Annotated in this window: 64 protein-coding genes, 1 tRNA gene and 1 other RNA gene (1 of these 66 only partly in view); 57 read left to right on the top strand and 9 right to left on the bottom strand. The window is 45.1% G+C overall.

Going from position 1 to position 56868, the window contains the following annotated elements; all coding sequences use genetic code 11:
* Positions 1-506 precede the first annotated feature (506 nt).
* The 4 genes from JHL22_RS16225 (at position 507) to JHL22_RS12730 (ending at position 1545) form a co-directional block, all read left to right on the top strand.
* Positions 507-605, top strand: a complete 99-nt coding sequence (locus JHL22_RS16225; protein WP_200238139.1) for a type II toxin-antitoxin system RelE/ParE family toxin — start codon at positions 507-509, stop codon at positions 603-605.
* 49 nt (positions 606-654) lie between these two features.
* Complete coding sequence (locus JHL22_RS12720; RefSeq protein ID WP_200238141.1) at positions 655-807, top strand: hypothetical protein; 153 nt, start codon at positions 655-657, stop codon at positions 805-807.
* 65 nt (positions 808-872) lie between these two features.
* On the top strand, positions 873-1058 hold the full coding sequence (locus tag JHL22_RS12725; protein ID WP_200238144.1) for a type II toxin-antitoxin system HicA family toxin: 186 nt from the start codon (positions 873-875) through the stop codon (positions 1056-1058).
* A 67-nt stretch (positions 1059-1125) separates the two neighbouring features.
* The gene (locus JHL22_RS12730; RefSeq protein ID WP_200238146.1) at positions 1126-1545 is read left to right on the top strand and encodes a type II toxin-antitoxin system HicB family antitoxin; all 420 of its coding nucleotides are present in this window, start codon (positions 1126-1128) and stop codon (positions 1543-1545) included.
* Between the two features lie 418 nt (positions 1546-1963).
* Here JHL22_RS12730 and JHL22_RS12735 read toward each other — a convergent pair whose 3' ends face one another.
* Positions 1964-2884 (bottom strand): replication protein RepA, encoded by a 921-nt coding sequence (locus tag JHL22_RS12735; RefSeq protein WP_234041285.1) that lies wholly within the window; start codon positions 2882-2884, stop codon positions 1964-1966.
* A complete protein-coding gene (locus JHL22_RS12740; RefSeq protein ID WP_200238151.1) occupies positions 2874-3071 on the bottom strand; it encodes a helix-turn-helix domain-containing protein in 198 nt (65 codons plus the stop codon). Before JHL22_RS12740 ends, JHL22_RS12735 begins: the two co-directional genes overlap by 11 nt.
* Positions 3072-3177: 106 nt before the next feature.
* Between JHL22_RS12740 and JHL22_RS12745 the strand changes: the two genes are divergently transcribed.
* From JHL22_RS12745 to JHL22_RS12875, 27 genes are all read left to right on the top strand, one after another.
* Positions 3178-3531: a helix-turn-helix domain-containing protein gene (locus JHL22_RS12745; RefSeq protein WP_200238153.1), complete on the top strand. Its 354-nt coding sequence runs from the start codon at positions 3178-3180 to the stop codon at positions 3529-3531.
* A 589-nt stretch (positions 3532-4120) separates the two neighbouring features.
* A complete protein-coding gene (locus JHL22_RS12750; protein ID WP_200238156.1) occupies positions 4121-4339 on the top strand; it encodes a hypothetical protein in 219 nt (72 codons plus the stop codon).
* 64 nt (positions 4340-4403) lie between these two features.
* Positions 4404-5144: a nucleotide-binding protein gene (locus JHL22_RS12755; RefSeq protein ID WP_200238158.1), complete on the top strand. Its 741-nt coding sequence runs from the start codon at positions 4404-4406 to the stop codon at positions 5142-5144.
* 1 nt (position 5145) lies between these two features.
* Entirely contained in the window at positions 5146-5793 is a 648-nt protein-coding gene (locus JHL22_RS12760) for a TrbM/KikA/MpfK family conjugal transfer protein (protein WP_200238160.1), read from the top strand.
* The gene (locus JHL22_RS12765; RefSeq protein ID WP_200238162.1) at positions 5780-6208 is read left to right on the top strand and encodes a hypothetical protein; all 429 of its coding nucleotides are present in this window, start codon (positions 5780-5782) and stop codon (positions 6206-6208) included. The genes JHL22_RS12760 and JHL22_RS12765 overlap by 14 nt, the downstream gene beginning before the upstream one ends.
* Positions 6205-6951 (top strand): lytic transglycosylase domain-containing protein, encoded by a 747-nt coding sequence (locus tag JHL22_RS12770; RefSeq protein WP_200238165.1) that lies wholly within the window; start codon positions 6205-6207, stop codon positions 6949-6951. Before JHL22_RS12765 ends, JHL22_RS12770 begins: the two co-directional genes overlap by 4 nt.
* A gap of 17 nt (positions 6952-6968) precedes the next feature.
* Positions 6969-7283, top strand: a complete 315-nt coding sequence (locus JHL22_RS12775) for a hypothetical protein (protein WP_200238167.1) — start codon at positions 6969-6971, stop codon at positions 7281-7283.
* Between the two features lie 40 nt (positions 7284-7323).
* Positions 7324-7674 (top strand): hypothetical protein, encoded by a 351-nt coding sequence (locus tag JHL22_RS12780; protein ID WP_200238169.1) that lies wholly within the window; start codon positions 7324-7326, stop codon positions 7672-7674.
* Positions 7675-7679: 5 nt separating this feature from the next.
* A complete protein-coding gene (locus JHL22_RS12785) occupies positions 7680-8096 on the top strand; it encodes a VirB3 family type IV secretion system protein (RefSeq protein WP_234041281.1) in 417 nt (138 codons plus the stop codon).
* The gene (locus tag JHL22_RS12790) at positions 8008-10422 is read left to right on the top strand and encodes a VirB4 family type IV secretion/conjugal transfer ATPase (protein WP_200238174.1); all 2415 of its coding nucleotides are present in this window, start codon (positions 8008-8010) and stop codon (positions 10420-10422) included. The genes JHL22_RS12785 and JHL22_RS12790 overlap by 89 nt, the downstream gene beginning before the upstream one ends.
* Before the next feature lie 48 nt (positions 10423-10470).
* On the top strand, positions 10471-11103 hold the full coding sequence (locus JHL22_RS12795; protein ID WP_200238176.1) for a type IV secretion system protein: 633 nt from the start codon (positions 10471-10473) through the stop codon (positions 11101-11103).
* Between the two features lie 63 nt (positions 11104-11166).
* Positions 11167-11451, top strand: coding sequence for a hypothetical protein (locus JHL22_RS12800; RefSeq protein WP_200238178.1), 285 nt, complete (start codon positions 11167-11169; stop codon positions 11449-11451).
* Positions 11452-11462: 11 nt separating this feature from the next.
* Entirely contained in the window at positions 11463-12395 is a 933-nt protein-coding gene (locus tag JHL22_RS12805; RefSeq protein ID WP_200238180.1) for a TrbL/VirB6 family protein, read from the top strand.
* Positions 12396-12398: 3 nt separating this feature from the next.
* A complete protein-coding gene (locus tag JHL22_RS12810) occupies positions 12399-12809 on the top strand; it encodes a hypothetical protein (protein WP_200238182.1) in 411 nt (136 codons plus the stop codon).
* A gap of 69 nt (positions 12810-12878) precedes the next feature.
* Complete coding sequence (locus JHL22_RS12815; protein ID WP_200238184.1) at positions 12879-13034, top strand: hypothetical protein; 156 nt, start codon at positions 12879-12881, stop codon at positions 13032-13034.
* Positions 13015-13713 (top strand): VirB8 family type IV secretion system protein, encoded by a 699-nt coding sequence (locus JHL22_RS12820; RefSeq protein ID WP_200238186.1) that lies wholly within the window; start codon positions 13015-13017, stop codon positions 13711-13713. Before JHL22_RS12815 ends, JHL22_RS12820 begins: the two co-directional genes overlap by 20 nt.
* Positions 13714-13722: 9 nt before the next feature.
* Positions 13723-14568: a P-type conjugative transfer protein VirB9 gene (gene virB9, locus JHL22_RS12825; RefSeq protein ID WP_200238188.1), complete on the top strand. Its 846-nt coding sequence runs from the start codon at positions 13723-13725 to the stop codon at positions 14566-14568.
* On the top strand, positions 14565-15755 hold the full coding sequence (gene virB10, locus JHL22_RS12830) for a type IV secretion system protein VirB10 (RefSeq protein WP_200238191.1): 1191 nt from the start codon (positions 14565-14567) through the stop codon (positions 15753-15755). Before virB9 ends, virB10 begins: the two co-directional genes overlap by 4 nt.
* 10 nt (positions 15756-15765) lie before the next feature.
* Complete coding sequence (locus tag JHL22_RS12835) at positions 15766-15999, top strand: hypothetical protein (RefSeq protein WP_200238194.1); 234 nt, start codon at positions 15766-15768, stop codon at positions 15997-15999.
* Between the two features lie 137 nt (positions 16000-16136).
* The gene (gene virB11 / locus JHL22_RS12840) at positions 16137-17123 is read left to right on the top strand and encodes a P-type DNA transfer ATPase VirB11 (RefSeq protein ID WP_234041282.1); all 987 of its coding nucleotides are present in this window, start codon (positions 16137-16139) and stop codon (positions 17121-17123) included.
* 2 nt (positions 17124-17125) lie between these two features.
* Positions 17126-17284, top strand: coding sequence for a hypothetical protein (locus tag JHL22_RS12845; RefSeq protein ID WP_200238200.1), 159 nt, complete (start codon positions 17126-17128; stop codon positions 17282-17284).
* Positions 17281-17709 (top strand): single-stranded DNA-binding protein, encoded by a 429-nt coding sequence (locus tag JHL22_RS12850; protein WP_200238203.1) that lies wholly within the window; start codon positions 17281-17283, stop codon positions 17707-17709. The genes JHL22_RS12845 and JHL22_RS12850 overlap by 4 nt, the downstream gene beginning before the upstream one ends.
* Entirely contained in the window at positions 17709-19610 is a 1902-nt protein-coding gene (locus JHL22_RS12855) for a type IV secretory system conjugative DNA transfer family protein (protein ID WP_234041287.1), read from the top strand. Before JHL22_RS12850 ends, JHL22_RS12855 begins: the two co-directional genes overlap by 1 nt.
* Positions 19611-19637: 27 nt before the next feature.
* A complete protein-coding gene (locus JHL22_RS12860; RefSeq protein WP_200238206.1) occupies positions 19638-22313 on the top strand; it encodes an LPD7 domain-containing protein in 2676 nt (891 codons plus the stop codon).
* Positions 22310-22498: a hypothetical protein gene (locus JHL22_RS12865; RefSeq protein WP_200238209.1), complete on the top strand. Its 189-nt coding sequence runs from the start codon at positions 22310-22312 to the stop codon at positions 22496-22498. The genes JHL22_RS12860 and JHL22_RS12865 overlap by 4 nt, the downstream gene beginning before the upstream one ends.
* Before the next feature lie 113 nt (positions 22499-22611).
* Positions 22612-23730 carry an ArdC family protein gene (locus tag JHL22_RS12870; protein WP_200238212.1) on the top strand — a complete coding sequence of 373 codons (1119 nt, stop codon included), beginning with the start codon at positions 22612-22614 and terminating at the stop codon, positions 23728-23730.
* Between the two features lie 213 nt (positions 23731-23943).
* Complete coding sequence (locus JHL22_RS12875) at positions 23944-24990, top strand: tyrosine-type recombinase/integrase (RefSeq protein ID WP_200238215.1); 1047 nt, start codon at positions 23944-23946, stop codon at positions 24988-24990.
* 55 nt (positions 24991-25045) lie between these two features.
* On the opposite strand, the gene JHL22_RS12880 is transcribed toward JHL22_RS12875, so the two are convergent.
* Positions 25046-25122, bottom strand: a tRNA-Met gene (locus JHL22_RS12880).
* Positions 25123-25294: 172 nt separating this feature from the next.
* Here JHL22_RS12880 and argE point away from each other — a divergent pair.
* Positions 25295-26473: an acetylornithine deacetylase gene (argE, locus tag JHL22_RS12885; RefSeq protein WP_200238218.1), complete on the top strand. Its 1179-nt coding sequence runs from the start codon at positions 25295-25297 to the stop codon at positions 26471-26473.
* 156 nt (positions 26474-26629) lie between these two features.
* Here the strand turns inward: argE and JHL22_RS12890 are convergent, their stop codons facing one another.
* On the bottom strand, positions 26630-27868 hold the full coding sequence (locus tag JHL22_RS12890) for a lytic murein transglycosylase (protein ID WP_200238221.1): 1239 nt from the start codon (positions 27866-27868) through the stop codon (positions 26630-26632).
* A 392-nt stretch (positions 27869-28260) separates the two neighbouring features.
* Here JHL22_RS12890 and JHL22_RS12895 point away from each other — a divergent pair, with 392 nt between their 5' ends.
* Both JHL22_RS12895 and rfbD read left to right on the top strand, forming a co-directional pair.
* Positions 28261-30477: a carboxy terminal-processing peptidase gene (locus JHL22_RS12895; protein ID WP_200238223.1), complete on the top strand. Its 2217-nt coding sequence runs from the start codon at positions 28261-28263 to the stop codon at positions 30475-30477.
* A 68-nt stretch (positions 30478-30545) separates the two neighbouring features.
* A complete protein-coding gene (gene rfbD / locus JHL22_RS12900) occupies positions 30546-31457 on the top strand; it encodes a dTDP-4-dehydrorhamnose reductase (protein WP_200238226.1) in 912 nt (303 codons plus the stop codon).
* Here rfbD and JHL22_RS12905 read toward each other — a convergent pair.
* Positions 31454-32188 carry a hypothetical protein gene (locus tag JHL22_RS12905; protein ID WP_200238228.1) on the bottom strand — a complete coding sequence of 245 codons (735 nt, stop codon included), beginning with the start codon at positions 32186-32188 and terminating at the stop codon, positions 31454-31456. The two genes, rfbD and JHL22_RS12905, sit on opposite strands and share 4 nt — an antisense overlap.
* A gap of 151 nt (positions 32189-32339) precedes the next feature.
* Between JHL22_RS12905 and JHL22_RS12910 the strand changes: the two genes are divergently transcribed.
* Together JHL22_RS12910 and ssrA are read left to right on the top strand one after the other, a co-directional pair.
* Positions 32340-32909 carry a DUF1415 domain-containing protein gene (locus tag JHL22_RS12910; RefSeq protein ID WP_200238231.1) on the top strand — a complete coding sequence of 190 codons (570 nt, stop codon included), beginning with the start codon at positions 32340-32342 and terminating at the stop codon, positions 32907-32909.
* Between the two features lie 16 nt (positions 32910-32925).
* Positions 32926-33259, top strand: a transfer-messenger RNA (tmRNA) gene (ssrA, locus tag JHL22_RS12915).
* A gap of 62 nt (positions 33260-33321) precedes the next feature.
* Here the strand turns inward: ssrA and JHL22_RS12920 are convergent.
* The 4 genes from JHL22_RS12920 to ompA form a co-directional block, all read right to left on the bottom strand.
* On the bottom strand, positions 33322-33912 hold the full coding sequence (locus tag JHL22_RS12920) for an OmpA family protein (protein ID WP_200238234.1): 591 nt from the start codon (positions 33910-33912) through the stop codon (positions 33322-33324).
* Positions 33905-34588 (bottom strand): HAD-IA family hydrolase, encoded by a 684-nt coding sequence (locus JHL22_RS12925; protein WP_200238237.1) that lies wholly within the window; start codon positions 34586-34588, stop codon positions 33905-33907. The genes JHL22_RS12920 and JHL22_RS12925 overlap by 8 nt, the downstream gene beginning before the upstream one ends.
* Positions 34576-35307 (bottom strand): bifunctional 2-polyprenyl-6-hydroxyphenol methylase/3-demethylubiquinol 3-O-methyltransferase UbiG, encoded by a 732-nt coding sequence (ubiG, locus tag JHL22_RS12930; RefSeq protein WP_200238240.1) that lies wholly within the window; start codon positions 35305-35307, stop codon positions 34576-34578. The genes JHL22_RS12925 and ubiG overlap by 13 nt, the downstream gene beginning before the upstream one ends.
* Positions 35308-35458: 151 nt before the next feature.
* Entirely contained in the window at positions 35459-36025 is a 567-nt protein-coding gene (gene ompA / locus JHL22_RS12935; protein ID WP_200238244.1) for an outer membrane protein OmpA, read from the bottom strand.
* Between the two features lie 503 nt (positions 36026-36528).
* Between ompA and gyrA the strand changes: the two genes are divergently transcribed.
* The 21 genes from gyrA to ccoG form a co-directional block, all read left to right on the top strand.
* The gene (gene gyrA, locus JHL22_RS12940) at positions 36529-39204 is read left to right on the top strand and encodes a DNA gyrase subunit A (RefSeq protein WP_200238409.1); all 2676 of its coding nucleotides are present in this window, start codon (positions 36529-36531) and stop codon (positions 39202-39204) included.
* A 12-nt stretch (positions 39205-39216) separates the two neighbouring features.
* Positions 39217-40350, top strand: a complete 1134-nt coding sequence (gene serC / locus JHL22_RS12945) for a 3-phosphoserine/phosphohydroxythreonine transaminase (protein ID WP_200238246.1) — start codon at positions 39217-39219, stop codon at positions 40348-40350.
* Complete coding sequence (pheA, locus tag JHL22_RS12950; RefSeq protein ID WP_200238249.1) at positions 40343-41431, top strand: prephenate dehydratase; 1089 nt, start codon at positions 40343-40345, stop codon at positions 41429-41431. Before serC ends, pheA begins: the two co-directional genes overlap by 8 nt.
* A 9-nt stretch (positions 41432-41440) precedes the next feature.
* The gene (locus tag JHL22_RS12955; protein WP_200238252.1) at positions 41441-42343 is read left to right on the top strand and encodes a prephenate dehydrogenase; all 903 of its coding nucleotides are present in this window, start codon (positions 41441-41443) and stop codon (positions 42341-42343) included.
* Entirely contained in the window at positions 42343-43659 is a 1317-nt protein-coding gene (gene aroA / locus JHL22_RS12960; RefSeq protein ID WP_200238255.1) for a 3-phosphoshikimate 1-carboxyvinyltransferase, read from the top strand. The genes JHL22_RS12955 and aroA overlap by 1 nt, the downstream gene beginning before the upstream one ends.
* A gap of 6 nt (positions 43660-43665) precedes the next feature.
* Positions 43666-44337, top strand: a complete 672-nt coding sequence (cmk, locus tag JHL22_RS12965) for a (d)CMP kinase (RefSeq protein ID WP_200238258.1) — start codon at positions 43666-43668, stop codon at positions 44335-44337.
* A 182-nt stretch (positions 44338-44519) separates the two neighbouring features.
* Complete coding sequence (rpsA, locus tag JHL22_RS12970) at positions 44520-46232, top strand: 30S ribosomal protein S1 (protein WP_200238261.1); 1713 nt, start codon at positions 44520-44522, stop codon at positions 46230-46232.
* Positions 46233-46235: 3 nt separating this feature from the next.
* Positions 46236-46598, top strand: a complete 363-nt coding sequence (locus JHL22_RS12975; protein ID WP_200238264.1) for an integration host factor subunit beta — start codon at positions 46236-46238, stop codon at positions 46596-46598.
* A 146-nt stretch (positions 46599-46744) separates the two neighbouring features.
* The gene (locus tag JHL22_RS15985; protein WP_200238267.1) at positions 46745-47086 is read left to right on the top strand and encodes a LapA family protein; all 342 of its coding nucleotides are present in this window, start codon (positions 46745-46747) and stop codon (positions 47084-47086) included.
* A gap of 15 nt (positions 47087-47101) precedes the next feature.
* A complete protein-coding gene (lapB, locus tag JHL22_RS12985; RefSeq protein WP_200238270.1) occupies positions 47102-48328 on the top strand; it encodes a lipopolysaccharide assembly protein LapB in 1227 nt (408 codons plus the stop codon).
* Positions 48328-49257: a D-glycero-beta-D-manno-heptose-7-phosphate kinase gene (gene rfaE1 / locus JHL22_RS12990; protein WP_200238412.1), complete on the top strand. Its 930-nt coding sequence runs from the start codon at positions 48328-48330 to the stop codon at positions 49255-49257. Before lapB ends, rfaE1 begins: the two co-directional genes overlap by 1 nt.
* Positions 49254-50246 (top strand): ADP-glyceromanno-heptose 6-epimerase, encoded by a 993-nt coding sequence (gene rfaD, locus JHL22_RS12995; RefSeq protein ID WP_200238272.1) that lies wholly within the window; start codon positions 49254-49256, stop codon positions 50244-50246. The genes rfaE1 and rfaD overlap by 4 nt, the downstream gene beginning before the upstream one ends.
* 159 nt (positions 50247-50405) lie before the next feature.
* Positions 50406-50819, top strand: a complete 414-nt coding sequence (locus JHL22_RS13000) for a ComEA family DNA-binding protein (protein WP_200238274.1) — start codon at positions 50406-50408, stop codon at positions 50817-50819.
* Positions 50820-50866: 47 nt separating this feature from the next.
* On the top strand, positions 50867-51775 hold the full coding sequence (gene cysM, locus JHL22_RS13005) for a cysteine synthase CysM (RefSeq protein WP_200238277.1): 909 nt from the start codon (positions 50867-50869) through the stop codon (positions 51773-51775).
* A 173-nt stretch (positions 51776-51948) separates the two neighbouring features.
* Positions 51949-52941 carry a P-type ATPase actuator domain-containing protein gene (locus JHL22_RS13010; protein ID WP_200238279.1) on the top strand — a complete coding sequence of 331 codons (993 nt, stop codon included), beginning with the start codon at positions 51949-51951 and terminating at the stop codon, positions 52939-52941.
* 5 nt (positions 52942-52946) lie between these two features.
* Positions 52947-53099 (top strand): cbb3-type cytochrome oxidase assembly protein CcoS, encoded by a 153-nt coding sequence (gene ccoS, locus JHL22_RS13015; protein ID WP_189383571.1) that lies wholly within the window; start codon positions 52947-52949, stop codon positions 53097-53099.
* Positions 53100-53309: 210 nt separating this feature from the next.
* Entirely contained in the window at positions 53310-54791 is a 1482-nt protein-coding gene (gene ccoN / locus JHL22_RS13020) for a cytochrome-c oxidase, cbb3-type subunit I (RefSeq protein WP_200238282.1), read from the top strand.
* A gap of 14 nt (positions 54792-54805) precedes the next feature.
* Entirely contained in the window at positions 54806-55489 is a 684-nt protein-coding gene (gene ccoO / locus JHL22_RS13025; RefSeq protein WP_200238285.1) for a cytochrome-c oxidase, cbb3-type subunit II, read from the top strand.
* Between the two features lie 5 nt (positions 55490-55494).
* Entirely contained in the window at positions 55495-55671 is a 177-nt protein-coding gene (locus JHL22_RS13030; protein WP_200238288.1) for a cbb3-type cytochrome oxidase subunit 3, read from the top strand.
* On the top strand, positions 55668-56582 hold the full coding sequence (gene ccoP / locus JHL22_RS13035) for a cytochrome-c oxidase, cbb3-type subunit III (RefSeq protein ID WP_200238291.1): 915 nt from the start codon (positions 55668-55670) through the stop codon (positions 56580-56582). The genes JHL22_RS13030 and ccoP overlap by 4 nt, the downstream gene beginning before the upstream one ends.
* Before the next feature lie 26 nt (positions 56583-56608).
* Positions 56609-56868, top strand: partial view of a cytochrome c oxidase accessory protein CcoG gene (gene ccoG, locus JHL22_RS13040; RefSeq protein WP_200238294.1) — the beginning only. Its footprint extends 1258 nt past the window's final position; the window shows 260 of its 1518 coding nt (coding positions 1-260); its start codon is at positions 56609-56611; the stop codon falls past the right edge of the window.

Below are 56868 nucleotides of genomic sequence, written 5' to 3' on the forward strand. Positions count from 1 at the left end.
TAGCTTGACATTGCCTCGTTGCCAGGGAAGGCAGCTTTCGATATGCGTAAATTGTTCAGGTGTGATTTCCATTCCTGTAGGATAGGCAATATTGCGGCCGATTGTCTATTAGTGTTAACACGCCCTAGATCAAATCCTTGATTTTTTAAGGGAGCAGGGTATTGATGTATTCAAGCCCACTTTAGCTTTTTTTATTGAGATTCAATATTCCCCTAACAAAATCCAGGAAAAAATCCGGTAAGCGTTTGCTTGGCCAGCTACCTTCTGATAACCCTAACCGTCCCTGACCAGGACGGTTTTTTATTGAGCAAACAACCCATAAACCTACATTCTGAATAGCCAGGCAGGTGATGCCCTGCTGGTGGCCAGTGAGCCAATCGGTTTGTAGCTTGTCCAGCTGCTTGATGCAATACCTGCGTTCTGCATGCCTAGATCTTATAAAAACTTGATTTGTGACTATAAAAGGACTACAAAATGGCTACAATTTAATTGTGTCAAGGAAACCAATGAATTGGATACATGGGTTTATCAAAAAATCTCAAGGTACGCCCAAAAAAGAATTAGCTCTTGCAACAGAGCGGCTTAAACAATCACAGAGGTCATGATATGCACGACTTTAACCAGTAACATATTGGAAGTAACTTTGAAGATTTCTTGCAAGAAGAAGGCATCTTCGAAGAAACCACTGCTATTGCCATTAAGCGTGTGCTTTCGTGGCAAATTGCCCAGGCAATGAAAGAGCAAAATCTTACAAAAACAGCCATGGTAAACAAAATTCCGTATAAAAAAACACAACAAGTTTGTTGAGTTATTGATTTACAAACACAACATATTTGTTGTATAATTATCCTATTCAATCACAGGGAGGGGCTATGAAGTACAGTGAATTCCGTAAATGGCTAGAGAAACAAGGTGCAACGTTTCAGGCGCACCGTTCCGGCTCCAGTCACTTTAGGGTCACTCTTAACGGGAAAACAACCATTTTTCCGTATCATGGATCAAGAGAAATTGGTACAGGTTTGGTTCATAAAATTAAGAAAGACCTAGGAATCAAGTAATAACCGGGAGGCTCAATAAAGCCTCCCAACACTGAACATAGCCCCGCATTAATTAGGAGAAAGCAACATGTTAATTTACCCTGTCACGTTAATACCTGACGATAATGACACTTTTCTGGTCGAATTCCCCGATATTCCTGAAGCAAATTCAATTGGAGATGATGAGCAGGAAGCGCTGTTAAACGCTGAAGATGCATTGGAAGCCGCACTTGAAATTTACTTTGATGAAAAGCGGCCGATTCCGATGCCTTCTAAAGTCAAGAAAGGGCAATCAACAGTAATTTTGCCTGCATTGGTTACAGCCAAAGTACTGCTGATGAATGAAATGCTTGATCAAAAAGTTCGTAAAGCTGAATTGGCACGTAGACTTGATGTACATATGCCTCAAGTGGATCGATTATTGGATTTGCGACATTCAACAAAATTGGAATTCATTGAGTCAGCCTATCATAAGCTTGGTAAGCAGATAAGTATCAGTATTGTTTGATTGCCAGTACATCTTCCTTTTGATAAACCCAACCGTCCCTAACCAGGGCGGTTTTTTTATTGGGTAAACAATCTATAAACACATATTCTATTGGTTGTCCAGGTGATTGAAAAGCTGACATTGCTCATTTTTTAATCAAAGCAAGACAGCTTTATTATTTGATATATATTTGTATAACTACTTGCCTGAAAATAAAACCCTTTCAAGTCTTTGATTTTAAATAATAAAAACTGGTTTTTGCGTTTTTTTATCTGACCGTTCTTACGTACTTGTCTGACCGTTCTTACGTGGATAACTTTGCTTGCCGTGCTCGCAAGCCTTATGTATCAAGGCTTTGAGCGTTTTTAAAAGTGTCTGACCGTTCTTACGTGGATAATAAAAAAAATCCACAAATTTATTAACAGAAATTGTGGATAAATTACTTCTGGATAATGGCTGGTTTATTGTCAGCTCGTTTGATGTGTAATTTGGTTGGTCTGAGCATTAAGTAATCAGAGCTGGATTCAACATTATTGGCCAACTCTGGGTAAAACACAGTAACTTTATTCAGTTGCTCTAAGAATTTACGTTTAAAGTCATAAAGCCCCTGTTGCTCAACTTCTTTTTGATTATCGACTGTTAACTTTTTACTGTTGGAGCCATACCCAGACCCGAATTGCGCCTGTAACGCCTCCCAGGGAATTTTAACAAACGGCTGTTTTTTTATTCTCAACAAAAAAATACGGTAAACCGTCCAGGCATAAATATCCATGGCCAGCGGGCTTTTTTTAAGGGCTTGCATGACCCTCAAATCAAGTGGTACGGGGTTTTGTGTGATTTCGTCATAAAACTCCTTGGTAAGCGTTATCTGGCCACCCCATACGGGCTTCTCCGTGGTTCTGTCCCAGCACAAAACAGCTCGTTTTGCAATTAGGATATTGTCAACGGCAAATATTTTATCGTCAGAATAATCAATGCTGATGAGTGATGAAAACAGCCGTTTCGATTGCTCGTCCAGCTGCTTGATGTAGTAACCTGTATTTTGCATGCCCAGAGCCTGCAAAAATTTGGATTGTGATGATCCAATGTTCAGTATAGGGCTTTGCGTTCTGACGGCTTCAGTGCATATCCAGGCTAACAATAGCCGTGGGATAGAGCCATAGGGTAAACCGATTCTTGGTTTACCAATAATGGACAGTGTTGTTAGGCCGGTTGTGCGTTCGTAATAATTGGTTTTGGGGTCAGAATGAGGTAAAGATAGTTGTGCCAGGGTACGGGCAAAAAAGCCGAGTGTCCCGGCTTCTTGTGCTGTTTCCTGCTCAACCTGCAAAGCGGCTTCGATCAGGCTTTTATTGACCATCACTCGAAATGCTTTCAAATAGCTGCATAATCTTTGTATATGTACTTAGCCTTACGTCTTTTCGTTTTCCATTAACAATGGCAGATATTGCGCCTTGCGTTAATCCACATGCCTTTGCTATTTCTGCTTGAGACATGCCTTTCTTAATCAGTTTTTCAATTGCTTGGCGAATATCAATTTTGTTCATTGCTCATCTGCTAGTTTTTGTAAGTAATAAAATTACTAACATTGTATTACTTAAGTAATAATTTAAGCAATACCTATGTAATAACTACATCGGCAATAATTACCATATGAATACAAAAACAGACAGCTTAGGTTCAAGGGTACTTTTTGCCAGAAAACGAGCGCAAATGAGCCAGACAGCATTAGCCAAAAAAATTGGGGCATCTCAAGGAACAGTTGCGCATATAGAAAATGGCAGAAATAACGAGACAAAACATATTGTTGAACTTGCGCGTGTATTGCGTGTACGGGCTGAGTGGTTAGCTACGGGTGAAGGTGAAATGGTTGAGAATTGGCCCTTTCCAAGGGTTGATAAATCAGATTTTGAAAGCTTACCAACTGATGTAAAAGAAGATATCGAAGATTATATTGAAATGAAAATTTTCAAAAATAAGGATATCAAAAGTAAATCGGTCGCCTAAAAAGAAATGTACCCACCAACGTGGTAACGTCATTTATGGTCATTTTGATTTTTTTTAATCAAATAAGTAACCAAATATTAAAATCAATACAAAAATAACATTATTCAAATTTATTTTGTTGTTTGATTAATACCAGACAACTTAAATTATTACTTAAGTATTGATTTTAATTATTACTTAAGTAATAATTGAGCTATCGAGAAATCGGTAGCTCTTTAAAAAATTTGGAAAACAATAACTGGCAGTCGTGCCAGTGAACCAGACCCCTAGGCCATTTGTGCCTGGACGTTATGGAGCGGCAATCCGGGTGGCCGAACGACAGAACACCGTATTTGTGAAAAATAGCTACGTACAATGTACCTGGCCGGATAACACCAGTAAGACGATGACTGACACGGAAAAAGCAGCTGTGAACGTGAATATTCACGGTACGAAATAACCTGATAACCAGCAGTGTGAAACGTACTAATCTGTTTGACAGGCCGGAACAGACGGCAGAAAAGCCCTTCAGGATATATATGAGGGGGCTTTGGTAAGTCCTTTGAATTTTTAAAGGATTTGCGAAAGCATTTTGACAAGAGGAATAGCAATGTATCGAGTAATTAAGCCTGAAGATTTTAAAAATTATAACGGGAAAAGAGTGCTTGCAGACAACGGAAAACAGGGCATGCGTGCTGATGAAGGCATGGGGTCTACGACAGAAAGGCAACAAGGCAATATCGCCCAGGCAATTTATGAAAATTGCCAAAATTTAGATAATGAACAACTTGATGACATTATCAAGTGGGTGAAATTGTATAAATCTTAGTATCCAACAGTTAATAAAAAATTTAACAATCAGGCTCATACCTGATTTTTTTTTAGGAAAAAATATGAAAGCAGTGCATTTTGTTTTACAAGGTAAAGGCGGTGTGGGTAAAAGTTTTATTGCGTCCCTACTTGCCCAGTTCATTGCCCAAAACGAACCAGAAGTTCATTTTTATGATACCGATCCGGTTAATACCACGTTTTCAAAGTATCAAAAACTGAATGTGGAAGTGGTCAACATCCTGACAGAACACCAGAGTATTGATGCATCCCGGTTTGATGGATTGATTGAACAGCTCATTGAAAAAGAGGGTGTGGCCGTGATTGATAACGGTGCAGCAACGTTTATTCCACTTATGCAATACATGCGTGAAAACGCTGTAATAGAGCTGTTAAAGGATTCTGATGTTGAAGTGTATGTGCATGTGCCATTAACTGGCGGACAAGCAAGCAGGGATACGCTGGTAGGGTTATATACGGTTTTAGATATTAAAGCTTCTGTCGTTGTCTGGCTAAATAATTACTGGGGTAATGTTGAGTTAAATAATAAAGAATTTCAGGATTGGCAGGTTTACCAAGATCATATTAATCAAGTAGTAGGTGTAATTCAGCTTGAAAACTGGAACCCCGATACTTTCGGCAAAGACATAAAGCAAATGACTTCAGAACATCTGACGTTTGATGAAGTCATGGAGTCCTCAAATTACACCTTGATGCCCAAACAGCGACTGAAGCGTGTGCAGCGTGAAGTTTTTAACCAGCTGGCGCAACAAAACATATTTGAAACAACCCAAAACGAGGACTGATATGAAACCTTTTCGTTTAAGCAAAGTGCTGCCGGTGGCGGCATTTTTTTTGACTGGAATAAATACGGTACAGGCGCAGGATGTACTAACTGGTGATACCCGTCTGGCCTGCGAAGCCGTTTTGTGCTTGTCCAGTGGTACCCGTCCAGGTGAGTGCGCACCGTCACTGGCCAGATACTTCGGAATCAAGTTTGATAAGCCCTGGGACACCATAAAAGGCAGGATTGATTTTTTAAACCTGTGTCCAGCTCACAGTGAACCAGGTATGCCGTCCTTAATTACGGCTATTGCAAATGGTGCTGGGCAATGCGACTCGGCCTACCTAAATCGGTTTAATGTCATTGAAATGGAACGTAAAGTTTGTAAAAGAACAGGCTGGCGTTCTGATGATACTTCCTGCACATCAAGCATCGTGAAAGTAATCAGTGACAAAAAACCTGCCTACTGTCAGATTTACGAAGATCATGAGTATACAGATTTAAATACCCGTTACGTAGGGAATATGATTACAGGTGGACTTTGGGCGGATGCAGATGAATACGACAAAGTATTGCAACGATATAACGACAATTACAAAGCGGTTCCTGCTGGCGTAACCTACTCATTACCAAATAAATCTTCATTTGGCCAAAGTTATGACAGCAGATAAGAAAACAGATGAAAGTGTTGATTCGCTTGACGCTGATATAAAGCAAATCATTGACGATGTATTCAGTACCAGCGGCCAAAAAATATCAACCGATGATCCAATTGTTGCTGTGTTGCTCTACATAAAAAAGCAACAGGTAACAATGTACAGACAGGGTTTAAAAGAACACGAAGATGCTTTTTTCCTTAACCTCGATCAAAGGCTTGTAAAAATTAACCAGAATTATGAAGCAATGGAAAAACAGAAAGATCTGATTGTTTCAGAATTGATGGGTAAAAATCAAAGAATGATTAAAGAAGGGGTACAGGAAGAGCTTCAAAAACAAAAGCCGAATCATGAAACGGCATTTTTTGTGGTGCTCGGGATTTTGATTTTTACGCAGTTTTTATTAATTATTTTGACTGTTTTCAAATGAAAAAATACAAAATTTTAATTATTCCATTGCTATTTTATGGAGGCACAGCCCTAGGCAATATAACCGAAAACGTTAATTTTAACGAGTTGGCGAAACAGTGCAGTAAAGATGTACACCAGGACACGTTACAAGCCATAGTACGCACGGAAAGCGGTTTTAATCCGTATGCGATTGGTGTTGTGGGCGGTTCAGTCAAACAACCAAAAAGCTTTGCTGAAGCTGTTGAAACGGCTAATAAACTGCATGAACAGGGTAAAAATTTCAGTATGGGTTTGTCGCAAATTAACCGATATAACCTTGATAAATATGACCTCAATTACGAAACTGTATTTGACCCATGCAAAAACCTGCAAGCAGGCGCAGAAATTCTGAAAGAGTGTTTTTCCCGAGCTGGTGGCAAGCCGCAAGACGCTTTACAGAAAGCGCTTTCATGCTATTACTCGGGCAATTTTAAAACAGGGTTTACACAAGATTTCGCAGGCTTGCCCACTTATGTTGACCGTATCAAGCAGGCGGCCGGCAAAAACTCGGACCAGCAACTTATCAAGCTGGCACAGGCCGAGTCCTTGCCACCGGCAACTGATGTATCCATTCCGGCTATTGATCCAGCGGCACCGGCTCCGGTTGTCGTGAAAGCCAGAAAAAAAACAGCCAAGGCAAAGCCAAAAGCAGAGCCAGTTATAAAACGTGATCCAGACCCCAATAAACCCCGAAAAAAATGGGATGCTTTTGGGGATTTTTAATTTTTTTGGAGGTAGCCATGAAAGCACCGACACTTGCCCTGGCAGGAGTTTGTCTTTGTTTCTCTTCTTCGGCTTATGCCTGGTACAGCCCGCCCTGGAACAGTTGGAACAGTAAAGGCGTGGATGCTCATATAAGCGTGCCAATCAACAAGCCGGACAGGAACACGGGCAATACCGGGCAGGACAGATTTAAACAGCAAATTGGACGTATCAACACAGGAGTCAGCATATACCCGAAAGCATATAAAAAAGTAAGTGGATACACCCAGATCAGACTGGGTGATCTTTTCAGCAATTTTGGTTCACAGGCCGTTATCAATTTGAATTGGTAACGGTTTTTTTATTTAGTCATTTAATTTCAAAAGGTTAATTATGAATATTGTTGTAAATAAAGTATCACCGGTTGTCGAATTTTTGAAAGAATCATTGCCGTATTTGTTACTGATGGCATTTTTTGCCGTTTCGGGTGATGCAATGGCACAAGCCGGTGGATTTTCTACGGAAGCCAAATCCATGATTGATGATGTTCAAAAAGGCATTGTTATTGTTGTGGGCGCGATAGCGTGTATTGCCCTGGTTTGGCAACTGGCACAAGGTTTCATGGGCCGAAAAACTTGGGGTGACGTTTTTGAAACCTCACTGTGGATTTTTGGGGCGGGAGCCGCAGTTGCGGCAGCCACATGGTTCTTCACATCAGGGCAGAAAATTTCATTTGGCAAGTAAAAAATATGCAGACTGAAGAAAAAACTTTCCCAACCTATGGGGCTTTGTCACGGTCTGCAATGATTATGGGTATCCCATTAATGCCTTTGGCGGCATTAATGGGCGGAACACTCGTTTTAACGATGTTTTGCTTTATGTTCTTAGGTGGCAAAGCATTATTAATAATGCTGATTCCGATACCCATTCTTTTTGTATTTAAAACCGTTTCACGAACAGATGACCAGGCACTAAACATCATAGGTTATGAATTGATCTGTTTTTTTTACAGGCGCCATGCCCGGCTTTTTAACAATACAACCACTATTATGGGCACCAAATACGGAAGAAGATTAAATGATTATTGTAGATTTTTTGAAAAAAATTCTGAAGAAAATCGCGGGACAATCCGATTTTCTACCGAAAATCTCCCAACACGTGACTGACAATATTGTGCACTATAGGGATGATGGTTATTTGGCTTTTACCATCCGGTTAGAGGGCATACCGTTTGAGTCGGTCAATGACAATTACCTATATAACCAATTTCATCAGTTAGCCCTAACGTTATCAGGAGCAGGTAAAAACTTAGGTAACCGGCTAGGGCTCTGGATGACATTACAGCGTAAAAAAAGAAGTTTTGAACGTAAATACCAGCAAGATAATATTTTTTGCCAGGAATTCACGAATAAATATATAGCCCGTTTCCAGAAAGATGACTTTTTTAGTAATACCTTTTATATAACAGCTGTCCTTAAGTATGAAGACTATGATGATGGCCTGAAAGAAGCATTAGAACTTATTGATACCTTAATGCAGGATCTGCAAGCCTATGACCCGTATTTATTAACCGCTTATCAAAATAAAGAAGGCATTGCATTTTCTGAAGTGTATGAATTTTTTGGCTCGTTGGTTAACTACAATTATGAACGGATTCCGCTGTCAAACATAGATGCTTGCGAAGTCATCGGTGAAGCTGATTTGCATTTTGGCACAGACGTGGGTGAGATACGGACAGCAACCGAAACGAAGTACGTTACTTGTTGGGATTTAAAAGATTTTGGTGTTTCAAAAGTAAAAGTGCTGACCGGGATACTTGACCTACCTTGCGAATTTAATTTTACGCAAAGTTTTGTATATATTGAAAATCAGGATATACAGTCCAGGATAGACAAACAACTGAATAATCTGGCCTCTGTTGGCGATCAGGCTGTTTTGCAGCATGAAGAGCTTTTAGAGGGTAAAGGAGGTGTAACATCTGGCGAATTAATGTTTGGTGATTATCATGCGGCATTAACAGTGTTTAGTGACACGCTTAAAGATGCAACAAGATTAGGTACGCTGGTGCGTTCCCGTTTTCAGAGTTCAGGCGGGTTTCAGTTTCAAAAAGCCACAAACTCCGCACCAATTACTTATTTTAGCCAAGTGCCAGGAGCCAAGAGAAAGCCACGTAAAGCACCGAAGAGCACCGTTAATCTGGCCACTACGTTTGGTATGCACACACACAGCCACGGTAAAGCCACCGGTAATCCGATTGGTGACGGCAGTGCTATCATGCCTTTACTGACTAAATCCAATACGATTTATGATTTTAATTGGCACTTCAGCAACCCGAAAGAGGACAACACGGGCGATAAACTGGCCGGGCATACGTTGTTATTAGGGGCAACCGGGGTGGGTAAAACAACTACGGAAACCGCCATTCTAACAATGACGCAACGGTTTAATCCGTCTTTATTTGTGCTTGATCTTGATTACGGCATGCAGATTTTTATGCAGGCCATAGGTGGCCAGTATTTTGCACTGGAAGCCGGTAAACCAACGGGCTTGAATCCATTTCAATTACCTGATACACCAGATACCCGTGAGTTTTTAAACCGTTTGGTGGGCGTGTGTGGTCAGAATTCAGAGGGCAAATTATCAGCTGAAGAAGAACATCAAATTAAACATGCAGTCGATACGATGTTTAACAGTATTAACTTTGAAAATCGTAACTTCAGCGTGTTGCTGCAAAGTATCCCGTTTTCTGCTGAGGAAAACTCTCTGCGTACCCGTTTAGGAAAATGGTGCCGTAGCGAGGGTGGCCGGTTTGCCTGGTGTTTGGATAACACAAGGAATAAGTTCAATCCTGATGATTTCAACAAAATCGGGTTTGATTTAACCGATATTCTGAAAGACAACTATGCCCCGACAGAGCCGGTTTTAGCCTACCTGTTCCATTTACGAAACCTGATGATGCATCGGCTGGCCGAGCATGACGGGATCATGATGACGGTGGTGGAAGAATGCTGGTGGCCATTAAAATTCAATGCCACTAAAGACATGATTCTGAAAATCCTGAAAACTGACCGGAAGTTAGGCGGTTGGATTTTGCTTACAACCCAAAGCCCGGAAGATGTGATCCAGTGTGATATTTTCCCGGCCATCGTGCAGCAGACACCGACAAAAATTTACTTGCCCAATCCTGACGCTAAATTTGAAGGAGGTTATGAGAAATGCGGAATGACCCGCAAAGAATTTGACGAACTGGTTAAATTGACGCTGGATAGTCGTACTTTTCTTGTGAAACAGGGGCAGCAATCGTCAATGGCTAAACTGGATTTGTATGGGTTTGCTGATGAACTGGCCGTTTTGTCTGGCTCTTCAAACAATATTGAAATCCTGAATCAGCTAATGAGTGAACAGGAGTTTGAGTTACCTAATGACTGGTACCCAATTTTTAAGGAGCGGGTAAGGGCGGCCAGGGAAGCTAAACGTAAAGTTGCAGCATAAGAATCTTAACACCGTCCAGCATGGCGGTTTTTTTATGGAGTTTTAAAGATGAAAAAGTATTTATACAGTATCGTAATCATGGCTGCTATGGGCACCCAAGCCAGTATGGCGCAGGGTATCCCAACCATTGATAAGGCCGCTATACTGAAATATGGAGAACAGATCGTCCAGATGAAGAAACAGATTGATAATCAGATTTCACAAATCACAGAGTTAAAAAATCAGGTTAAAGCCCTGACGGGTGGCCGTGAAATGGGCAGCTTGCTTAAAGACACGGTTAAAGACCAAATCCCCGATGAGTGGAATGGTATTTATAAATTGGTGAATATCGACACCAGCAATCTGACTGATCCCAAAAAGTTTGACCCGGAAGCTAATTTAAAGGCATTGGCCGGTATCCAAAAAATGACGGAAACGGCTTTTGCCGATACAAAAAAACGTCAGGTAAATATTGATGGGCTTATGAAAGAGCTGAATAACACCACCGACATAAAAGCGGCCACAGACTTGCAAGGCCGGATTGCAGCCGAGCAGGCCACGATTGCCAACAATCAAACGAAGCTTGACCAGATGGCCAGGATGTACGAAATTCAAAAAGAAGTGAACGCCAGGCAGAGAACGGCATACAACCAATGTGTGTTGGCCAATTGGTCTAAAGGAGGACAAAATAGTTGCAATTAGTGCTGTAAATTACAAATTGCAATACAATGATTCTGATTTAGTATTATCAGATAAGGATTAACAATGAAATTATTGGTCGCAGTAGTTAGCGCAGCGTTATTTTTAACGGCTTGCGGTGACGGTGATTCAAGCAGTCAAAACACGGCTGTAAATGTCACGATTCCAAAAGGAACACCAACCCCACCGGGTGGTTTTGGTAATGAGGACGAAATGAAGTGTAAAACGAACTCTAATTATTTTGGTAAAGATGATGTAGAGTCAGCGCAACTATGTAAATCCAGATTAGGGCAGGAGACATGCGAAAGGTTTTTTGCTAAAGCGGCTTGTGATGCACCACCAGAAAATTAAAAGGAAATCTGATGAATGATATTCTGGCAGCAATGTCAGAATATATAACGAAAAACCTGGGCAGTAATCTGTTTACAAAAACGGGCGCATTTATTGAAAATATTGCGCCCCTTTTTTCTATGGGGTTTGCGTTATATATTCTTTTGCTCTCGTTTTATTACTACAACCGGGGTATAGACGAATCTATTTTAGACTTAAGCAAAAAAGCTATTGGCTGGCTGTTACTGATTGCATTGGCTTTTAATGCAAAGAATTATGCGCATTTGGCAAATAATCTGTATTTGTTTCCTGATGCCATGGCCGGTTGGTTTAGTGGCTCAAAAATAGAGGCTTCAGCCATGGCAGCCAGTGTGGGGCACATACAGGATACGCTTGGGGCACTGGATAAATTGATTAAAGATGCAAGCTGGTATGAATTACAGCTGCAATTCACGGTGTTTTTAGCAAAAGTGATTGTCTATTTGTGCGGCACGATCATTATTTCATTTGTATTTTTCTTTTATTTGATTGCTAAATTATGCCTGGCCTTAACGTTAATGGTTGGCCCTATTTTTATTGGTGCTGCCTTGTTTCCGGCCACCCGGCAATACGCCATGAACTGGCTGGGGCAAATTTTAAATTATGCCGTTACCGTTACTTTATATTCGCTTATTTTCATACTGCAAACCGGATTTGTTGAGGGACAGCTAAAAAAATGGGGAACCAGCGGGATTGTAAATATCACGGGAGCCTACGAAGTAGGTACTGTCATGATTATCATGACAGTGATGTTTATTATCATCGTGCTAAGTATTCCTTCCATTGCTTCAGCCCTAACAGGTGGTGCCGGTGTTGATGCGCATGGCAGAACGCTGGGCAGACTGGCAGCCAATGCGACAGGTGCAGGCAGGATTGCAGGCAATCTTATAAATGGTTTGCGTTCTAACCGGATGACAGGAAAGTAAGAAATGAAATTCTATAAAGAAATGTTTAAAGATAGACGCTTTCAAAAAGCGCTAACAAATTATGAGGTCAGTAAAGGCTGGTCTACGATTTTTATTTTTTATGCTTTATTGGTAGCAGGTATGATTGGACAGCTACTGTTTCATGGCATGAACGCCATTGGTTTTTCTGATGCGGAAGGTTTTGCCTGGTTCCTTGGCGTAATTTGTTTTGTGGCAGCGACTTATTACATTATTAACTACCCGATTATTGGTGTGGTTTTCGGGGGGGTAATGACAATTCAAATGGCCGTTACGGCTGCCTATTTTACATATACATCTAATGGCCTGGGCTTTGCCTTAGCGGTTTTTACCATCGTGTGCATATGCAGCCTTATTGCACACAGAACAGCCCTCGAAGACCTGAAGAATATGTGATTTAAACAATATTCCCATTAATCATTAAACCGCCAGCATGGCGGTTTTTTTATATCCGAAAGGTTTGATATGAAGTTAAAAAATAAATTGTCTATAGGGCTTGTCTTCCTTTTTCTGGCAGGGTGTGCAGCACCAAAACCACCACCTGAGCCGACCGGAACCCCATTCCCTATTAATCCAACAGAATTGAAAAAAGAGGCAGGTAATGCAGTCAAGAAAAAATAAGGATAAAACGCCTTCCCCCAGGCAATCAGCTATCAAATTCATTCAGGATGCCAACGAGTTTGAAAAATCAAAAATCGTGACCATCAAGCGAAACAACAAAATTGCCTGGGGTATCACGGGTGTCAGTACATTGATGACTGCAATGAGTGTTGCCGCTGTTATGTTATTGGCTCCGCTCAAAACCGTTGAACCATTTGTTATCCGGGTTGATAACAATACCGGTGTTACCGACATTGTGACCACAATGAAAGATCATAATCAAAGCTACGGGGAAATCACAGACCGCTATTGGTTAACCCAGTACGTTAAACACCGAGAAAGCTACGATTGGTGGACGGTGCAGTCAAATTATGATGCCGCCATGTTGTTAAGCGGTGGGACAGAACAGGACGCCATTTCAACGTTATTCCAAAGCGAAGGCGCACCCTACAAGGTGTTTAAAGATGATTTCCGCGTGGATGTGAAGATTTTATCGGTAACTTGGATCGGTGATGTTGCGCAAATCCGTTTTGAAAAACAGGTCAAGCCGTTATCAGAATCAGTCCAGCGGCCACCGGCACAACGTTTGATGGCAACGATTGGTTATCAATATTTGAATACGCCACAGGCCGACAAAGACCGGGAAATCAATCCATTAGGGTTGCAGGTAATGCATTACCGTGTGGATACGGAAAGTTAAGGTGTTTTGATGAAATACAAAAATAAGTTAAAGCTGCTGATGGCAGCTGTTTTTTTTAGTGCGGCCACGACATCACATGCTCTGGTTATACCAAAAGGATCACAACATGATGCCCGTATCCAGTCCGTGACATACAGCCCGTACAACGTCACCAAAATCACGGCACAAGTGGGTAAAACAGTCCTGGTACAGCTGGAAAAAGATGAATTCCTGGCTGATGATGATCCCGCTGCCACGATAGCCATGGGGGATGCCCTGGGCTGGACGCTATCAGCTCACGGCAACAATATTGTTTTTAAGCCTGCGGTTGAAAAATCAGATACCAATATGGTGATTGTCACGAATAAAAGGACATATGTTTTTCAGCTGGAAGTCAATAACGAAGCCGTGAACCCGACCTACGTATTACGTTTTCATTATCCTGATACGGCCAAGCAAAAACGGGATGAATATAAAGCCAAGCAGGATCAGGCATTTGATGTTTTAACCGGTAAAAACTTGCGTCTGGATGTCAATATCCAGAATCAGGACTATTGGGGGTTTGGGGATGCAGGTATTGCACCTACAGCCATGTACGATGACGGCACGTTTACCTATTTTGAATTTAACAATGGTAAGCACCTACCAACCATCTATAAAAAAATGCCCGATGGCACGGAAGCACTGGTCAACAAGCACGTTCATGGCGACACGATTATTGTTCATGAATTGAATAGTGGCTTCGTGTTACGTCTGGGGAAAGCGGTTCTGGGTATCGAGAACAGGGGCTTTAATGAGCGTGGCCGGTTCAATAATCTGGGTACAAATGAAAAAAATGCGGTGCGCATTATCAAAAATAAAGGAAGCAAAAAGTGAGTATTTTTGATAGAAATAAAAAAGAACCCAGCTTGCCGAATGAACTTTCAACAGAAACACTGGCTGAGCAGTTGAATGATAAAGCGGTTGAGCGGGGCATGCCGGAACTGCATGTCAATAAGAAAAGTAATGTAGGTAAAGTATTCATTACTGGCGTGATGGTATTCGCTTTGATGTTGTTGATATTCAGTTATATCAGTTTTAGCGGTGGCCATGAAGAAGCCGCCGAGGAAGCAACAACTGAAGAACAACAGGCAATCCGCAATAGTCGGCCAATTAATTTTGAAACGGAACAGGCGGGTATCATTTTGAATGAACCCAAGCCTGAACCTGCTGTTCAGGCTAATCAAGAGCAGGCGGCTTACCAGGCAAATGTGTCTGATATAGGTGAGTGGGGGAATACTTCCAATGCTACGGGACACAGTGAGCCAACAGAGCCTGATAGAAGGCTGCAAGGTGCAGCAGTAATAGATGTAAACCGCTCAGGCTCGATTGCCTCACAAGCTGGTGAACAGTTAGAAACAGGACGGGAAACGATTTTAAGCAATCGGTTAAGCCCAACGGTCACGGCTTCTGCTAAAGCCAGGCAACGAGCCGATTTAACGTATCTGTTAAAAAAGGGTACCAACATTTCATGTACGTTGGATACAAAGATTGTGACGACCCATCCAGGCATTACCCGTTGCATTGTTAATAAAGACGTTTATTCTTCAAATGGCAGAGTGTTATTGGTTGAACGAGGGTCTGAAATTATCGGTGAGCAAACTACGGCCCTGCTCCAGGGACAAGCCAGGGTTTTTGTACTGTGGAATACGATTGATACGCCCAATGGCGTGACACTCGATATTAACAGCCCTTCGGCTGATTCTCTGGGGGCTTCAGGGCAACCGGCACAGGTAGATACGCATTTTTGGAAACGGTTTGGTGGTGCCATTATGCTTAGCCTGATTGATGATGGTCTGGTGATTTTAAGCGACAAAATCAATGAGGGTAGCAGTAATGTCAGTTATGACAGCACTTCTGATGCCGTCCAAAATATGGCGGCCGAAGCCCTAAAAAATACAATCAATATTCCACCTACCGGGTACGTCAATCAGGGTGAACTGGTGAATGTAATGGTAGCCAGGGATGTTGATTTCCGTTCTGTATATGAATTGATTGATCCGTATTTTTATACGGTTAAATAAAGGATTTTTTATGGGCAGAAAAAAATTAAGTCGCGATCAAGTTTTAAATCTTTATTATGACGAAGAGGATGGCTGGAAAGAAGTCATTGCAGCTGAATGTCAAAAATGCGGTTCAGATACTCACATCTGGATGCGCATCAAAATGATTGATGATATAGGCTACTCTATATGCACCAATTGTGAAGCTGTTTTTTATATTGATGAGCAAGACCCAGATCCTCATGATGTACAAATTAAAGATTAAACACACCAACCGCCACCAGCTGGCGGTTTTTTTATGGATGATTAATGATTGATTACGCAAGAGATGTAAGCGCCAGGAACCTGCTAAACAAACTCCATATCACTGATTATTTAAACCGCCCAGGTGTCACCGAAGTAATGATTAACCGACCCGGTGAGGTGTTTATTGAGTCCGGGCAAGGTGTGGAACGTATTGAAAACGATCTGTTAACGTATGACAGCTTGTTTGAGCTGGCAAATGTGCTGACTATTTTCAACAGCAAACATATAACGATTAAAAATCCGATGCATTCTGTAACCCTGCCGGACGGTGAGCGGGGACATATTTTAATACCGCCCAGTTGTGAAACAGGCACGATTGTATTTTCATTTCGTAAACCATCAAAAAACCGGTTCGGTTTCGGTGATTATGTTGAGTCTGGACGGTTGGCCAACTTTAAAGACACCTCTGATTTATTCATTGAGTCACAGGAAGAAATTGACGGCCAACATTTCCGGGATTTGTGTGATTCCCTGAAAATCCCGGCCGATATTAGGCTGGCTGATTATGAGCTGGAAATGCTCAATCACAAGGCCAACCGTGATTTGAACAGTTTTTTTGAACTTGCTGTTAAGCACAAGCTGAACATCTGTATGGTTGGTGGCACAGGCTCTGGCAAGACAACGTTTTCAAAGGCCATTGCGGATATGGTGCCGGTGGATACCCGGATTATTACGATTGAAGATACCCATGAGCTGGATTTGCCCAATCATCCTAACCATGTGCATTTGTTCTTCAAGGAACATATCACGGCCAAAGACATTATTTCGTCGTGTATGCGGCTTAAGCCTGAACGTATATTCCTGACAGAGTTAAAGGGTGACGAAGCATGGGATTACCTTTCAGCACTCAATACGGGGCACCCTGGCGGGTTGACTTCGGTGCATGCCAATGATTCAAAAAGCGTGTTTTACCGGATTGCACAGCTGGCCAAAGAGTCCAGCACCGGCAAGACAATGGACTATGACTATATTTTGAAAACAGTGCAATCAACGATTGATATTGTCTGTTTTTTTGACAAAACCTATATGACTGAACTGTATTACGATCCGGTCCAAAAAGCCAGGGCGTTAAGGGGATATTAAAGATGAAAACATATGAAGAATGGTGCAAACATTACGATCACTACGACCCTGCCAGCCAGGAAGCTAAAGACGATTATGCCCGGTATGTAGAACATGCAAAATTGATTGAAAAAATATTTTCAAACGAACTAAAACAGGAACAGATCAAGGATAAAAAATGAGTGCATTTATTAATGAAGTAACCATCATGGGTAACCTGGGCAGAAAGCCAGAACTGCGATACTTTGCCAATGGCACGGCCAATCTTCGGGTATCCCTGGCAACAACTGAAAAATGGACAGACAAGGAAACTGGTGAACTTCATTCGGAAACAGAGTGGCATTCCGTATTGTTGCGTGGTGGCCAGGCCGAACGTGTGGCCGAATATATGGATGTCGGTGATAAGTTATGGATTCGGGGAAAAATCAAAGCGAGGCATTACATTGATGACAATGGCATTGAGCGGGTAATTACTGAAATCCATGCCAAAGAAATGAAAATCATCAATACACGAAACCGCAAAAAAACGAATGATGATCCGGTTCACCCTGAAGATATTGAGAACACTGAAGAACCTGAAGATGATCCATTAGAGAGTTTTATGTGATGAAAAAATTCATGAAAATGACAGGAGTAGCCATGGCGCTACTCTTTTTTTTTGGGATGGCTGGCCAGTTATTAGGCAGCTATATTTTTATTGGTTATGCACAGGTGCCGGGTGAAAGCATCGGCCTGACAACGTTATACAAATACTATGCCATGAGTAATGGGGCGGTATTGCAACATAGCTGGCCATACCGAATTGGATTGGCCGTTAGCGTGCTGTTACCGCTGGTTATTTTGCTGGTCGTGCTAGCCGCTGTTTTTATCAAGCCAAAAAGAGAATTGCATGGGTCGGCAAGATTCGCTTTAGATGGCGAAATTTCTAAAATTGGCTTGTTGGATAAAAAATACAAAGAGCCCGATATTTTAGTTGGCCAATATAAAGGCCAGTACCTGCGATGGGCAGGCAAGCAGTTTGCTTTCTTGGCGGCACCAACACGATCAGGTAAAGGTGTAGGTATTGTGATACCTAATTGCCTGCATTACCGAGATTCTCTGGTTGTATTTGATCCGAAACTTGAAAATTTCAAGATCACATCGGGTTTCCGGGCAGCTCATGGCCACGAGGTATTTTTATTCAATCCGTCCACCAAAGACTTTAAAAGCCACGGCTGGAATCCGCTTTCATATGTTAGCCGTGACCCTGTTTTTTCTACTGGTGGTGCTTTTAATATAGCCAACATCTTATATTCAACCAGCAGTAATGAAAGCGGCAATAGCCGATTTTTTAATGAGATGGCACAAAAATTGTTTGTCGGTCTTTGTCTTTACCTGATCGAAACGGAAAAAGAAACAAAAGTCGTGCCGTCTCTGGCGGCCATGCTTAAGCTGTCAACGCCTGAAAACGGCATGGCATTGGGCGATTGGATTAAAGAAGAAGTGTTAAGGCCCGATTTAAGTCCAGAATGCAAGAACAACCTTTTGAGTTTTGCAGGTAATAGTGGTCAAACCGCTTCGGGCATCTTGTCCAGTTTCCTGGCTCCGCTGTCTGTTTTTTCAGACCCGATTGTATCAGCGATAACCAGTAAAGATGATTTTGATTTACGTGATGTCAGAAAGAAAAAAATGTCCATTTATATTGGTATTTTGCCTAATGATATTGCCAAGTTTGCACGGCTAATCAACCTGTTTTTCAGTCAATTGATTTCTGAAAATACCCAGGAATTACCTGAAAACAATCCTGATCTTAAATATCAATGTTTGCTATTGATTGATGAATTTGCAGCGTTGGGTAAGGTTGATATTATTGAAAAAGGCGTTGCCTATATTGCTGGTTACAACATCCGAATTCTTGCCATCTTTCAAAGTATGAGCCAGTTAAATTCTCTGTATAGCAAAGACGGTGCCAGGACATTGTCGACTAACTTTGAGTGTCAGATCATCTATCCACCCAGGGATAATGAAGATGCCAAAGAGTACTCTGAAATCATTGGGTATGAGACATACAAAAGTAAATCTTTTTCAAAGGCACAGGGAGGGATAGGTAATAAGAGCCATTCAATATCCGATCAGAAAAGGCCGGTTCTTTTTCCGCAGGAAGTCAAGACATTACCGACTACCGATTGCATTGTATGTCTAACGGGCATACAGCCCATTTACGCAAAAAAAATTATTTACTACGAAGACCCTGTATTCCAGGCTCGGTTAGGGTACACAACGCCAGGGATACCCACAATCAAAGTTGAACGATTCGTACCTGTTACCGATGACACAGCAGCAGTTAACACGATTGAACCAGATGAACTTAGCGGTGTAGAGAACACAGAGCAGATATTGAAAGCCGTCATTAGTGCTTTGTGCCCAAAAAACGCTGATACAGCCTTAATCATGGAGGTTAAACAAGCCGTGGAAAAGGCGTATTCAGAAATGGGGTTAGCGGCATTCAAGGCGTTATATACCGTATAAACCATTATCAAAACAAGGAGTTATGTCATGGCAGACTATAACGAGATCGAGCGTGCTTTGTCTTATGTGTCCAATAATGATGATCGGGAAACATGGGTTCGTATGGGTGCCGGCATTAAAAGCGAATTGGGTGAGGACGGTTTTGATATATGGGACAGATGGTCGTCAACGGCCGATAATTACAGCCACAAGGCAGCCAAGGCGGTTTGGAAAAGCCTGCGGCCGGGCAGAGTAAATATTGGTTCGGTTTTCTATGAGGCAAAGCAAGGCGGGTATACGCCAGAAAAAACGGAAGCCAAGACCTACACCAAAGAGGATTTGGCAGCCAGAGCCAAAGCCAGACAGGAAAGAGAGGCCAAGGCGATGGCTGATCGTCTGGCTGATGCCGATGTGGCCAAAGACAGAGCCCAGGCATTGTTTAACAATGCCGGTCCAGTCAATCCGAATCACCCATATTTGCTGAAAAAAGGGATCAGTGATCCGGCCCTTTTGGCTAATCTGCGCCAACAGGATAACAATCTGTTGATACCGGCCAGGCAAAACGGTGAGATTGTTGCCGTGCAAAAAATCAATCATGACGGTGGAAAATATTTTGGTAAAAATGAAATGCTCACCGGCAGTGCTTTTTTTATAGGTGATAAATCACAGGTAAAAGATGGACTGATACTTACCGAGGGCTTAGCCACCGGTGCCAGTCTGCATGCAGCCACCAATAAGCCGGTATTGGTGGTTTTTGCGGCTCACAATCTGGTTAACGTAGCTGAAAGCCTGAAAAATACAGACTTTCCCATTATTTTGGCTGCGGACAATGATTCACACACCAAAAATGCCGGGCTTAAATTTGCCGAAAAAGCAGCCCAGGTATTAGGTGAGCGAGCCACCATCAACATGCCAATCTTTACAGAACAGGACAATGCTTTATTCCAGGACCGGCACGGGGCAGATAAATACCCATCAGACTTTAATGATTTACATGAAATACGGGGGCTGGATGCAGTGAAGCAAGTCATGGGCGGTGAGGTTCAAACCCTAAAAAAAAACGAGCTGGAACAAAACAAGGAAAGTGAAATGGAAACGAAAAATACGTATGCGATGGCTAAAGATGGTGAAGCCGTTGAGGTTGATTCAGTCAATAAAACAGGCCAGGCATTGCAAGAGCTTGATTATTTAAAAAATATACCGGATTTTGAAGACGTGCGTAAACCGCTTATCAATAAAATTGAGGTTGATTTTGAGCAGATCAAAGCACAAACAACCGTTAATCGACCACCACAAGAAACCACTATTGAATCAGAATCAAGTGAAACTGCACCGAAAAAAGCGATAGCAGAGCCTGAGCAGGAAACTGTATTGCCAAGTAAAGAGGCGCAGGAGCCAGTACCAGAACAACCCGACACAAAAGCGGTAGAGAGCCAACCAGCGGCACCGGCTCCGATTGAAATTAATCCGTTACAAGAGGCACCGGAAAGTATCCGGCATAAATATCTGTATGCCGAGGGCATGTATCTTGATGAAAATGCCAGGACGACTATTTTCAGTGATAAAGGTGCTCAACTTCAAACCGCCCGGTCCGACTTGCAAACCGTCCATGATATGGTGGAGGTTGCTAAAGACAAGGGCTGGACACATATTAAACTGTCCGGCAAGAATGAATTTAAACGCCAGGCATTTTTAGAAGCAGAAAGCCAGGGCATTAAAACCAGTGGTTATGAGCCAACCAAAGAGGATTTGGCCGCGTTAAAGTCAATTCAAAATGAACGGGCATTGAATAAATTTGAAAGCGTGCCAGAGGTGGTTAAAGAGCATGCGGCTGAACAAGATCAGGCAACTGATAAAGCTCCCAGTGAAAGCACTAACAAAGATTTAAACACGGGTATTTTGAAAGCGCACGGTCAAGCTCCCTACCTTCACGATGACAAAAATAAGGTCAGCTATTACGTTACCCTGGAACAGGGTGACAAAGAACATACTGTTTGGGGCGTAGGATTGCTCGATGCCTTGAAAGAAAGCAAAGTAAAGTTAGGTGATGAAATATCTTTAACAAATCTAGGCCGGACGGCTGTTGAGGTCAATCAACCGATTTATGATGAAGATAGTAAAACTGTTGTTGGGCATGAAACCATTCAAACCCACAGGAACACTTGGCAGGTTGATATCTTGAGCAAACAGGCCGAAAAAGGCCAGGAAGCTATTCAGGAAACCACCCAGAATAAGAGCCAGGAAGCAGATAAAGAAAACATACCTGCAGCAGAACTGAAACAGGAAAAAGACAATCAGGCATTAGCCGCTTCTGAAGCGGCCAAGCTGAAAGCACAAAATCAGGCTCCTACAGCCGCACAGATTGAAACATCAGAAAAAGCAGATATTGATTCTGATGTCAAAATGGCCGATATAGGAGGGCAATCAGTTAATAGCGAAGTCAAGCTGGTGGCTGATAAAATGGCGCAATCAGGCACGGTGCAAAGTTTAGATAAAAACAATCTGGCCAAACTCAATATTTACCGTAATATAGCAACTAAAATTGTTTTTCATATGAATGTTGATTTCAGAAAAGATGCCATGCGCAATTTTGATACCAACATGGAAAAATCCATCAACGGTACAACCTTAAACGTACCTGAGCCAATTAAACAGCAGCAGCGCCAGCAGCAACAGGCCAAACCAGAATTAGTTAAACAAACAGAAATGGAAATGGAACGATGAGCCAAATAGACAAAAATCAGGAATATGAAGAAGATGGTAGTAAGTTTGCCGTATATGAAACCGAACTCCCACCTGAATATATTGCCTTAGTTAAAGAATATGGCAGTGAAGCATTTGATGACTTGACTGACCATCTTACCGAGGAAGAAAAAGAGACATTAGAAAATAAAAATGTCGGCCGCTAAAAGGCCATTTCTTGCTTAACTAAACCGCTAGTTGGCGGTTTTTTTTGGGAAAATAAATCCAATTTATGAGTAATACAAGCTGCCTCCGGGCAGCTTTTTTGTGGGTGTTCGATATGTCAGAAGTTAAAAAAATACCATTCCATGAACAATTGGCCAATAAGATTATTGAGCAGCTAAAACAAGGCACAGCACCCTGGCAAAAGCCATGGGGGGAAGCCATTCCATCCAGGCCATATAACGCCACGACAGGTAAAGAATATCGGGGCGGTAACTCCATCAGCTTAATGATACAGCCGTTTTCAGACCCACGATGGCTGACATTTAACCAGGCTAATGCAGAGGGCTACAAAATTAAAAAGGGTTCTAAGGGGGTACAGCTTCAGTCCCTGACCTTTCATAAAGAACAGATAAAACGTGATGAAAATGGCCGTATCGTTAAAGATGAAAAAGGACAAGCGGTAAAAGAGCTGGTTAAATTAGAAAAGCCAATAACCAGATCTTTTACGGTATTCAATGCGGAACAGGTGGAGGGTATACCTGCACTCAAGGCACCAGAACGGGCATGGCAGCCACTGGAACGGGCTGAAGAAATACTGAATAAGTCCGGTGCCCAAATTAATCATATGGCCGGTGATCGAGCTTATTACAGCCCGGTAAGGGATCATATTGTTTTACCACTGCGTGAACAGTTTCCTGATGCAGAAAAGTATTATGCAACAGCCTTGCACGAACTGGGGCATTGGACTGGCCACGAAAGCCGTTTAAACCGTCCATTAATGAACACATTTGGCACGCAAGCGTATGCCAAAGAAGAATTAAGGGCAGAAATTGCATCCATGATGGTTGGCCAATCATTGGGCATTAGTCACGATCCTGGGCAGCATGTGGCTTATGTGGGTTCCTGGATTAAAGGATTGCAGGAAGATCCATTTGAAATTGTACGGGCATGTCAAGATGCCGAAAAAATCCATGATTTCCTGGTGTTGGAGAAAGCCCAGATCAAGGAGCAGGTACAGCCTGAAAAATCCGAATTGGAACAGGTAAAGGAACAATTTCAGTCATTGCTTGGCTCTGTAGGCAGTGAACAGGCCGAACGCTTAAAGTCCATGGAGGCCGGAATGTTGAATGTGTCCAGGTTTGCCAGTGAAAGTGTAAAGGAACAGCTGCAGGTCAATTTTTACAAAGAGCAGTTGGAGCCGACACGGGCAACCCAAATTGAACTGGAGCTTTGAAATGGATAAGCAAAAAGCATTGACAATAAAGGAAGCCGCAAACCTTTTAGGGGTGTGCTATCACACTATATATACGAAACGTCATCTTCTGGGCTTTCAATTGCCTGGCGGACGTAAATGGTTTATTTGGCCGTCTTCACTTGATAATCTTAGCAAAAAGAATAACAATGTTTTCAGATTATCATTGCAAGTCGGTAATGAGAGTAATACATTATGCCGATCTACAAAAAATCTAAATCTTCATTCTGGTGGATTGATATCAGGACATCAGGTGGGGAAAGAGTTAGACGCTCTACTGGAACCTATGACAAAAGGCAAGCGCAAGAGTATCACGACAAGGTAAAAGCCGAGTTATGGCGCCTGGATAAGCTGGGTGAACAGCCAGAATTTTCTTTTGACCAAGCGGCTTTAAAGGTGTTGAAGCTATCCGAAGGCCAAAAAGACTATAAAACCAAAATACGTCATATTAAGTATTGGCGGAGTTGTTTTGGTGGTAGAGCAATCAGTTCTTTAACATCTGATGAAATATTCAATAATTTACCTACTCATCGTTTGGTAAAAAGCGGCAAGAGTAAGGCACAGCCATTGGCTGCTGCTACTAAAAACCGATATTTGGCTACTATGTCCCGGATTTTACACATTGCTTATGATGAAAACTGGCTGCAAAAAATACCAAAACTCGGGAAGTTTAAAGAGGCAGATGTAAGAATCCGCTGGATAACTCGTGAGCAAGCCCAGTTATTAATTAATCAATTTCAAACTGAATGGATGAGGAATGTATGCTCATTTGCTCTCTCTACAGGGGCCAGAATGAGCGAAATACTTTCTTTGGAATGGTCACAGGTAGATATTGGAAAAAAGCTATGCTGGGTCACGGGTGATAAAGCTAAATCAGGGAAATCCCGTCCTATTCCCTTAAATTCTGATGCCATGTCTGTAATTTGGTCATGTTTAGGAAAAAACAAAAAATGGGTTTTTGTAAGGGATACGGGTACACACCCTAAGGAAATTAACAGGAAGTCATTTAATTCAGCGGTTAAAAAATTACGCTTAGGTGATTTTCATTTTCATGACTTGCGGCACACTTGGGCAAGCTGGCACGTCCAGTCTGGCACACCCTTAATGGTACTGAAAGAACTTGGTGGCTGGGAAACTTTAGAAATGGTAAAAAAGTATGCTCATTTAGATGCAAGTCATCTGGAGATGCATGCAAATTCGGTCACCTTTTGGTCACCCATAAGTAAAACCGAAGCCGCATAAAACAAAAAAACCGCTTAGCATATTGCGTAAGCGGTTGATATATATAGAATTCTGCTGGTGGCTCTTCCCCGATTCGAACGGGGGACCTGCGGATTATGATTCCGTCGCTCTAACCGACTGAGCTAAAGAGCCAATTACTTAAATAAGATCAAGTAAGAACGTAATTATGCACGTCCTTTTTTAAAAAGGCAATACTTTTTTCTGCCACTCTTAAAAAATCAACGTTTATGTGTTTTTGTTGTCATTTTTACAACAGTGTAGCTGATACACTTCAAGATTGTTTCATTTTTTGCACTTAACGCGTATGCCTACATTTCCGCAAACCAGTATTGACTGGACTAAAAAACTGATTGGTTTCGATACCACCAGCCGTTATTCAAACCTTGAATTGATTGAATATATCAACGCTTATCTCTCGCGCTGCGGGGTAGAAAGCTTTCTGGTGTTTAATGAAGATGGAAAAAAGGCTAACCTGTTTGGCACCATCCCTTCTGTTACCGGAGAACGCCTTAAGGGCGGGCTGGTATTGTCTGGTCACACCGATGTGGTGCCGGTAGATGGGCAGGACTGGAACAGTGAGCCTTTTGTAGCGAAAGAGCATGAGGGGCGGCTGTATGGGCGAGGTGCCTGCGACATGAAGGGCTTCATTGGCACAGTCCTGGCCCTGGTGCCTGAATTTACCAAAGCCAGGCTTAAAGCACCGCTTCATCTGGCCTTTTCCTTTGATGAAGAAATAGGCTGCCTGGGTGCGCCCCTCTTGCTAAAAGAACTGGCGCAAAAGGGAATTAAACCGGCGGGCTGTATTGTGGGTGAGCCTACAAGCATGCGGCCGGTCGTGGCGCATAAGGGCATTAGCGCGTACAAATGTATCGTGCATGGGTGTGCCGCGCATTCCTCATTAACCCCGGTGGGTATAAATGCGATTGAATATGCCGCGCGTATTATTTGCATGTTCCGTGACCTGACAGATGAAATAAAGCAAAAAGGGCCATTTGATGAGTATTTTGATGTGCCCTTTACAACCGGGCAAACCAGTACCATACAGGGCGGCAATGCCATCAATACGGTGCCCGCACATTGTGAATTTCTTTTTGAATACCGTACGTTACCGGCACAGTCACCCACTGAAATTCTGGCGCGGATTGAATCTTATATTAATGACGTCCTGGTGCCGCAAATGAAAAAAGAAAACCCCGATGCCGGTATTGAGCTGATTAAGCTGGCGGGTGCACCCGGTATGGAAACGGCAGAAAAAGAAGCGATCATGCAATTGGTGCGTGGCTTGACCAAAGAAACGGATATTGCCAAAGTGGCTTATGCAACGGAAGGCGGCCTGTTTCAGCAGGCGGGCATCCCAACAGTTATTTGCGGGCCGGGCAGTATAGAGCAGGCGCATAAGGCTAACGAATACATTGCCCTGGAGCAGCTGGCCAAATGCGAGGCGTTTTTAAAAAGTGTTTGTGCCAGTCAGCAAGTGGCGTGATATGGCGGGTTATCCGGCGGGGTTTTTAGCCGGATATGCGGCAAGCCCTGCGGTCTAGGGGGAAGGTGGCTGGCACGGGAAAAAGAACATAAAAAAGCATTAAAAAAACGCAGCCGCAAGAGCAGGGCTGCGTTTTTTTATCCAGCGGCTTGCCGATTAATTTTTTTGCAGCAGTGCACGCAGGATTTTTTGTCCGGCACGGCCATCGGCGTTCAGGCCTAGTCTGGTTTGTTCGGCTTTGATCGCTTCACGGGTTTTGCTGCCGATCAGGCCGTCCGCTTCACCAATGTCATGGCCTTTGTTAAGCAATATTTTCTGCAAAGTAACCCGGTCGGTACGTGACAGACCCAGGTCATCAGTGGGCCAGGCTGTCTGGAAGGGGCCTTCACCTTTCAGTCGGTCAGACAAATGGGCAATGGCAAGGGCATAGCTTTCGGCTGCGTTATAGCTGTAGATAACGTCAAAATTCTTGAAAACCAGGAAGGCAGGGCCGTTGGCGCCGGCAGGGGTAAGCAGGCCGGCTTGCATGGAAGCGGGGGCCAGGTTGCTTAGGGGTTGGCCATTGATATCGGTAAGGCCCTTGTTGATCCAGGTTTGCAAGGACCGTTTCTTTTTGCGGCCCTCACCGGCAATGGGGAAATTATCAGGCAACTTTACTTCAAACCCCCAGGGCTGGCCGCTTCTCCAGCCATTTTTAGCCAGGTAATTGGCTGTAGAGGCCAGTGCATCTGTCGTGTTGTCCATCAGGTCGCGGTGTCCGTCACCATCAAAATCAACCGCTAGCCGTTCAAAGGTGGTGGGCATGAATTGGGTATGTCCGAAAGCGCCCGCCCATGAGCCAACCAGGCGATCGGGTGCAATGTCGCCCGATTGCAGTATCCGCAGCGCAGCGAAGAATTCTTTCTGGAAAAAAGCCTGTCGGCGTCCATAGCAGCTTAGGGTTCCCAAAGCTTGCACTAACGGATATTTGCCAAAAGTCTGGCCAAAATTGCTTTCTACGCCCCAAACAGCCACAACGGTTGCCGGATCAACACCGTATGTTTTCTGGATTTGGTTCAGCGTGTTCTTGTGAAGGGCAAGGTTTTGCAGGCCCTCCTGGATGCGTTGTTCATCGACCAGGGCGGCCAGGTAGTCCCAGATGGGTTGTTTGAATTCGGGCTGATAATCCAGTTTTTCCAGAATGCCCATGTCAGGCACAATATTGGTAGTAAACCGTTTGAAAGACTGGTTTGAAACCCCCGCTTTTTGTGCTTCAGGTTGCAGTTTGTTCAGGCAGGCGGTAAAGTCGCTCGTTTGTGCCTGAATTGGCAAGCTGGTGCACAATAAGATGGAAATGAAAGAAAATAAGCCGCCAAAGCGTGCAATTGTTGATTTTTCCTGGAAGTAACGGGCCATGAAGATCTCTCTGGTTTGTCCTGAATTGAACGAATTGTAGCAGTATGAAGTATTTGCATTCACCCGGTACTTTTTTTCCTGTAACTTTTAATGAATATCCTGCTAATATCAGTCTTGAGTTTTTCGCTTCAATTTTTGGCAGGCTGTGGTAAAACACGGGTAAAATTGCAGTACGGAAAAAGTAGTATAAGATAAATAAAATAAACTTTTTCTAAAATACAATGTCTTTTATCTTGTGAAAAAGCTTTAAAACCAAATATACAAGGTTGTAGCGCATGAAAGGGTAAGTGTTTTTATGTTCAGGTATAAGTCCGCTCATAAAACCGACTGTTAATATATATAAACCAGGCAGTAAGACGCTGTCTGGTTTTACTGAAAAGAGATTGTGTCGCATGAAGTTTAAAATGTTAGTAGCTGCGTTGGCATTCATTGCTACCTCCGGGTGTGTGTATGCTGACTCTGAAACCATCAGCAAGGTTGACCAATTGGGTCAGACCCAGGTCACTCAGCCGCTGTTGGCCCGGCAATCGGCAGAAATGGTAGCTGGCAAAACCGAATTGGCAATGTCAGGCAATCTGAAAAAGCCCCTAAAGCAAGCGCTTTCTCCAGATATCGAGCATGCCAAGGCAGCGATCATTGTTTCCAATATCCTGACTCGTTTCGAATATGATAAAAAACCGCTGGATACTAAAATGTCCAATGCGGTTTTTGATGAATACCTAAAAATGCTCGACCCGTCAAAAATGTTTTTCCTGAAGTCGGATATCGATAAGTTTTCTGCCGTTAAAGATCAAATGAACGATATGCTGCTTAGTGGTCGCCTGCAAATTCCATTTGATATTTTTGAAATTTACCGGGATCGTGTAGAACAGCGTTTTGATCATGTCCTGTCTACCCTGAAAGATGACTTTGATTTTTCAGTTGACGAATCTTTTGAGCTTGATCGCAAAAAAAGCAAATGGGTTGAAACCAATGAGGAAATCAACGATTTGTGGGGTAAGCGTGTCAAGAATGATTATTTAAGATTGAAGTTGGCTGGCAGTACAGATGAAAAAATCAAGGAAACCTTACGAAAGCGTTATATTAATAATCGCAACCAGATTTTACGCATGGGCAATGAAGACGTCAGTGAGATGTTCATTAATGCGTATGCCAGCAGTACAGATCCGCACACCAATTATTACAGTCCTTCTTCAGCCAAGAATTTTGATGTGCAAATAAGCCTGTCTGTTGAGGGGATTGGTGCTGTACTGCAAAAGCGTGATGAATATGGGCAAATCCGTGAGGTGGTGCCTGGTGGTCCTGCCGCCAAGTCCGGCCAGATTCAGCCGGGCGATCGCATCGTGGCCGTAGGTCAGGGGCCAAAAGGTCCCATGGAAGATGTGGTTGACTGGCGCCTTGATGATATTGTCAATAAAATTCGTGGCAAGCGTGGTAGTACGGTCAGAGTTGAAATCATCCCTGCCGAGGGGGGGGTTGATGGCAAGCAAAAAGTGGTCACTTTAGTCCGTCAAAAGGTAACCCTTGAAGACCAGGCGGCCAAATACAAAATCATTGAAATTGAAAATGATGGGCAAATCCAAAAAATAGCCATTATTACTATACCTAGCTTTTATGAAGACTTTGATGCTCGCGCTCGTGGTGAGAATAGCTATAAAAGTGTGACGCGTGATGTTCGAGTCATTCTTGAAGAGTTGAACAAGGCCAATATTGATGGCGTTGTTCTTGACATGCGCAATAATGGTGGGGGTTCCCTGACTGAAGCGGCGAATCTGAGCGGGCTGTTTATTGGTGGTCCAAACCCCATTGTGCAGGTTCGTACGGCAGAAGGTTCTGTGTCCAATGTTCGTAGCATAAAAACAGACATGGTGTGGGACAAACCTTTGGCGGTTCTGGTTAATCGTATTTCGGCCTCGGCCTCTGAGATTTTTGCAGGTGCCATGCAAGATTATGGGCGTGGCGTGGTGCTGGGTGACCCCACCTGGGGTAAAGGATCCGTGCAAACCATTCGTGGCCTGAATGAATTTTTGCGTCGTCCGCAAGATGAAGAGCTGGGTTCCCTGAAGTGGACAATCCAGAAGTTTTTCCGTGTTAACGGAAGCTCAACGCAGGTGAAGGGTATTGTGCCCGATATCATCTTCCCAACCATGTTTGATGCCAAGGAAATGGGTGAGTCAAGTTATGAAAATGCCATGCCCTGGAGTGCGATTGATCCTGCTTCGTACAAGCCCGTTGGAGATCTGAAGCCAACCATTGTGAATCTATCCCGTTTGCACAAAGACCGGGTAAGTGAGTCAGGAAGCTGGGCGTTAATGAAAGATGAGCTGGACTATGCACGTAAGCTGTCTGATCAGAAAGTCATTTCCCTGAATTATCAAACCCGTCTTGAAGAACGTGAAAACATGGAGGCCCAACGCAAGGATTTTGAAGCCCGGCGTAAGGAATTGGGCGAGTCTGATATAGGTAATTTCCGCCTTGATGATGGTTTGCAGGCAGGTGAAGGTAATCTGAAAGAAGAATTGGCCAATGAGAAAAAACGCAAAGACAATATTGATATTGCTGCAAAAGAAGCGGCCAATATTGTGGCAGATATGGTTAACTTGAAGTAATAAACCACAGGCAAGAAGTAAGCCAGAAGCATTGCGGTTTACTTCTTGCCGCCTTGACGTCGTATACCATGAAAATTTTATTGCTAGGGAAAAACGGCCAGCTTGGCTGGGAATTGCAACGTGCATTGCAACCTTTAGGAAAGCTTGTTGCCTTGTCCCGTCATAATGAAAATGGTTTGTGCGGTGATTTGTCAGACCTTCACGGGCTGGCCAAAACGATTGAATATTTGAAACCTGACGTTGTGGTTAATGCAGCCGCCTATACAGCCGTAGATAAGGCCGAATCAGATCGTGAACAGGCGTTTTTGATTAATGCACGGGCGCCTGCGGTAATTGCTCAGGCCTTGAAAATCCATCATGGTTTGCTGGTGCATTATTCCAGTGATTATGTTTTTGATGGCACTGGTGAGCAGGCTCGTACAGAGTTGGCGCCTAGCAATCCCGTCAATTACTACGGTTATACCAAACTGGAGGGCGAACGGGAAGTTGCCCATTCAGGGTGCGGGCATTTTATTTTTCGTACCAGCTGGGTTTATGGCATACATGGTGGCAATTTTGCCAAAACAATGATTAAACTGGCCAGGGAAAAAGAAAAGCTGGCTATTGTGAATGACCAGATCGGTGTACCCACCGGAGCAGACCTGATTGCGGACATCACGGCACATGCCGTCAGGTCCTATTTTAATGAGGCGTCTGGGCCAGCTCGTAGCGCATTATTAAGTGGCCTATATCATCTTGTGCCTGACGGAGAAACCTCATGGCTGGCCTATGCCAATTTGATCTTCGATCAATTACGAGCCAAAGAAGAGGCATTGGCACTCAAGGAGGTTGTGCCGGTTTCCACCGCCCACTATCCCATGCCAGCCAGGCGTCCCCTGAATTCACGATTGAACAATAACAAAATTAAAGAAGTGTTCAACTTGCATATGCCCGACTGGGAGCCGGGCGTGTGCCGATTGGTGGAAGAGCTGGTGGTTTAATGGGTGTTGGGGTTGCTGGCGAGATCCAGATCATAAAAAATATGGTTGGCATCAATAAATTTATACAGGCAATGTCCAAGGTCTACATAGCCGCTTTCCTCAAAGCGTTGCTGCATGAATGCCAGCATGCTTCTTAGGTTATCCAGCAGCGACGTAATCTGGCTGGTTTCAAAACTCCATAAGCGGGTATTGAACTGCAGGAAGATATGACCGGTTTGTTCTGATGAATAGGATGATGGATAAGAGTTGGGCAATATGAATTTGTTTTTGCTTTCGGGTTTGCTGGCGGCAAGCGCATGAATCGCAGACTCAAAAGTTTGGCCTGGTCTGATGAAAAACAGCCGTTTTACTTTATTAAAAATCTGATGCTGTTGTGCGACTTCCAGAAACCAGATCAGGCTTGTTAGCTCGGTAAGGGGGGTAGCGTCTTTGGGGGCAGGGTACTGCTCAATAATCTTTTGGATGGTTTCGTTGTTATTGTATTCCATCAGGATATCGATGTGTTTTAATAAGCCGGTTTTCTGCTTGTCATTTAAAGCCGTGGCACCATGTTCAATCACCGATATCAATGAACCCTTGGCTGAGTGATTAATGCTGTTGACCGTGGCTAGAAGCTGATCGTAAGCACTTGGGGCTGATTCGTTGGCAGGAACGGCTACTCCCGCCTCATTGGCAATGGAATTGTTGTCAAGGTCATTAATTGCACAGGGAATAATAAAAGCAAAAGTCATGGTGTTGCTAAGAGGCCAAAAATTAGTGTAAAACGTTCCATTCTACACGCTTGTGCAGCTTGATGAACCGGTTTTGTTGTTTCAGAACGCGTAAGCAGTGTTGCAAGAGTAAGGATACAATAGGGGTTTATCAATTAAGCGGGTTAAACATATGCGAACGATTCAATCTTCAGAAGAAGCGGCAATCCTGGAGAAAACAAAACGGTGGGTGGAAAAGGCGGTTATTGGCCTTAACTTGTGCCCTTTTGCCAAAAGTGTTTATGTAAAGAATCAGGTGAGGATTGCGGTTACCGGTGCTGAAACGGTAAAAGAATTGCATCAGGTATTGGCCCAGGAATGTGAAAACCTGATTGAAACCGACCCTGAAGTGCTGGATACCTGTTTGCTTGTGGTGCCGCATGTATTTGAAGATTTTTATGATTTTAATGATTTTCTGGATATTGCAGAGCTTACCCTTGAAGAGCTGGAACTGGTGGGTGAGCTGCAGATAGCCAGTTTTCATCCTGATTACCAGTTTGCCGACACTGAGCCTGATGACATCAGTAATTATACCAATCGCTCACCTTATCCCATTTTGCACCTTATTAGAGAATCAAGCCTTGATAATGCCACGCAGCAATATCCTGATGCCAGTGCTATTTTTGACAGCAACATAGAAAAAGTCACGGAATTGGGGGTTGATGGCTGGAAAAAAATGCTGGAAGACGATAAAAACGTGTAATGCATTGAAATAAATGTGTTTCTTTGGCAGTGGATTTATTTTGTTTTTGTGTTATTATTCTAATCAAGCTGTATATCTGGTTAACTGAAGGTTTTCTGGACGCGGGTTCGAGTCCCGCCGTCTCCACCAATAGGATATTTACAACATTATAGTATCTTATTGATGGGGACGCCAAGGTTTCGACAGGGAAAGATAGGAAAACTGGCAGCCGGTAGGCGATGACCGTAAATCAAGCAAAACTCTTAAATGCAAATGACGAAAGTTACGCATTAGCCGCCTAATTTAGGCCGCTAGGAGCCTGATCCACTTGGCAACAGAACGGATTAAAAGGGAGCTTCGGCTCCCTTTTTTTTGCCATGTTCATTTTTATTCTTTTGTTAAATCCCTGGCGCTTTTCTGGCTTTGGGTTTTTTTATCTTAGCTCGTATAAATATAATTCAATTCGACGGTTAATGGCTCTTCCACGTGCGGTGTCATTGCTCATTAACGGGTCTATGGCGCCCCTGCCTTCGATGTCTATTCGTACACTTTTAACCCCTTTTTTGATTAAATAATGGGCGACCGCCGAGGCTCTTTGTACAGACAGGGCCTGATTGTTAATTTCACCTCCTTGCGAATCGGTATGTCCAACGACCTTGATGCGCAGGTTCTGGGATTGCTTAAGTTCCGTAACAATTTTATCCAGAATCGGAAACATTTTTCGGTTGATGTTGGTTTTTCCAGACCGAAATGAGCTGTTCGCCGGCAAAATAATCCTGAGGCTGCCATCGTGCACGCGGTTAACTTCAACGCCTAATGACTCTTTATCCGAATCCTTAATGGATTTAGAAATTTCATCCCAATTGCTGGGGGAGAGTGCAGTGCGCCCGAAGAATCCCGAGGTGGGTTTGCCATCAGGGCCCATGTTCAGGCTGCCTGGGCTGGGGTTAAGGACGCAGCCCGAAAGCAATGTGGATGAGGCCAGTAATATTTTCAGGGACGTAAAACACCTGGAATTAATCATTTTTAACCCCGTTTTTTTGAGCTAGATGAGCAATGGCATTCCAGAGTTCATCGACGCGGTTTACGGTTAGGTCGGCTTGCCATTCTTGTATGCTGTCTTTATTGTTGCAATACCCGTAGGAAACGGCAATGGTGGCCATATTTGCGGCTTTGCCAGCAATGATATCACGCTCGTCATCACCGATATAGATGCAGTGTTCGGGCAAGCTGTTGGCAAGACGGGCGGCATGGAGCAAAGGGGCAGGGTGCGGTTTGGCGTAAGGGGTTGTATCTCCGCATACATTGGCGGCACTGCGGGAGGTTAACTGGAAATGGTCAAACATGGGAAAAGACAGGTCTTCGGCTTTGTTGGTAACAATGCCCCAGCCCATATTATTCTGGTCAATCTTGTTTAGAAGTTCATTAATCCCGTTAAACAGACGGCTGTGAGTGGTCATGCAATTTTTATAGTCGTGTAAAAACTGCTGGCGTACTGCCTCGTACTCATTGTGATCAGGCTGCAGGTTTAAGGCGGCCCCAAGCAATCCTCTGGCACCTTGTGATGCATAAGGCCTTAAGGTGGCATATTGAAGGGGAGGCAGGCCTTTGCGGATGCGTTGTAAATTGGCTGCATGGGCAAGATCTGGGGCGCTATCAACCAGGGTGCCATCAAAATCAAAGAAAACTATTCTTCGCATTTACGGGTCGCTATCAAATAATTAACTGAAGTATCGTTGCTGAGTTTATATTTTTCGGTTAAAGGATTGTATTCCAGTCCTTTCATGCTGATTAAATCCAGTTTTGCATGACGGGCGCAGGAAAGCAGTTCGCTGGGCTTAATAAAACTGCCGTAATTATGCGTTCCTTTGGGAAGCAGATTCATGATGTACTCGGCTCCTATAATGGCATACATGAAAGACTTCATGTTCCGGTTGAGCGTAGAGAAAAACACCCAACCGCCCGGTTTAACCAATTTTGCGCAGGCATCGATAATCGATGCGGGGTCTGGGACATGTTCGAGCATTTCCATGCAGGTGACCACGTCGTATTGTGCCGCGCGTTCCTGGGCGATTTGTTCAACCGCCACTTTCAGGTATTCTACTTTTATACCAGATTCAAGTCCGTGCAACTTTGCAACAGTCAGTGACTTTTGGGCAAGGTCTATGCCGGTAACCTTAGCGCCGGTTGCTGCCATACTTTCTGAAAGTATCCCTCCGCCACAGCCTACGTCAATAATGGTTTTGTCGGCCAGGGAGCCGGCCAATGATTGAATCCAGCCAAGTCTGAGTGGATTAATAGCGTGTAATGGTTTGAATTCACTGGTGGGATCCCACCATTTTGAAGCTAGTGCGCTGAATTTTTCTAATTCAGCCGGATCTGCGTTGATGGGTTCGGAAGTAGGGGCGGGCGTATTCATAGGGCCTTGTTCTTGAAACCTGAAAATAATCGGGGTGTGAAGGGTAAGAATTCAAGTTTATCATAGGCCAGGCAAAACTGCCCTGAAGGCGGACAGTAAAAAGCCCCCAGTTGGGGGCTTTTTACTGTAGGCAAAAATAAATTGCCTGCGCTTAGTTGCGTGGTGTGCCTACAATCTCGATTTCTACGCGACGGTTTTTCGCGCGACCTTCACGAGTTGCGTTAGAAGCGATAGGATCGTTTTCACCGCGGCCTGAAGCGATAATCTGATCGGCAGGGATGCCTTGGGAGATCAGATAATTTTTAACAGTTGCTGCGCGACGCTCTGACAGACCTTGGTTGTATTGTGCAGTACCGATAGAGTCGGTGTATCCAACAGCAATAATTGATTCAAGGTTAAGTTGTTTTGTCTGCTGGGCAACCTGGTCAAGAATATTGCGACCTTCAGGTTTCAGGGTTGATTTATCGAAATCAAAAAAAGTATCAGCGTTAAGAATTACTTTTTGAGCAACGATATCGGGTGTTTGTGGTGCACCGCAACCTTGGGCTGCTGTAGCAGGTGTCCAGAAGTTGTCGCGCCAGCAATGTTCATTTGTGCCGTTCATCCAAACCAGACCGTATGGGTTTACCCAATTGTCGACAGTTTGCGCTGATGCTACGCCAGAAGTTGCGGCAGCAACCACGGCGAATGCTAATGCGAATTTAGAGGGCTTATTCATGTTTCTCCTCGTTGAGCTTGAAAGCTAAAAAATGACTCGCAGCGAAACCCGCCGCATGATTGGAAATCAGGGTCAGTATAGCAACGCTTGAATGTTCATTCAAAGGGTTAAACTAGATTTTCCCGTGTTCTTGAATTGATCTTACGCGATTTTCCTGTGGCTTGTAGAGTGTAAGCCCAACATTTTTAAAGGATCTTTTCAAATCTGTCGTTTATATGCGAATTTTGTTGGATTTGAGCAACAAGCAGGGAAAAGAGAGGGGGAAGGAGGAAAGTGTTGAAATCTTTAAGTATTTAAAGGTGAATTCAAAACGTAAAACTTAAAGGAAATGATTTGGAATCAAGCTGAGATCTTTCGGAATAAAATCTTTTTATGTCCATGGATTGATGTTTGCCGATGCGCTATAAATGTTAGAATCAATGTTTCGCCCAAATTGGCTTTTTCATTATAGGCAAAGATATTTTCAATGTGTTTGCCTAACCAGATAAAAATTTGTGAGTAATATGGATTCCTTTGCCAAGGAGACGCTTCCAATTTCATTGGAAGAAGAAATGCGTCGTAGTTATCTCGACTACGCTATGAGTGTGATTGTCGGTCGTGCCTTGCCGGATGTCAGGGACGGCCTCAAACCGGTTCACCGTCGTGTGCTTTTTGCCATGCATGAGCTCAATAACGACTGGAATAAGGCTTACAAGAAATCCGCACGTATTGTCGGTGATGTCATCGGTAAATATCATCCTCATGGCGATCAGGCGGTTTACGATACCATCGTGCGCATGGCCCAGGATTTTTCCCTGCGCTATATGCTGGTTGATGGGCAGGGTAACTTCGGTTCCGTAGACGGCGATAGTGCGGCTGCCATGCGTTATACGGAAATCCGTCTTGCCAAGATTGCTCACGAATTGCTGGCTGATATCGACCAGGAAACGGTTGATTTTGGCCCCAACTATGATGGCAGCGAGCAGGAGCCTTTGCTGTTGCCCTCCAAATTGCCCAATCTGCTGGTTAATGGCAGCTCGGGTATTGCCGTTGGCATGGCTACCAATATGCCTCCCCATAATCTGGCTGAAGTGATAGAGGGCTGTCTGTTTTGCCTTCGTAACCCGGGTTGCACCATTGATGAATTAATGGAATTTATCCCGGCTCCCGACTTCCCCACAGGGGGTATTATTTATGGCATGTCAGGTGTCCGTGAAGGTTATCGTACTGGGCGTGGGCGGGTTGTTATGCGTGCCAAAACGCATTTCGAAGACATGGAGAAGGGCAATCGCCAGGCTATTATTGTTGATGAACTTCCCTATCAGGTCAATAAAAAGACCTTGCAGGAACGGATTGCCGACCTGGTCAATGAGAAAAAAATTGAAGGTATTTCAGATATTCGTGATGAGTCCGATAAAGACGGAATGCGTCTGGTTATCGAGCTCAAACGCAACGAGGTGCCTGAGGTTGTCCTGAATAACCTGTACAAGCATACCCAGTTACAGGATACGTTTGGCATGAACCTGGTTGCCCTGGTAGAGGGCCAGCCACGTTTGCTGAATCTTAAACAGCTGGTTGATTATTTCCTGCAGCATCGCCGTGAAGTGGTTACCCGTCGCACGGTATACCAGTTGCGCAAAGCCCGTGAACGGGGTCATGTGCTTGAAGGCCTGGCAGTGGCGTTGGCAAATATCGATGAATTTATCGCGATTATCAAGGCAGCGCCTACGCCTCCGGTGGCCCGTCAGGAATTAATGGCTCGCACCTGGGATTCCTCCCTGGTACGGGAAATGCTGGTGCGTGCCGATGACGATGGTGTATTGGGCGGAAGCGTAGCCTATCGCCCCGAAGGCCTGGCGGCTGTATTTGGTTTGCAGGCAGATGGTTTGTACCGCTTAAGCGATGTGCAGGCTCAGGAAATCTTGAATATGCGCCTGCAGCGCCTTACCGGCCTTGAGCAGGATAAGGTGGTTAATGAATACAAAGAGATCATGGATACCATTTCCGATCTGCTGGATATTCTTTCCAAGCCCGAGCGTATTACCGCTATCATTGCCGACGAATTAATGCTCATCAAGACCGAGTTCTCGACCAATGCTAAAGATGCTCGCCGTTCAGTAATAGAGGCCAACGCGACAGAGCTTGATACCGAAGATCTGATTACGCCCACAGATATGGTGGTTACCCTGTCTAATAGCGGTTACATCAAAAGCCAGCCCTTGTCTGAATATCGCGCCCAAAAACGGGGTGGCAGGGGCAAGCAGGCAACGGCCATGAAAGAAGATGACTGGATCGACCAGCTGTTTATTGCCAATACGCACGATTACCTGTTGTGTTTCTCCGACCATGGTCGCGTTTATTGGCTTAAAGTCTGGGAAGTGCCTCAAGGTACCCGTGGCTCACGCGGGCGTCCTATCGTGAATATGTTCCCCTTGGTTGATGGTGAGAAAATTACGGTTATTCTGCCGGTTAAGGCATTTGTTGAAGATCGTTATGTATTCATGGCAACCTTGCGTGGCACGGTCAAAAAAACGCCTTTGTCCGATTTCTCCAATCCTCGTAAATCCGGCATTATTGCTGTGGCACTTGACGAAGGAGATCACTTGATCGGTGCCGATCTTACCGATGGCGAGCACGATATCATGCTGTTCTCCGATGCGGGCAAGGCAGTTCGTTTCGATGAGAACGATGTGCGCCCAATGGGACGCACTGCGCGCGGTGTCCGTGGCATGAACCTTGAAGACGGGCAAAGTGTGATATCCCTGCTGGTCGCCGGTGATGAAAACCAAAGCGTTCTAACCGCCACTGAAAACGGTTTTGGAAAGCGCACTTCCATTACGGAATACACCCGTCATGGTCGCGGTACCAAGGGTATGATTGCCATCCAGACCAGTGCCCGCAATGGCAAGGTAGTGGGAGCTGTCCTGGTTGAGCCCAATGATGAAATAATGCTGATCACAACAGGGGGCGTGCTGGTGCGTACCCGGGTATCCGAGATTCGGGAAATGGGTCGGGCAACTCAAGGTGTTACCCTGATTAGCGTTGATGACGGAAGCATGTTGTCCGGTGTACGCCGGGTTGTCGAAAGCGATGTCGATAACGATGATGAAATTGAGCCGGATGACGCATCTGAAACACCCACTAACGGGCAGGACGATGTTCCAGGCCAGGAAGATTCCCAACCTTCAACAAATGAATAAGTGAATGCGGTTATGAATAAGCAATATTGGAATTTTTCAGCAGGACCTTCCAAACTTCCTCGTGAAGTTTTGCAACAGGCCGCCGAGGAAATGCTTGATTGGCACGGCAGCGGCCAGTCAGTCATGGAAATGAGCCACCGTGGGCCCGAGTTCACGCAAATTTGTGACGAGGCCGAGGCTGATTTGCGTGTCTTGATGGATATCCCTGAAGATTACGCGGTCATGTTCATGCAGGGTGGGGCAACGGCCGAAAATGCCATTCTGCCCATGAACCTGATCGCCAGAAACGCTTCGCATTCTGCCGATTATGTATTAACCGGTATCTGGTCGACCAAATCCTACAAAGAGGCTACCCGTTACGGCACGGTGCGCATTGCCGCTCAAAGTCATCAGGCCAGGGAAATCAATGGTCAGGCCTATGAGCCCTGGACATGGGTGCCGGCTTTCGAGGAATGGAAAGTCAACCCCGACTCTTCCTATTTGCATTTTTGCAGCAATGAAACCATCGGCGGGGTCGAAATTGGCGGCCTGCCCAATATGCAGGCCTTAGGGGCCGATGCGGTTCCATTGGTGGTTGATGCGTCTTCCCATTTTCTATCCCGTTCCTTAAATATCAGGCAAACCGGCATGGTTTATGCTGGGGCTCAAAAAAATGCCGGTCCGGCCGGCGTGACGGTTGTTATTCTGCATCGTGATTTGTTGGGCCATGCTTTGCCTTATTGCCCAAGTGCCTTTGATTATGTCAACGTGGCTCGTGAGCGCTCACGATTCAATACGCCACCTACTTATTCCATTTACGTGGCCGGACTTGTTTTTAAATGGTTGCTCGCAAAAGGTGGTTTGGCGGCTATCGAATCTGAAAACATCAACAAAGCGAAGGCTTTATATAGCCAGCTTGATAACAGTGATTTTTATCATAATGCGATTCAGCCCGAATACCGTTCGCGCATGAATGTGCCATTTACTTTACATGATGACAGTTTGAATGCGGCTTTTCTTGATGGCGCAAAAAAACAGCAATTATTAAATTTGAAAGGCCATAAATCTGTCGGCGGCATGCGAGCTTCCATTTATAATGCCATGCCTATGGAAGGGGTAATGGCTCTTATCGATTATCTTAAAGAATTTGAACGCCAACATGGATAAACTGTTGCAGGAAAAACTAAAGCCGCTGCGTGAGCGAATAGATGCGATTGATCATGAAATACTGACCTTGTTAAATCAACGCGCCCAGGCAGCCATGGATGTGGGTAAAATCAAGCATGATTTTCAGGCGGATGGCCCGGTACTCAAGCCCGAGCGTGAGGCGCAAATTATTCGTCGTTTGCAGGACCTTAATGAGCAGGATGTTTTTCCGCGCGAGTCCGTGCATGCGGTATGGGCAGAAATTATTTCAGCTTGCCGCGGACTTGAGCGTGGCCTGACGGTTGCCTATCTTGGTCCTGAAGGCTCCTTCTCCGAACAGGCTGCCTTTGAATATTACGGTCATGCAATACAGAAATTACCTTGTTCTTCTTTTGATGAGGTTTTTCGTTCTGTCGAAGCCGGTCAGGCGGATGTGGGCATGGTGCCTGTCGAAAACTCGACGGAAGGGGCGGTTAACCGAACTCAGGATTTGCTTTTATCCACTACCCTGAAAGTACACGGAGAGCGTATTATCGCGATCCGGCATTGCTTGATGACGCAGGGCGGCAACATGGACAATGTAGACGTCATTATGGGGCATCCGCAGGCATTGGCACAGTGCCATAGCTGGTTGCAGCAACATTATCCTAATCTGAAAAGAGTGCCGGCGGCCAGTAACTCAGAGGCAGCCAAGCATGCAGCCCATGATGATACCGTTGCGGCCATTGCTGGTGAGGCTGCTGCGCTTATCTGGAACCTGCCGATTGTGGCGGCTGGTATTCAGGATGATCCCAATAATAAAACCCGTTTTCTGGCCATTGGCCACCTGGATTCCCTGCAAAGTGGCAAAGACCAGACCAGTCTTATTTTTGCCGTCCCCAACCGGATTGGCGCGGTCTATGATCTGCTTAGTCCCTTTGTCCAGAATAATGTATCAATGACCCGTTTCGAGTCACGTCCGGCCCGTACAGGCCAGTGGGAATATTATTTTTATGTCGATATTCTCGGTCATCGCAACGATGAAAATGTGGCCAAGGCATTGGCAGAACTTGAAAAAAAATCCGCTTTCTTCAAAATTCTCGGCTCTTATCCCCTGCAATAAAGGTAATGTATGTCCGTGAATGACACATTGGCCCCTTCGGCTAATTCGTTCTTTTTACCTGTGGTTAGCGTGGTTGGAGTAGGCCTTATTGGCGGGTCTTTTGCCAAGGCGCTTAAAAATGGCGGGCATGCAGGGTGCGTGCTGGGAGTGGGGCGAGACCATGCCAGCCTCGAAAGGGCATTGCAGCTGGGCTTGATAGATCGCATTGCCACACTTGAAGAGGCCGGCAAAGCGTCTGATTTTATCTTGATTTCCACGCCAGCTTCAGTGCTGGGTCGGATATGTGAAATCATTGGCCCGTTACTCAAACCTGGCGCGATTGTTACTGATGCCTGCAGTACCAAGGTTCAAGTAATTGAAGACGCCCGGCAGTCCCTGAAAGAGCGCACGAACCAATTCATACCTGGGCATCCTATTGCCGGCTCTGATGAATCCGGTCCGGCGGCGGCGGATCCGTTGTTGTACTGGAATCGCAATGTCATTTTGACCCCATTACCCGAGAACTCAGGTGATGACATCAAGCGGGTCAGGCAATGCTGGCAGGCTTGTGGTGCAATTGTGCGTGAAATCAGTGCCATTGAGCACGATCGAATATTTGCTACGGTCAGTCATTTTCCGCATTATCTGTCTGCACTTTATATGTCCATGGTATGTCGGTCCGATTCTTCGGGGCTGGCTTTGGCCTTGGCGGGTACGGGGTTCCGTGACTTTACAAGAATTGCAGGTGGTTCACCTGAAATGTGGCGGGATATCTTTATCAGTAATAAAGAAGCCATGCTGAATGAAATTGACGTGTTTCTGCCGATGCTTGAAAAAACCCGGCAGATGATAGAAGACAGTGATGTGGACGGTTTGCACGCATGGCTGGAGCAGGCCTCCTTGGCCCGGAAAAAATGGGGAGAAAATAAGTAATGCGGACACCATTTATTGATTTGAACGCAGCAGTAACAGCCAGTGGTGTGGTTAATTTGCCTGGTTCGAAAAGTATATCCAATCGGGTGCTTTTGTTAGCTGCGCTGGCAGCTGGATCTACGCGTATCGAGGGCTTGCTAGACTCCGATGATACAAAGGTAATGCTACAAGCCCTTGAAACACTGGGTATTTCGGTAGAACGTCACGATCAGGAAACGGTTACTATTAGCGGTCAGGCTGACTTTCCCAATAAAGAGGCGGAAATATTTTTGGGTAATGCCGGTACTGCTTTTCGTCCGTTAACGGCGGCCTTGGCAGTACTAGGAGGAAATTACCGTCTTTCAGGTGTGCCACGCATGCATGAACGCCCTATCGGGGATCTTGTTGATGCCTTGCGTTCCATGGGCGGGCGTATAGATTGTGAACAAAATGAAGGTTATCCGCCGCTTAAAATTGCCCCTGCAACATTAACTGTTAATGGGCCTGTGAAGGTGCAAGGGTCGGTTTCCAGTCAGTTTTTAACGGCATTGTTGCTGGTGGCTCCCCTGATAGCGCAAAAAACCGCTCAGGATGTCGTTCTGGACGTTGAAGGAGAGCTTATTTCAAAGCCTTACATCCAGATTACCCTGAATATGATGGCCCGTTTTGGTGTGCAAGTGCAGCAGCAGGGCTGGTCCCGCTTTACCATTGTTCGCGATGCTGTTTACAAAAGCCCAGGCCAGGTTGACATTGAAGGCGATGCTTCTTCTGCTTCATACTTTATGGCATTGGGGCTTGTTGGCAAGGGGCCGGTACGCATCAATGGTGTGGGTAAAAACAGCATTCAGGGAGATATCCGGTTTGCCCAAACCATTCAGGCTATGGGTGGAAAAATCAAGTTTGGCGATAACTGGCTGGAAATAAGCGGGCCCGATTTAACCAAGGGCGAAAAACTGAAGGCCTTTGATGAGGACTTTAATCTGGTTCCCGATGCGGCCATGACTGCTGCGGTCCTGGCATTGTATGCCGATGGGCCCTGCATGCTGCGCAATATAGGCAGTTGGCGGGTTAAGGAAACCGACCGGATTGAAGCCATGCACAAGGAGTTGGTAAAAGTGGGAGCCACGGTGACATCGGGTCCCGATTGGTTAAGGGTTGTGCCGCCCCAGGCATCAGACTGGAAAACGGCTGATATTGAAACTTATGATGATCATCGCATGGCCATGTGCTTTTCCCTGGCGGTGTTTGGCCCGGTAGGTTTGCGTATACTTGATCCTGACTGTGTCGCCAAGACTTTCCCGTCTTACTTTGACATTTACAAGACGCTTGTGAGGTAAGGCATCATGATTAACGCAAGTTTGCCACCTGTTATTGCGATTGATGGCCCCAGTGCTTCTGGCAAGGGGACGTTGGCCGGTATCGTGGCCCAAACGCTTGGCTGGCATCAGCTTGATTCCGGTATGCTGTATCGCTTAAGTGCTCTGGCCGTCATGAGAAAAGGTATTCTTCCTACCCATGAGGCAGAAATTGCCGAGGTGGCCCGTAATCTTGATGTCCGTTTTGTGGGGCAGCAGGTGTTGCTGGATAACGACGATGTCAGTGATGCGTTGCGTCAGGAAGAGGTGGGGGCACTGGCGTCCCAAATAGCCACTTATCCATTGCTACGGCAGGCCCTGTTCGAGCGGCAGCGGGCATTCAGGAAAGCGCCTGGCCTGGTGGCCGATGGTCGGGATATGGGTACCGTTATTTTTCCTGATGCAAAATTGAAGGTTTTTCTGATTGCAGATGTCGATGAAAGGGCACAAAGACGTTATAAGCAGTTGATCGAAAAAGGAATTTCTGCTAATCTATCAGCCTTGTTGGAAGATCTGAAAGCGCGGGACGAGCGGGATATGCATCGAAGTCATGCTCCATTGGTTCCGGCACAAGATGCAAAAATCATCGATTCCTCAACGCTGTCAATAGAGGAATCCGTTGCAAAAGTATTGGCTTACTGGGCTGAAGTAAACGCGTAAAGCGCTTATTGTCAGGGCGGTAGGTAATAATGGCAAAGCCTGTTGTGGTTTTGCTGTGAGAGCTTTCATGTATGGGGTACAAACTTCTACCCACATGAAAGATATCATTCACTCCACCAGGAAAATTGTATTTCCTGGTGTGTATTTTTTTATAGGCCCTAAGGGCCGTTGGATATAGTTTAATGACATCCGTAACTTTACAAGACGCTATTGGTGGCGAAAGCTTTGCAGACCTGTTTGCTGCAAGTGTTAAAAACCAGGATATGAAATCAGGTGAAGTGATTTCAGCAGAAGTTGTGCGCATCGACCACAATTTTGTGGTGGTTAATGCCGGATTAAAATCTGAATCTTTAATCCCCCTTGAAGAATTCCTGAATGATCAGGGCGAACTTGAAGTTAACGAAGGTGATTTCGTTTCTGTCGCCATTGATTCACTCGAAAACGGCTACGGAGACACCATCCTGTCCCGTGACCGTGCAAAACGTCTGTCTGCATGGTTGTCCCTGGAGCAAGCGCTTGAGTCCGGTGAAATGGTTACCGGTACGATTACCGGTAAAGTCAAAGGCGGTTTGACTGTCATGACTAACGGCATTCGCGCATTCCTGCCCGGCTCACTGGTAGACCTGCGTCCGGTCAAAGATACCACGCCTTATGAAGGCAAAACCATGGAGTTCAAGGTTATCAAGCTTGATCGCAAGCGTAATAACGTTGTTCTGTCACGTCGCTCAGTACTCGAAGTGAACATGGGTGAAGAGCGTCAAAAACTGCTCGAAACCCTGCAGGAAGGTGCTGTGGTTACCGGTATTGTTAAAAACATTACCGATTACGGCGCTTTCGTTGACCTTGGCGGTATTGACGGTCTGTTGCACATCACTGATATGGCATGGCGTCGTGTGCGTCACCCATCCGAAGTTCTGTCTGTTGGTCAGGAAGTCGAAGCCAAGGTACTTAAGTTCGACCAGGAAAAAAGCCGTGTATCACTGGGCGTTAAGCAGCTGGGCGAAGATCCTTGGGTGGGTCTGGCTCGTCGTTACCCACAAAGCACACGCCTGTTCGGTAAAGTGACCAACCTTACCGACTACGGTGCTTTTGTTGAAGTGGAAACCGGCATCGAAGGTCTGGTTCACGTTTCAGAAATGGACTGGACAAACAAAAACGTTGATCCACGCAAAGTAGTTAGCCTGGGTGAAGAAGTTGAAGTCATGGTTCTTGAAATCGACGAAGATCGTCGTCGTATTTCACTGGGCATGAAACAGTGTCGCGCCAATCCGTGGGAAGATTTTGCCATTAACTTCAAACGTGGTGACAAAGTTCATGGTGCCATCAAGTCAATTACAGACTTTGGTGTGTTCATTGGTCTGCCTGGCGGTATCGACGGCCTGGTTCACCTGTCCGACTTGTCATGGGCAGACTCTGGTGAAGAAGCGGTTCGCAACTTCAAGAAAGGCGACGAGATTGATGCGGTTGTTCTGGCTATCGACACCGACAAAGAGCGTATCTCTCTGGGTATCAAGCAGCTGGAAGGCGATCCATTCAATAACTTCGTGTCTTCCAACGATAAAGGCGTAGTTGTTCCTGGCGTTATCAAATCTGTTGAGCCTAAAGGTGCCGTTGTTACATTGTCTCTGGACGTTGAAGGCTATCTGCGTGCATCAGAAATTTCTGCCGGTCGTGTAGAAGATGCAACAGCTGTCCTGAAAGAAGGTGACAACGTTGAAGCCATGATCCTGAACATTGATCGTAAAGCCCGTTCAATCCAGCTGTCCATCAAAGCACGTGACAATGCTGAAACAGCAGATGCACTGCAACGCATGACAGATACAAGTGCTTCTTCAGGCACAACAAGTCTGGGTGCCTTGCTGAAGGCTAAACTTGATCAAGCTAAAGACGAATAAACAGTGACTAAATCAGAGTTGATCGAAGCACTGGCAGCAAGCTATCCACAGCTTGCTGCACGTGACTCGGAATATGCTGTTAAAACCATGTTAGATGCGCTTACCAATGCCTTGGCAAAGGGACAGCGTATCGAAATCCGTGGTTTTGGCAGTTTTTCCCTGTCATTACGTGCTCCACGGGTAGGTCGTAATCCCAAGTCGGGCGAACAGGTGATGGTGCCAGGTAAAAGGGTGCCACATTTTAAGGCTGGTAAGGAATTACGCGAGCGTGTAGATTCTGTATTCAAAGCTGGCAATGAGCTTAAATCAGAATCTTTGGCTCATGAAAATCTTGAATCGGGCAGAGTTAAGGTAGCCAGTTGTTAGGCTGACTTGATAATTGCTCAATAAAAAACTCCGAACTTAAAACGTCGGAGTTTTTTTGTTTATAAATGAAGAAAAGCAGATGTGCAGTATTTTAAAAGGCAATTTCGCATTACAATGTGTTGTTTTCAGGATTAGAGGAGAGGGTTGTGCATTATTTTATTTGGGCATTGCGCCTGATTATATTTTTACTGGTCTTGTTATTCGCCCTGAAAAATACTCAGCCGGTATCGGTCAGGTTCTTTTCGGATGTGGCAGTTAATAACATACCCTTGATTGTGGTGTTGCTGGTTACTTTTTTTCTTGGCGCCGTGTTTGCGTATTTGCTGGCAATTTTGGCGCGTATTAAAAAAACACGCCAGGTTGGCCAGCTTAAAAGTGAAATTGCCCGTCTTAAAAAAGATGTTAATGCCACTAAAGGCAATAAGTCTGAGGCAACGGGCAACTTGTCGGCCAAAACATCAGACTCAACCGCAATCACGAAGATCTAAAGGAGCAGCAGTTTGGTGGATTATGAAGCTTGGTGGCTGATACTTATACCCATTTTATTTGGTTTGGGCTGGATTGCCGCACGAGTCGATGTGCGGCAAATGATGTCTGAAACACGACAATTGCCCGACTCTTATTTCAAGGGGCTGAATTTTCTGTTAAATGAAGATCATGACAACGCGATAGATGCTTTTATTGAAGTGGCAAAGCTTGATACTGAAACCATCGAACTTCATTTTGCCCTGGGAAGTCTGTTTCGTCGTCGTGGTGAAATAGAGCGTGCCATCAGGGTTCACCAAAGTCTGCTTTCGCGGGCTGATTTGCCCAAACAGGACCGTGATCATGCCCAGCATGAGCTTGCCCAGGATTTCTTCAAGGCGGGTATGTTTGACCGTGCCGAAGAGGCCTATAAGGCGGTGCTTGATAGCACGTACGCCGTGCCAGCAAACCGTTCGCTTATCCGCATCTACGAGGCCGAGCACGATTGGCCCAAGGCCATTGAGGCCGTCAGGCATCTTCACCAAATGCTTGATGAGCCTATTCCTCAGCTTATTCATTACCATTGTGAACTGGCGCAGCAATCCATGCAGTCCAAACAGCCTGATATTAACTATATCAATGAAGAACTGAAAAAGGCTGAACAGGCATTGCTAAAACAGCAAGGAGAGCTCCGGACCAATGCTGCTGCCGTGCGGATTGCCATGCTTAAAGCAAAATTAATGAACATACAGGGTGACGGGGAAGCTGAAAGAAAATATCTTGAACAGGTAATTGCCAATGCCCCCGAATATGTTGGATTGGTTGCCGGTAATTTGCTTGAAAATTACAAGGTAAACCAGCAGGCGGAACAAGGACTGGATTTATTAAAACAACATTACCTGGCTCATCCTTCCCTGGATTTGTTTAAAATAGTATTTAGCGAGTTGCGAGAACAGCAAGGGGCTGCACCCGCATGGCATTTTGCCTCTGAATCCTTACGGTTACATCCTTCCCTGCTGGGCCTTGATAAGCTTCTTGAGGTTGAGTTGAAAGCGGCCGCTGACGGAGAGAAAACCAATGCCTCTGGCAGGGTTTTGCCCGATGTGGAGCTATCGCTGTTGCACAAAATGATCCGCAAGCATACACAAAGGCTTGATCGATACAGTTGCAGTTCCTGTGGTTTTGAGGCCAGGGCGTTTTATTGGCAATGCCCTGGATGCAATATGTGGGAAACCTATCAGCCCAAAAAACTGGAAGAAATGTGATGGATTCATTTCCACTGGAAATTATCAAACAGAAAAAAATTCTGGTGATTGGTGACACCATGCTTGATCGTTACTGGTTTGGTGAGGTTGACCGAATCTCACCCGAAGCACCTGTCCCTGTTGTTCGGGTGGCCCGCCGTGAAGATCGCCTGGGGGGGGCGGCAAACGTGGCCAGAAATATTGTTGCCATGGGCGCAAAGGCCTCATTGCTGGGCATTGTGGGGCCTGATGAGGCCGGAGGGCAAATTCAGTATCTGGCCGACGAGGCTGGTATTGATCCTTACCTTATCCAGGACCAAAGCCTGCATACCACCCTGAAAATGCGGGTGCTGGGGCGACAGCAGCAATTGCTCAGGATAGATTTCGAATATCCCCCCCAGGCTTCAGCCTTGCAAATGCTTGAAGAAAAAGCCAAATCGCTAATTGCGCAGCATGACGTACTGGTACTTTCCGATTATGCCAAAGGGACGTTAACCCATGTTGAAGCCATGATTGCCTATGCGGTGGAGTGTAATATTCCCGTGTTGGTTGATCCTAAAGGCGACAATTACGCGCGCTATCGTCATGCCAGCCTGGTTACGCCTAATCGCTCGGAAATGCAGCAGGCGGTGGGGCACTGGGAATCCGAAGAGAAATTGAATGAGCTGGCACAGACACTGCGCAAGGAATATGCGCTGGAAGCGTTGTTGATCACCCGCTCAGAGCAGGGGATGACTTTGTTTAACAAGCAGGGTCGTTTTCATGAAGATGCGTTGGCGCAAGAGGTTTTTGATGTTTCCGGTGCAGGAGATACTGTATTGGCAACATTGGCCGTAGCCAGGGCAGCAGGCCTGGATTGGCCACAGGCAATATATTGGGCCAACAAGGCAGGCAGTATTGTGGTGGGAAAATTGGGTACATCCATTGTAAGTGCGGAGGAATTGTTATGATCGTAGTAACCGGAGCAGCCGGATTTATTGGCAGTAATATTGTACGTGGCCTGAATCGCAAGGGTATAAATCGTGTTGTGGCCGTTGATGATCTGACTGATGGCGATAAATTCATTAATTTACGCGATTGCCAAATTGCCGATTACATCCATAAGGATGATTTTCGCAGGCATATCAGTACGGGCAATGTCGGTAACATAAAGGCCATTATTCACCAGGGAGCCTGTTCGGATACCACCGAACGGGATGGCCATTTCATGATGGATAATAACTATCGCGTAACACTGGAGTTATGCAATTTTGCCCAGGCCCGTGCCATTCCGTTTATTTATGCGTCATCGGCTGCGGTGTATGGTGCCGGGCCGGTGTATGCCGAGAATATTAAAAATGAAGCGCCGCTTAATGTGTATGGATACTCCAAATTCCTGTTTGACCAGGTCTTGCGCAGCCGCATGGGCAGTCTTACGTCGCAGGTAGTGGGCTTAAGGTATTTTAATGTATATGGCCCTCACGAGCAGCACAAGGGAAGAATGGCATCGGTGGCTTTTCATAATATGACCCAGTTTCTTAAAGAAGGGCATGTGCGTTTGTTTGGTGGTTGGGATGGTTATGGTGATGGCCAGCAAAGCCGCGATTTCATCTCTGTGGAAGATGTGGTGGCCGTTAATCTGTATTTTCTTGATCACCCTGAAAAATCCGGTATCTTTAACTGTGGTTCAGGCCGTGCCCAACCTTTTAATGATGTTGCCAAAGCAGTGGTCAATACATTAAGGGAAGAGCGTGGGGAAGCCGCTTTATCGTTAGAAGAATTGGTGCAGGCTGGTCTGATTCGCTACACGCCATTCCCTGAAGACTTGAAAGGCAGATATCAAAGCTTTACCCAGGCCGATCTTACTGCCCTGCGTCAGGCTGGTTATACTGCTGACATGCTTGATGTTGAAACTGGTGTGAGTCGCTATGTGAAAGCCTTGCGCGAAAACGTAAAATAACATTTTTCAATTTGAATTTCCGAATTTCTGAATTTCCGAATCTCTTAAATTCTTATTTCAAACCATCTGTATAAATACGGATGGTTTTTTTATTCATTTTTTCACTCATTAAACCTGAAAAGTAGGATGATGACTGTCTGGTTCAGTGACGGGGTGTTCATGAAACGAATAAAAACATTCAAATCCTGCTGGTTAAAATGCTTATTTTTACTGTTGGTTTTTCTTTCAAATGAGGTCTGCGCGATCGACCTTAATTCAGCCAGTCGTGAACAGTTGGTATCAATCAAGGGGATCGGGCTGAAAACGGCAGAAAATATTATCAGGGAACGGCAAAGGGGTGGCCCTTTCCTGTCAAGGCAAGATTTGGCTTCAAGGGTGAAAGGGATAGGGGCTAAAAGGGCAAATAAGCTGTTTGAGGCGGGCTTGCAAATAAAAAGCGAGACATTGTCCGATAAGGCGCTCACAGATAAGGACACTCGGGCGCAGGCGGTTGACCGAAAAGAAAGAAAACGTTCGCTGTCTGCAGCAAAGCCAACATTGATTAAACCCCGACAGGGAAATACTGATTACTAATAAAATAGTCGTGGGATTGAAGAAAAATGGTATATGATTTCATTACTATGACTAATACCTATCCTACTATTGAAGACACTATCGGCAATACGCCGCTGGTACGGTTACAACGACTTCCCGGTGCCTTTGGCGATCCCAGGGGGAATGTCATTTTGGCCAAGCTTGAAGGAAATAATCCAGCAGGCTCGGTCAAGGATCGTCCGGCATTGTCCATGATCAAGCACGCAGAGGCTCGGGGACAAATCAAGCCCGGCGATACGCTTATCGAAGCAACCAGCGGTAATACTGGTATTGCATTGGCGATGGCGGCGGCAATCCGTGGTTATAAAATGATACTTATCATGCCAGATAACCTTTCCCTTGAGCGACGTGCGTCCATGAAAGCATATGGTGCAGAACTTATTTTGACTAAAGCAGAGCAGGGGGGGATGGAATATGCCCGTGATCTGGCCTTAAGCATGCAGTCTGAAGGTAAGGGGGTGGTGCTTGATCAATTTGCCAACCCCGATAACCCATTGGCACATATCGAAGGGACAGGCCCAGAAATCTGGCAGCAAACCAACGGCAGGGTCACGCATTTTGTCAGCGCCATGGGAACAACCGGTACCATTATGGGTACGGGCTCCTACCTGAAATCAAAAAATCCGGCAATTGAAGTGGTGGGTGCTCAGCCTGCCCCAGGGGCATCCATACCGGGTATCCGGAAATGGTCAGAAGAATATCAACCCAAAATCTACAACCCAAAAGGGGTAGACTGTTTTGAGTTGATTGCTCAGGAAGAAGCCGAAAACATGGCCCGTCGTGTGGCGGCCGAAGAGGGTATTTTTGGCGGTATCTCATCAGCGGGTGCGCTGGTTGCCGCCTTACGTGTTGCGCAACGTACGCAGAATGCTACAATCGTTTATATCGTCTGCGACAGAGGAGATCGTTACTTGTCGCAAGGCGTATTTAATTAAATAAATAAAACTTAAAGTGCAATGTAAATAGCTGGTTATTAAAAACAAAACCAATCATCTTGACATATAAAGCCAGACGTTTGTTGTGTGTTTTTGTTTTATGCTCATAAATATGCAGCCGTCTTGATAATTATCAAGACGGGCAGGGCAATAAATTAGTACTATCCTATGCTATGAAAGCCGCTTCCATTTTTTCAACGCCTAAAGACCTGCCTGATCATGAGCGGCAAAAACGCCGGCATATGCTTGCAAGTCTGGGTATTGCATGGCTCGTCATGATGCAGGTAATGATGTTCGCATTTCCAGGTTATCTGCGTGGTGAATACATTGGCACAGAAAGTCTGGCCATGCTTGATACGGCTATCATCATCATGAATTGGCTCAGTTTTGCGTTAACCATGCCAGTTCTTCTTTATTGTGCATGGCCAATCTGGCTGGGCGTTTTCAAAAAATCCTCTTCAAACTCAGTGCGCGTCAACATGGATTGGCCTGTTGCGCTAGGTATTCTTACCGCGTTTATTCCCAGTGTCATCGCTACCATCAATCAGCAAGGCGAAGTTTATTTCGAATCCGTTGCCATGTTTGTGGCGTTTTTGCTAACTGCACGCTATCTGGAATTTTGCGCCGAACAATCGGCCCGTTATTCTAAAATCGGCACACCCGCCATCCTGGAACAGGAACGTGCCATTATGACTGCAAAAGCCGATAAAATCGCTTTTGCATTTGTCGTTATTCAAATACTGCTGGCTATTGCCAGCGGCATTGTCTGGTACCTGTTTATAGACAGGTCTCATGCCTTGCCCGTACTGGTTGCGCTATTCGTCATGAGTTGCCCCTGTGCCTTGTCCATGGCGGTTCCTACGGCTTCCTCTGCCGCCCGTGCAATCTTTCTCAATAATTACAGTTTTACCCCGGAACAACAAGAATTCGTATTAAGCCTTACCCGAAAAACCGCCAATCAAAACCTTTACGGTTCCCTGGCGTGGCATATTCTCATGGCCCCACTGGCCATGTTCGGGTTGGTGGCACCATGGGTTGCGGCCATTACCATGTTGGTATCTTCTTTGGCTGTGGCCTGGAACTCATGGCGTTTATATAAAAAATTCCATAATCAGGGCTTTATTATTGGCCCTGATTGGACGGCAGGGAAAGCCGTTCAGGGATAAATGAAATGGAATCTTTGTTTTTATTGCTTCCCGTTTCATTTTTGTTTGTGATCGGTATCGGTATTGCACTGTATTGGGCGGTGTTCTCCGGTCAGTTTGATGATACAGAAGAGAATGGGAAATCCATTCTTGAAGATAATGACTCAAATCATACTTGACAATTCCTCTGCTAAATAGCTTACTTTGTTGTATTGCAACACGGGAGTTTGTTTTAACAAGAGTTCATGTAGAATGCGGGTCAACATAGGTATAAATTGCTCTGGATTCTTGTCTTGTTGATTCAAGTCAAACCAAATTTGTAAAAATGTTTCATGATTCTTATCGGTATCACAAAAAAATAAAGTGGTAATTTTTAGAGAGGATGGTCTATGCGTACTCAAAACGCAACTGTTAGTGAAGCCGAAACCTTCAATTACAAGGTAGTTCGGCAGTTCGCCATTATGACGGTGATCTGGGGGATTGTGGGGATGTTTGTCGGCGTTTTTATTGCCGCACAACTTATCTGGCCCAATCTGAATCTGGTTGATTGGTTAAGTTACGGACGTCTTCGTCCCTTACATACCAACGCGGTAATTTTTGCCTTTGGTGGCAGTGGTCTGTTCGCAACGTCATATTATGTCGTGCAGCGTACCTGTCAGGCCCGTTTGTTTTCTGATAAACTGGCTGCATTCACCTTCTGGGGCTGGCAGCTGGTTATTGTTGGGGCTGTTATTTCTCTGCCTGCAGGCTTTACGTCCAGTAAAGAATATGCCGAACTCGAGTGGCCTATTGATATCCTGATCACACTGATCTGGGTTTCTTACGCCATTGTTTTCTTCGGCACCATTGTCAAGCGCAAGGTCAAGCATATCTATGTGGCAAACTGGTTCTTTGGGTCATATATCCTGACCATTGCCGTTTTACACATTTTTAACAATATTGAAATTCCCTGGGGCTGGTTCAAGTCTTACTCTGCATATGCGGGCGTACAAGACGCAATGGTTCAATGGTGGTATGGCCACAACGCGGTTGGCTTCTTCCTGACAACCAGTTTCCTTGGCATGATGTACTACTTTATTCCTAAACAGGCTAACCGTCCTGTTTATTCTTATCGTTTGTCGATTGTTCACTTCTGGTCATTGGCCTTTACCTACATGTGGGCAGGTCCTCACCATTTGCTGTACACCTCACTTCCAGACTGGACTCAAAGTCTGGGCATGGCATTCTCCCTGATTCTGCTTGCGCCATCATGGGGTGGTATGATCAACGGTATTATGACGTTGTCAGGTGCCTGGCATAAACTTAGAACAGATCCAATCCTGAAGTTCATGGTTGTGGCACTGTCTTTCTATGGTATGTCTACCTTCGAAGGCTCAATGATGTCCATCCGTCCAGTCAACGCCTTGTCTCATTATACAGAATGGACCATTGCTCACGTTCACTCTGGTGCGCTGGGCTGGGTTGCCATGATTACTTTTGGAAGTCTGTATTACATGATTCCCCGTTTGTGGGGGCGCGATAACATGGCCAGTAAATCCCTGGTAGAAGCTCACTTCTGGATCGCTACCATTGGCGTGGTCCTGTATATTGCTTCAATGTGGATTGCCGGCGTAATGGAAGGTCTGATGTGGCGTTCTGTTGAGCCTGATGGCACGATGACTTATGCATTTGTGCAGGCGCTTCAATCCAAGTATCTGCTTTACATCATTCGTTTCACCGGTGGCGCTTGCTTCCTGGCTGGTGTGATTATCATGTTATACAACGTTATTATTACTATTAAAGGGCAAAAACCTGTTAATCCTGTAGTGCCGGTTGGTTCTTCCGAAGACTCTTACCAGGCATCAGCAGTTGGTGCTCCTGCAGCAGTGTAAATAGGGGAACTCTAATGACTAATAAATCAAAAAGTTTTTTCTCACACGAAACTATCGAGAAGAATGTCGGGATACTGATTATTCTCAGTATCCTGGTTATCTCATTTGCCGGACTGGTGCAAATTGTTCCTTTATTCTTCCAGCATTCAACCACTCAACCAGCCGAGGGGGTCACTCCTTATACGCCCTTGCAATTGGCTGGTCGTGATGTGTACATCAAGGAAGGTTGTGTAGGCTGTCACTCACAGCAGGTACGTATGCTGCAATCCGAAGTGTTGCGTTACGGCCATTACTCTCTGGCGGGTGAGTCCGTTTACGATCACCCATTCCTGTGGGGTTCCAAACGTACCGGCCCTGATCTTGCCCGTGTTGGTGGCCGTTATTCTGACGACTGGCACAGGCTTCACTTGCGTGATCCGCGTGCCCTGGTTAAAGAGTCCAATATGCCAGGATATAGCTGGTTGCAACATAAGGATATTTCCAACGTAGATCTGAAACCTCGTATGAATGCACTGCGTATGCTGGGTGTTCCATATACCGAAGAACAGATTGCCAATGCCAATAAAGAGCTTGCCGGTAAAACAGAGGAAGATGCTGTTGTTGCTTACCTGCAAAGTCTGGGTGTCGGCTTTATCAATGCGTTACGTGCCAAAGAAACTGCCCAACCTGCGACACAGGCAGTCCATACCGGAGGGTAACTGATATGGCTATATTGAATGGTGTATTCACCGTCATATCAATGTTGATGTTTTTTGGAATCATCTGGTGGGCATGGTCAAAGCACCGTGTCAAAGACAATGACGAGGCGGCAAGGTTGCCATTCGCATTGCCAGATGAAGGGTCGGATAAAGGAAATCAGAATAAGGGGTATGGATCATGAGTGATTTCGTGAGCATTGGATGGAGTTATTGGGTTGCCATCATTGCGCTGGTTGGTGTCGTATTTTGTCTTTGGTTGTTGTTTACACAACGTGCCTGGCTGGGTGGCGCCCCTAGAGGTGAAGAAAGTACCGGCCACATATGGGATGGAATTGGTGAGTTGAATACACCAATTCCACGCTGGTGGGTCATCATGTACATTGGCTTGTGTGTTGTTGCGCTGGGTATTATGTTCCTGTACCCCGCGCTTGGTAGCAGCCCAGGCCTGCTTGGCTATACAGCAGCCAAGCAAGTAGAGGAAGAGCGGGCCGAGTACCTCAAGAGCATTGCTCCTATCTATGAAAAGTTTGCTGCAGTGCCTATTGATGAATTGGTCAAGAACTCTGAGGCCCACGTCATTGGTGAGCGCTTGTTCCTGAATAACTGCGCACAGTGTCATGGTTCAGATGCTAAAGGCCAACCTGATTATCCCAACCTGACCGATAACGACTGGTTGTATGGTGGTGAGCCCGAGGTAATCCTGCAAACCATCACAGAAGGTCGTCACGGTATTATGGCGCCTTTGGGTGCCGCGATTCCCCAGGCAAAAGCCGAAGAAGTGGCCAATTATGTGCGTTCCCTTTCTGGGTTGTCACATGATGCAACGCTGGTACCGGCAGGCCAAGTAACATTCAACCAGTTTTGTGTAGCCTGTCACGGTGCTGATGCCAAAGGTAACAAGGCACTGGGTGCGCCAAATCTGACAGACAATATCTGGTTGGGTAGCAGTTCCAAAGACAATATTGTCAATACTATCTTGAATGGACGTGAGGGTATTATGCCAGCACAGAAAAATCTCCTTACTCCTGACCAGATCCGTATGTTGACATCGTATGTCTGGAGTCTCTCTAATAAAGCGGCGGCAGCGCAATAGGCAGTAAATCAAGGAAGGAAGAAAGAATGAGTAATGATCGAAGTGCCGAAGATAAAAATTCGGAACAAGCTCCAGCGTGGCAACCCGCGCAAATACAACGTCCAACTCAGGTATCGAGTTCGGCGGGGTTGACCGAGGAAGAAACCAGTAGGGTTATCGAAGAATTCAGGGCGAAGATTTATCCCCGATCGGTAACCGGTATCTTTGCCCGCTGGAGGATCATTCTCGTTCTTTTTACGCAGGTTATTTTTTATGGCTTGCCATGGCTGCAATGGAATGACCGTCA

Origin of the sequence: Advenella mandrilli, assembly GCF_016595155.1 — a bacterium.
Taxonomy (GTDB): domain Bacteria; phylum Pseudomonadota; class Gammaproteobacteria; order Burkholderiales; family Burkholderiaceae_B; genus Advenella; species Advenella mandrilli.

Excerpts from the sequence above, each read along its gene's own strand:
- JHL22_RS16225 (WP_200238139.1), top strand. The coding sequence starts at position 507 with ATGAATTGGATACATGGGTTTATCAAAAAATCTCAAGGTACGCCCAAA.
- JHL22_RS12725 (WP_200238144.1), top strand. The coding sequence starts at position 873 with ATGAAGTACAGTGAATTCCGTAAATGGCTAGAGAAACAAGGTGCAACG.
- JHL22_RS12730 (WP_200238146.1), top strand. The coding sequence starts at position 1,126 with ATGTTAATTTACCCTGTCACGTTAATACCTGACGATAATGACACTTTT.
- JHL22_RS12735 (WP_234041285.1), bottom strand. The coding sequence starts at position 2,884 with ATGGTCAATAAAAGCCTGATCGAAGCCGCTTTGCAGGTTGAGCAGGAA.
- JHL22_RS12740 (WP_200238151.1), bottom strand. The coding sequence starts at position 3,071 with ATGAACAAAATTGATATTCGCCAAGCAATTGAAAAACTGATTAAGAAA.
- JHL22_RS12745 (WP_200238153.1), top strand. The coding sequence starts at position 3,178 with ATGAATACAAAAACAGACAGCTTAGGTTCAAGGGTACTTTTTGCCAGA.
- JHL22_RS12750 (WP_200238156.1), top strand. The coding sequence starts at position 4,121 with ATGTATCGAGTAATTAAGCCTGAAGATTTTAAAAATTATAACGGGAAA.
- JHL22_RS12755 (WP_200238158.1), top strand. The coding sequence starts at position 4,404 with ATGAAAGCAGTGCATTTTGTTTTACAAGGTAAAGGCGGTGTGGGTAAA.
- JHL22_RS12760 (WP_200238160.1), top strand. The coding sequence starts at position 5,146 with ATGAAACCTTTTCGTTTAAGCAAAGTGCTGCCGGTGGCGGCATTTTTT.
- JHL22_RS12765 (WP_200238162.1), top strand. The coding sequence starts at position 5,780 with ATGACAGCAGATAAGAAAACAGATGAAAGTGTTGATTCGCTTGACGCT.
- JHL22_RS12770 (WP_200238165.1), top strand. The coding sequence starts at position 6,205 with ATGAAAAAATACAAAATTTTAATTATTCCATTGCTATTTTATGGAGGC.
- JHL22_RS12775 (WP_200238167.1), top strand. The coding sequence starts at position 6,969 with ATGAAAGCACCGACACTTGCCCTGGCAGGAGTTTGTCTTTGTTTCTCT.
- JHL22_RS12780 (WP_200238169.1), top strand. The coding sequence starts at position 7,324 with ATGAATATTGTTGTAAATAAAGTATCACCGGTTGTCGAATTTTTGAAA.
- JHL22_RS12785 (WP_234041281.1), top strand. The coding sequence starts at position 7,680 with ATGCAGACTGAAGAAAAAACTTTCCCAACCTATGGGGCTTTGTCACGG.
- JHL22_RS12790 (WP_200238174.1), top strand. The coding sequence starts at position 8,008 with ATGATTATTGTAGATTTTTTGAAAAAAATTCTGAAGAAAATCGCGGGA.
- JHL22_RS12795 (WP_200238176.1), top strand. The coding sequence starts at position 10,471 with ATGAAAAAGTATTTATACAGTATCGTAATCATGGCTGCTATGGGCACC.
- JHL22_RS12800 (WP_200238178.1), top strand. The coding sequence starts at position 11,167 with ATGAAATTATTGGTCGCAGTAGTTAGCGCAGCGTTATTTTTAACGGCT.
- JHL22_RS12805 (WP_200238180.1), top strand. The coding sequence starts at position 11,463 with ATGAATGATATTCTGGCAGCAATGTCAGAATATATAACGAAAAACCTG.
- JHL22_RS12810 (WP_200238182.1), top strand. The coding sequence starts at position 12,399 with ATGAAATTCTATAAAGAAATGTTTAAAGATAGACGCTTTCAAAAAGCG.
- JHL22_RS12815 (WP_200238184.1), top strand. The coding sequence starts at position 12,879 with ATGAAGTTAAAAAATAAATTGTCTATAGGGCTTGTCTTCCTTTTTCTG.
- JHL22_RS12820 (WP_200238186.1), top strand. The coding sequence starts at position 13,015 with ATGCAGTCAAGAAAAAATAAGGATAAAACGCCTTCCCCCAGGCAATCA.
- virB9 (WP_200238188.1), top strand. The coding sequence starts at position 13,723 with ATGAAATACAAAAATAAGTTAAAGCTGCTGATGGCAGCTGTTTTTTTT.
- JHL22_RS12835 (WP_200238194.1), top strand. The coding sequence starts at position 15,766 with ATGGGCAGAAAAAAATTAAGTCGCGATCAAGTTTTAAATCTTTATTAT.
- virB11 (WP_234041282.1), top strand. The coding sequence starts at position 16,137 with ATGATTAACCGACCCGGTGAGGTGTTTATTGAGTCCGGGCAAGGTGTG.
- JHL22_RS12845 (WP_200238200.1), top strand. The coding sequence starts at position 17,126 with ATGAAAACATATGAAGAATGGTGCAAACATTACGATCACTACGACCCT.
- JHL22_RS12850 (WP_200238203.1), top strand. The coding sequence starts at position 17,281 with ATGAGTGCATTTATTAATGAAGTAACCATCATGGGTAACCTGGGCAGA.
- JHL22_RS12855 (WP_234041287.1), top strand. The coding sequence starts at position 17,709 with ATGAAAAAATTCATGAAAATGACAGGAGTAGCCATGGCGCTACTCTTT.
- JHL22_RS12860 (WP_200238206.1), top strand. The coding sequence starts at position 19,638 with ATGGCAGACTATAACGAGATCGAGCGTGCTTTGTCTTATGTGTCCAAT.
- JHL22_RS12865 (WP_200238209.1), top strand. The coding sequence starts at position 22,310 with ATGAGCCAAATAGACAAAAATCAGGAATATGAAGAAGATGGTAGTAAG.
- JHL22_RS12870 (WP_200238212.1), top strand. The coding sequence starts at position 22,612 with ATGTCAGAAGTTAAAAAAATACCATTCCATGAACAATTGGCCAATAAG.
- JHL22_RS12875 (WP_200238215.1), top strand. The coding sequence starts at position 23,944 with ATGCCGATCTACAAAAAATCTAAATCTTCATTCTGGTGGATTGATATC.
- argE (WP_200238218.1), top strand. The coding sequence starts at position 25,295 with ATGCCTACATTTCCGCAAACCAGTATTGACTGGACTAAAAAACTGATT.
- JHL22_RS12890 (WP_200238221.1), bottom strand. The coding sequence starts at position 27,868 with ATGGCCCGTTACTTCCAGGAAAAATCAACAATTGCACGCTTTGGCGGC.
- JHL22_RS12895 (WP_200238223.1), top strand. The coding sequence starts at position 28,261 with ATGAAGTTTAAAATGTTAGTAGCTGCGTTGGCATTCATTGCTACCTCC.
- rfbD (WP_200238226.1), top strand. The coding sequence starts at position 30,546 with ATGAAAATTTTATTGCTAGGGAAAAACGGCCAGCTTGGCTGGGAATTG.
- JHL22_RS12905 (WP_200238228.1), bottom strand. The coding sequence starts at position 32,188 with ATGACTTTTGCTTTTATTATTCCCTGTGCAATTAATGACCTTGACAAC.
- JHL22_RS12910 (WP_200238231.1), top strand. The coding sequence starts at position 32,340 with ATGCGAACGATTCAATCTTCAGAAGAAGCGGCAATCCTGGAGAAAACA.
- JHL22_RS12920 (WP_200238234.1), bottom strand. The coding sequence starts at position 33,912 with ATGATTAATTCCAGGTGTTTTACGTCCCTGAAAATATTACTGGCCTCA.
- JHL22_RS12925 (WP_200238237.1), bottom strand. The coding sequence starts at position 34,588 with ATGCGAAGAATAGTTTTCTTTGATTTTGATGGCACCCTGGTTGATAGC.
- ubiG (WP_200238240.1), bottom strand. The coding sequence starts at position 35,307 with ATGAATACGCCCGCCCCTACTTCCGAACCCATCAACGCAGATCCGGCT.
- ompA (WP_200238244.1), bottom strand. The coding sequence starts at position 36,025 with ATGAATAAGCCCTCTAAATTCGCATTAGCATTCGCCGTGGTTGCTGCC.
- gyrA (WP_200238409.1), top strand. The coding sequence starts at position 36,529 with ATGGATTCCTTTGCCAAGGAGACGCTTCCAATTTCATTGGAAGAAGAA.
- serC (WP_200238246.1), top strand. The coding sequence starts at position 39,217 with ATGAATAAGCAATATTGGAATTTTTCAGCAGGACCTTCCAAACTTCCT.
- pheA (WP_200238249.1), top strand. The coding sequence starts at position 40,343 with ATGGATAAACTGTTGCAGGAAAAACTAAAGCCGCTGCGTGAGCGAATA.
- JHL22_RS12955 (WP_200238252.1), top strand. The coding sequence starts at position 41,441 with ATGTCCGTGAATGACACATTGGCCCCTTCGGCTAATTCGTTCTTTTTA.
- aroA (WP_200238255.1), top strand. The coding sequence starts at position 42,343 with ATGCGGACACCATTTATTGATTTGAACGCAGCAGTAACAGCCAGTGGT.
- cmk (WP_200238258.1), top strand. The coding sequence starts at position 43,666 with ATGATTAACGCAAGTTTGCCACCTGTTATTGCGATTGATGGCCCCAGT.
- rpsA (WP_200238261.1), top strand. The coding sequence starts at position 44,520 with ATGACATCCGTAACTTTACAAGACGCTATTGGTGGCGAAAGCTTTGCA.
- rfaE1 (WP_200238412.1), top strand. The coding sequence starts at position 48,328 with ATGGATTCATTTCCACTGGAAATTATCAAACAGAAAAAAATTCTGGTG.
- rfaD (WP_200238272.1), top strand. The coding sequence starts at position 49,254 with ATGATCGTAGTAACCGGAGCAGCCGGATTTATTGGCAGTAATATTGTA.
- JHL22_RS13000 (WP_200238274.1), top strand. The coding sequence starts at position 50,406 with ATGAAACGAATAAAAACATTCAAATCCTGCTGGTTAAAATGCTTATTT.
- cysM (WP_200238277.1), top strand. The coding sequence starts at position 50,867 with ATGACTAATACCTATCCTACTATTGAAGACACTATCGGCAATACGCCG.
- JHL22_RS13010 (WP_200238279.1), top strand. The coding sequence starts at position 51,949 with ATGAAAGCCGCTTCCATTTTTTCAACGCCTAAAGACCTGCCTGATCAT.
- ccoS (WP_189383571.1), top strand. The coding sequence starts at position 52,947 with ATGGAATCTTTGTTTTTATTGCTTCCCGTTTCATTTTTGTTTGTGATC.
- ccoN (WP_200238282.1), top strand. The coding sequence starts at position 53,310 with ATGCGTACTCAAAACGCAACTGTTAGTGAAGCCGAAACCTTCAATTAC.
- ccoO (WP_200238285.1), top strand. The coding sequence starts at position 54,806 with ATGACTAATAAATCAAAAAGTTTTTTCTCACACGAAACTATCGAGAAG.
- JHL22_RS13030 (WP_200238288.1), top strand. The coding sequence starts at position 55,495 with ATGGCTATATTGAATGGTGTATTCACCGTCATATCAATGTTGATGTTT.
- ccoP (WP_200238291.1), top strand. The coding sequence starts at position 55,668 with ATGAGTGATTTCGTGAGCATTGGATGGAGTTATTGGGTTGCCATCATT.